The organism is Candidatus Phytoplasma pruni, from assembly GCF_001277135.1.
Taxonomy (GTDB): Bacteria; Bacillota_I; Bacilli_A; order Acholeplasmatales; family Acholeplasmataceae; genus Phytoplasma; species Phytoplasma pruni.
Genome location: NZ_LHCF01000002.1, coordinates 1 through 57,671, shown reverse-complemented (window position 1 = coordinate 57,671; position 57,671 = coordinate 1). Strand labels below are relative to the sequence as shown.

Annotated in this window: 48 protein-coding genes, 4 tRNA genes and 3 pseudogenes (1 of these 55 running past the window's edge); 36 read left to right on the top strand and 19 right to left on the bottom strand. The window is 28.7% G+C overall.

The genetic code is table 11. The features are described 5' to 3' along the window. The 6 genes from mnmA to secA all read right to left on the bottom strand — a co-directional run. Window positions 1-332, bottom strand: partial view of a tRNA 2-thiouridine(34) synthase MnmA gene (gene mnmA, locus CPX_RS00695; protein ID WP_053521342.1) — the start only. It extends 811 nt beyond the left edge of the window; the window shows 332 of its 1,143 coding nt (coding positions 1-332); its start codon is at window positions 330-332; its stop codon lies off the left edge, out of view. A 33-nt stretch (window positions 333-365) separates the two neighbouring features. Next, the gene (locus tag CPX_RS00690; protein WP_053521341.1) at window positions 366-2,177 is read right to left on the bottom strand and encodes a nitrilase-related carbon-nitrogen hydrolase; all 1,812 of its coding nucleotides are present in this window, start codon (window positions 2,175-2,177) and stop codon (window positions 366-368) included. A 66-nt stretch (window positions 2,178-2,243) separates the two neighbouring features. Next, a complete protein-coding gene (locus CPX_RS00685; RefSeq protein WP_235443174.1) occupies window positions 2,244-2,918 on the bottom strand; it encodes a YitT family protein in 675 nt (224 codons plus the stop codon). Window positions 2,919-3,036: 118 nt separating this feature from the next. Then, the gene (gene prfB, locus CPX_RS00680) at window positions 3,037-4,137 is read right to left on the bottom strand and encodes a peptide chain release factor 2 (protein ID WP_053521339.1); all 1,101 of its coding nucleotides are present in this window, start codon (window positions 4,135-4,137) and stop codon (window positions 3,037-3,039) included. 850 nt (window positions 4,138-4,987) lie between these two features. Continuing rightward, window positions 4,988-5,197: a DNA methyltransferase gene (locus CPX_RS03190; RefSeq protein WP_235443179.1), complete on the bottom strand. Its 210-nt coding sequence runs from the start codon at window positions 5,195-5,197 to the stop codon at window positions 4,988-4,990. 348 nt (window positions 5,198-5,545) lie between these two features. Further along, window positions 5,546-8,053 (bottom strand): preprotein translocase subunit SecA, encoded by a 2,508-nt coding sequence (secA, locus tag CPX_RS00670; RefSeq protein ID WP_053521338.1) that lies wholly within the window; start codon window positions 8,051-8,053, stop codon window positions 5,546-5,548. A gap of 879 nt (window positions 8,054-8,932) precedes the next feature. Between secA and CPX_RS03185 the strand changes: the two genes are divergently transcribed. Both CPX_RS03185 and ftsH read left to right on the top strand, forming a co-directional pair. Further along, on the top strand, window positions 8,933-10,186 hold the full coding sequence (locus CPX_RS03185) for a periplasmic substrate-binding domain-containing protein (protein WP_235443173.1): 1,254 nt from the start codon (window positions 8,933-8,935) through the stop codon (window positions 10,184-10,186). Between the two features lie 28 nt (window positions 10,187-10,214). Continuing rightward, window positions 10,215-11,822, top strand: a complete 1,608-nt coding sequence (ftsH, locus tag CPX_RS00660) for an ATP-dependent zinc metalloprotease FtsH (RefSeq protein WP_235443172.1) — start codon at window positions 10,215-10,217, stop codon at window positions 11,820-11,822. A gap of 192 nt (window positions 11,823-12,014) precedes the next feature. Here ftsH and thrS read toward each other — a convergent pair whose 3' ends face one another. The 9 genes from thrS to asnS all read right to left on the bottom strand — a co-directional run bounded on the left by thrS (window position 12,015) and on the right by asnS (window position 22,420). Further along, window positions 12,015-13,940: a threonine--tRNA ligase gene (gene thrS, locus CPX_RS00655; RefSeq protein ID WP_053521337.1), complete on the bottom strand. Its 1,926-nt coding sequence runs from the start codon at window positions 13,938-13,940 to the stop codon at window positions 12,015-12,017. Between the two features lie 67 nt (window positions 13,941-14,007). Beyond that, window positions 14,008-15,378, bottom strand: coding sequence for a tRNA uridine-5-carboxymethylaminomethyl(34) synthesis GTPase MnmE (mnmE, locus tag CPX_RS00650; protein ID WP_053521336.1), 1,371 nt, complete (start codon window positions 15,376-15,378; stop codon window positions 14,008-14,010). Window positions 15,379-15,403: 25 nt separating this feature from the next. Next, a complete protein-coding gene (locus CPX_RS00645) occupies window positions 15,404-16,372 on the bottom strand; it encodes a DHH family phosphoesterase (protein WP_053521335.1) in 969 nt (322 codons plus the stop codon). Between the two features lie 76 nt (window positions 16,373-16,448). After that, window positions 16,449-17,318: an extracellular solute-binding protein gene (locus CPX_RS03455; RefSeq protein WP_268760245.1), complete on the bottom strand. Its 870-nt coding sequence runs from the start codon at window positions 17,316-17,318 to the stop codon at window positions 16,449-16,451. Next, entirely contained in the window at window positions 17,264-17,974 is a 711-nt protein-coding gene (locus CPX_RS03450) for an ABC transporter substrate-binding protein (RefSeq protein ID WP_268760244.1), read from the bottom strand. Before CPX_RS03450 ends, CPX_RS03455 begins: the two co-directional genes overlap by 55 nt. Window positions 17,975-18,011: 37 nt before the next feature. Next, on the bottom strand, window positions 18,012-18,926 hold the full coding sequence (locus CPX_RS00635; RefSeq protein ID WP_053521334.1) for a carbohydrate ABC transporter permease: 915 nt from the start codon (window positions 18,924-18,926) through the stop codon (window positions 18,012-18,014). Beyond that, complete coding sequence (locus CPX_RS00630; protein WP_053521333.1) at window positions 18,919-19,884, bottom strand: carbohydrate ABC transporter permease; 966 nt, start codon at window positions 19,882-19,884, stop codon at window positions 18,919-18,921. Before CPX_RS00630 ends, CPX_RS00635 begins: the two co-directional genes overlap by 8 nt. Next, window positions 19,885-20,979: an ABC transporter ATP-binding protein gene (locus CPX_RS00625; RefSeq protein ID WP_053521332.1), complete on the bottom strand. Its 1,095-nt coding sequence runs from the start codon at window positions 20,977-20,979 to the stop codon at window positions 19,885-19,887. 46 nt (window positions 20,980-21,025) lie between these two features. Then, window positions 21,026-22,420: an asparagine--tRNA ligase gene (gene asnS, locus CPX_RS00620; protein WP_053521331.1), complete on the bottom strand. Its 1,395-nt coding sequence runs from the start codon at window positions 22,418-22,420 to the stop codon at window positions 21,026-21,028. An 826-nt stretch (window positions 22,421-23,246) separates the two neighbouring features. Between asnS and CPX_RS00615 the strand changes: the two genes are divergently transcribed. After that, window positions 23,247-23,633, top strand: a complete 387-nt coding sequence (locus CPX_RS00615; protein ID WP_053521330.1) for a hypothetical protein — start codon at window positions 23,247-23,249, stop codon at window positions 23,631-23,633. Between the two features lie 308 nt (window positions 23,634-23,941). Next, window positions 23,942-24,100: a hypothetical protein gene (locus CPX_RS03020; RefSeq protein WP_161802328.1), complete on the top strand. Its 159-nt coding sequence runs from the start codon at window positions 23,942-23,944 to the stop codon at window positions 24,098-24,100. A 197-nt stretch (window positions 24,101-24,297) separates the two neighbouring features. On the opposite strand, the gene CPX_RS03180 is transcribed toward CPX_RS03020, so the two are convergent. The 3 genes from CPX_RS03180 to CPX_RS03070 all read right to left on the bottom strand — a co-directional run bounded on the left by CPX_RS03180 (window position 24,298) and on the right by CPX_RS03070 (window position 25,193). Beyond that, window positions 24,298-24,549, bottom strand: coding sequence for a P-loop NTPase family protein (locus CPX_RS03180; protein WP_053521329.1), 252 nt, complete (start codon window positions 24,547-24,549; stop codon window positions 24,298-24,300). 107 nt (window positions 24,550-24,656) lie between these two features. After that, on the bottom strand, window positions 24,657-24,935 hold the full coding sequence (locus CPX_RS03175; RefSeq protein ID WP_053521328.1) for a hypothetical protein: 279 nt from the start codon (window positions 24,933-24,935) through the stop codon (window positions 24,657-24,659). Window positions 24,936-24,995: 60 nt separating this feature from the next. Then, on the bottom strand, window positions 24,996-25,193 hold the full coding sequence (locus CPX_RS03070; protein WP_053521327.1) for a hypothetical protein: 198 nt from the start codon (window positions 25,191-25,193) through the stop codon (window positions 24,996-24,998). Between the two features lie 501 nt (window positions 25,194-25,694). Here CPX_RS03070 and CPX_RS00595 point away from each other — a divergent pair. The 25 genes and pseudogenes from CPX_RS00595 (at window position 25,695) to CPX_RS00475 (ending at window position 51,831) form a co-directional block, all read left to right on the top strand. Continuing rightward, a tRNA-Glu gene (locus CPX_RS00595) sits at window positions 25,695-25,770 on the top strand. A 52-nt stretch (window positions 25,771-25,822) separates the two neighbouring features. After that, window positions 25,823-25,899, top strand: a tRNA-Arg gene (locus tag CPX_RS00590). A 28-nt stretch (window positions 25,900-25,927) separates the two neighbouring features. Next, window positions 25,928-26,004, top strand: a tRNA-Pro gene (locus tag CPX_RS00585). 11 nt (window positions 26,005-26,015) lie between these two features. Beyond that, window positions 26,016-26,090: transfer RNA gene (locus CPX_RS00580), tRNA-Gly, on the top strand. 240 nt (window positions 26,091-26,330) lie between these two features. Next, window positions 26,331-26,804 (top strand): 50S ribosomal protein L13, encoded by a 474-nt coding sequence (gene rplM / locus CPX_RS00575; RefSeq protein ID WP_053521326.1) that lies wholly within the window; start codon window positions 26,331-26,333, stop codon window positions 26,802-26,804. A gap of 5 nt (window positions 26,805-26,809) precedes the next feature. Further along, a complete protein-coding gene (gene rpsI, locus CPX_RS00570; RefSeq protein WP_200902619.1) occupies window positions 26,810-27,202 on the top strand; it encodes a 30S ribosomal protein S9 in 393 nt (130 codons plus the stop codon). A gap of 123 nt (window positions 27,203-27,325) precedes the next feature. Continuing rightward, a complete protein-coding gene (gene gltX, locus CPX_RS00565) occupies window positions 27,326-28,654 on the top strand; it encodes a glutamate--tRNA ligase (RefSeq protein ID WP_053521324.1) in 1,329 nt (442 codons plus the stop codon). A 99-nt stretch (window positions 28,655-28,753) separates the two neighbouring features. After that, window positions 28,754-30,070, top strand: coding sequence for a cysteine--tRNA ligase (gene cysS, locus CPX_RS00560; RefSeq protein ID WP_053521323.1), 1,317 nt, complete (start codon window positions 28,754-28,756; stop codon window positions 30,068-30,070). 61 nt (window positions 30,071-30,131) lie between these two features. After that, window positions 30,132-32,552: an HAD-IC family P-type ATPase gene (locus CPX_RS00555; RefSeq protein ID WP_053521322.1), complete on the top strand. Its 2,421-nt coding sequence runs from the start codon at window positions 30,132-30,134 to the stop codon at window positions 32,550-32,552. Window positions 32,553-32,589: 37 nt separating this feature from the next. Further along, on the top strand, window positions 32,590-33,288 hold the full coding sequence (gene rlmB / locus CPX_RS00550; RefSeq protein ID WP_053521321.1) for a 23S rRNA (guanosine(2251)-2'-O)-methyltransferase RlmB: 699 nt from the start codon (window positions 32,590-32,592) through the stop codon (window positions 33,286-33,288). Window positions 33,289-33,395: 107 nt separating this feature from the next. Further along, window positions 33,396-33,539, top strand: coding sequence for a 50S ribosomal protein L33 (gene rpmG / locus CPX_RS00545; protein WP_053521320.1), 144 nt, complete (start codon window positions 33,396-33,398; stop codon window positions 33,537-33,539). 27 nt (window positions 33,540-33,566) lie between these two features. Continuing rightward, window positions 33,567-33,956, top strand: a complete 390-nt coding sequence (locus tag CPX_RS00540; RefSeq protein WP_053521319.1) for a hypothetical protein — start codon at window positions 33,567-33,569, stop codon at window positions 33,954-33,956. 51 nt (window positions 33,957-34,007) lie between these two features. Beyond that, window positions 34,008-34,631 carry a transcription termination/antitermination protein NusG gene (gene nusG / locus CPX_RS00535; RefSeq protein ID WP_053521318.1) on the top strand — a complete coding sequence of 208 codons (624 nt, stop codon included), beginning with the start codon at window positions 34,008-34,010 and terminating at the stop codon, window positions 34,629-34,631. 139 nt (window positions 34,632-34,770) lie between these two features. Continuing rightward, a pseudogene (gene rplK, locus CPX_RS00530) lies at window positions 34,771-35,197 on the top strand (50S ribosomal protein L11). Between the two features lie 96 nt (window positions 35,198-35,293). Continuing rightward, window positions 35,294-35,983: a 50S ribosomal protein L1 gene (rplA, locus tag CPX_RS00525; RefSeq protein WP_053521316.1), complete on the top strand. Its 690-nt coding sequence runs from the start codon at window positions 35,294-35,296 to the stop codon at window positions 35,981-35,983. Between the two features lie 173 nt (window positions 35,984-36,156). Further along, complete coding sequence (rplJ, locus tag CPX_RS00520) at window positions 36,157-36,537, top strand: 50S ribosomal protein L10 (protein ID WP_235443171.1); 381 nt, start codon at window positions 36,157-36,159, stop codon at window positions 36,535-36,537. A 47-nt stretch (window positions 36,538-36,584) separates the two neighbouring features. Then, window positions 36,585-36,962 (top strand): 50S ribosomal protein L7/L12, encoded by a 378-nt coding sequence (gene rplL / locus CPX_RS00515; protein ID WP_053521315.1) that lies wholly within the window; start codon window positions 36,585-36,587, stop codon window positions 36,960-36,962. Window positions 36,963-37,124: 162 nt separating this feature from the next. Continuing rightward, window positions 37,125-40,851: pseudogene (rpoB, locus tag CPX_RS00510) on the top strand (DNA-directed RNA polymerase subunit beta). After that, window positions 40,848-45,170, top strand: coding sequence for a DNA-directed RNA polymerase subunit beta' (gene rpoC / locus CPX_RS00505; protein WP_053521314.1), 4,323 nt, complete (start codon window positions 40,848-40,850; stop codon window positions 45,168-45,170). The pseudogene rpoB and the gene rpoC overlap by 4 nt, the downstream one beginning before the upstream one ends. Window positions 45,171-45,295: 125 nt before the next feature. After that, window positions 45,296-45,714, top strand: a pseudogene (gene rpsL, locus CPX_RS00500) (30S ribosomal protein S12). Between the two features lie 61 nt (window positions 45,715-45,775). Beyond that, complete coding sequence (rpsG, locus tag CPX_RS00495; RefSeq protein ID WP_053521312.1) at window positions 45,776-46,246, top strand: 30S ribosomal protein S7; 471 nt, start codon at window positions 45,776-45,778, stop codon at window positions 46,244-46,246. Between the two features lie 27 nt (window positions 46,247-46,273). Further along, complete coding sequence (gene fusA / locus CPX_RS00490; RefSeq protein WP_053521311.1) at window positions 46,274-48,340, top strand: elongation factor G; 2,067 nt, start codon at window positions 46,274-46,276, stop codon at window positions 48,338-48,340. A 55-nt stretch (window positions 48,341-48,395) separates the two neighbouring features. After that, entirely contained in the window at window positions 48,396-49,580 is a 1,185-nt protein-coding gene (gene tuf / locus CPX_RS00485; protein ID WP_053521310.1) for an elongation factor Tu, read from the top strand. A 242-nt stretch (window positions 49,581-49,822) separates the two neighbouring features. Beyond that, window positions 49,823-50,719: a hypothetical protein gene (locus CPX_RS00480; RefSeq protein ID WP_053521309.1), complete on the top strand. Its 897-nt coding sequence runs from the start codon at window positions 49,823-49,825 to the stop codon at window positions 50,717-50,719. A gap of 446 nt (window positions 50,720-51,165) precedes the next feature. Beyond that, window positions 51,166-51,831 carry a hypothetical protein gene (locus CPX_RS00475; protein ID WP_152907377.1) on the top strand — a complete coding sequence of 222 codons (666 nt, stop codon included), beginning with the start codon at window positions 51,166-51,168 and terminating at the stop codon, window positions 51,829-51,831. Between the two features lie 368 nt (window positions 51,832-52,199). On the opposite strand, the gene CPX_RS03015 is transcribed toward CPX_RS00475, so the two are convergent. Further along, window positions 52,200-52,361 carry a restriction endonuclease subunit S domain-containing protein gene (locus tag CPX_RS03015; protein WP_161802327.1) on the bottom strand — a complete coding sequence of 54 codons (162 nt, stop codon included), beginning with the start codon at window positions 52,359-52,361 and terminating at the stop codon, window positions 52,200-52,202. Between the two features lie 176 nt (window positions 52,362-52,537). Here CPX_RS03015 and CPX_RS00465 point away from each other — a divergent pair, with 176 nt between their 5' ends. The 7 genes from CPX_RS00465 to CPX_RS00435 all read left to right on the top strand — a co-directional run bounded on the left by CPX_RS00465 (window position 52,538) and on the right by CPX_RS00435 (window position 57,555). After that, entirely contained in the window at window positions 52,538-53,221 is a 684-nt protein-coding gene (locus tag CPX_RS00465; protein ID WP_017191571.1) for a hypothetical protein, read from the top strand. Window positions 53,222-53,480: 259 nt separating this feature from the next. Beyond that, window positions 53,481-54,425, top strand: a complete 945-nt coding sequence (trhO, locus tag CPX_RS00460) for an oxygen-dependent tRNA uridine(34) hydroxylase TrhO (RefSeq protein WP_053521306.1) — start codon at window positions 53,481-53,483, stop codon at window positions 54,423-54,425. A 261-nt stretch (window positions 54,426-54,686) separates the two neighbouring features. Then, complete coding sequence (gene rplU, locus CPX_RS00455) at window positions 54,687-54,995, top strand: 50S ribosomal protein L21 (protein WP_017191893.1); 309 nt, start codon at window positions 54,687-54,689, stop codon at window positions 54,993-54,995. A gap of 4 nt (window positions 54,996-54,999) precedes the next feature. Next, the gene (locus tag CPX_RS00450; RefSeq protein ID WP_053521305.1) at window positions 55,000-55,311 is read left to right on the top strand and encodes a ribosomal-processing cysteine protease Prp; all 312 of its coding nucleotides are present in this window, start codon (window positions 55,000-55,002) and stop codon (window positions 55,309-55,311) included. Between the two features lie 13 nt (window positions 55,312-55,324). Next, window positions 55,325-55,621 carry a 50S ribosomal protein L27 gene (rpmA, locus tag CPX_RS00445; protein ID WP_200902620.1) on the top strand — a complete coding sequence of 99 codons (297 nt, stop codon included), beginning with the start codon at window positions 55,325-55,327 and terminating at the stop codon, window positions 55,619-55,621. Between the two features lie 31 nt (window positions 55,622-55,652). Beyond that, window positions 55,653-56,912 (top strand): GTPase ObgE, encoded by a 1,260-nt coding sequence (gene obgE / locus CPX_RS00440; protein WP_053521304.1) that lies wholly within the window; start codon window positions 55,653-55,655, stop codon window positions 56,910-56,912. A 13-nt stretch (window positions 56,913-56,925) separates the two neighbouring features. Further along, window positions 56,926-57,555: a hypothetical protein gene (locus CPX_RS00435; RefSeq protein ID WP_053521303.1), complete on the top strand. Its 630-nt coding sequence runs from the start codon at window positions 56,926-56,928 to the stop codon at window positions 57,553-57,555. Window positions 57,556-57,671: the final 116 nt, after the last annotated feature.

Below are 57,671 nucleotides of genomic sequence, written 5' to 3'. Positions count from 1 at the left end.
TTATTGCATAAAACATCAGGATTAGGGGTTAAATTTTGTTTTAATAATTTTAAAAAATATGAAAACACTTGGTCCCAATATTCTTCGGAAAAATCAACTTGATGAAATTTAATATCTAATTGTTTGGCGATGGCAGCAGCATCATTAAAATCGGCTGTTTGAGGGCAAACATCATCATTAACATTAGGATTACCTTGAACATCATAATTCAAACTACTATCCCAATTACGCATAAAAATACCTTCTACCTCATAACCTTGTTGTTTTAATAATAAAGCCGTGACGCTACTATCAACTCCACCTGATAAACCAACAATCACTTTTTTTTTCATATTTTATACTTCTATTTCTATAAATTCTGTTTTTCACTCTTTTCGTTGGAAATTAATAGGTAACTTAAATTCCGTTCTCGGTGAAAGGCTATTTTCTAAAATTTTAGGACCTGGGGACATTTGTTGCCTTTTGTATTGCACCTGATAAAAAGTTTTTAAATAATTTTGCACTAAAACTAAACTTTCTTCCGCATTTAAAGCGAAAGTGTGTTCAATTAAAAAAGCGATTTTTGCTTTAGAAAAATTATTTTTTAAATGATGATATAAAATAAAATCTTCTATGATGATATTAGGGGTTAAAAATTTTTCTATCTGTTCTTGGTAAAAAACTTTTAATTCAGGAGGAATAGGAATGATAGGTTTATTCAAATGAAAAAAAATCAATTCAGTCATGAAAGTTTGGCTTAAACCAACATTAACATTATACAATTGATCGTAATAATCCATTCTTTCACTTACTTTTCCTAAAGCCGTATCGGACAAATTATCACTTTCTAACACTAAAATTTGTGAATCATCCAACATCAGAGGATTTGGGGTAAACTTACTTAAAGCGTGATGGATCAATTTTTTGCTAAACTGCTCTTTAACTTGAGGTTGATGAACCTCATTATCCAGAAGAATATTTTTAATCCCTAAGTTGTTTAAAAAGTTTTTAATCAATGCAACAAAATCAGGTTGAAAATCTTTTTCATCTTCCATAATCACAATCAAATCATCTAGTGTTTTTTTACTAGCTTGAAAACTTTGTATAACCGCCAAAAGGGATAATAATTCGTTCGAACGCGAAGCTAATTTTAAAATCACTTTCACATTTTTAATATGCGATAATTTACTTTGTAAAGATAAAAACTGAATATGGTTCGCTAGTTTTAATTGTTCCTCTAAATCATTCATTTCCACGAAAGGTTTTTGGTAGAAAGGTTTTTCAAATTCATAATTATCATATTCTTTAATATCGAAATAAGCTTTAAAAAAAGGATATTCTTTGCCGATTTTTTGGTCCCCTAAAGTGGTATCAATTCTTCTTTGGTGTTTGATAGAATCAATGCAAACATCAACGACTAAGCTAGTATCATCTTGGTTAAATAAATCTTTTTCACCAATTAAATTACCGAAAACAGCGGCTATTTTATGATTAGAAAAAAGAACATCAGTAGATGATTCTGTAATTCCACTACTAGTGTAAAAATAACCACCAATATGTTTACGAGAATGATTAATAACCGCGTTTTTGCGCATTTCTTTTTTACCGATATGTTCGGTAGAAGAAGATAAGTTAAAAATCAATTCCGCTCCATTTAAAGCTAATAAATCACTAGGAGATTCAATAGTCCATAAATCTTGACAAATCTCCACCCCAAAACTGATATCGAATTGTTTATTAATAAACAAAATATTACCGACAGGTACTTTTTGTCCTAAAAAATCAATCTCTTGTGTTTGGATAGTTTTGCCAGAATGAAACCATCTTTTTTCGCTAAATTCTTTATAATTAGGAATAGTGTGTTTAGGAACAATGCCTAAAATTTTATCTTTTTGAATTACCACAGCGACATTGAATAAAACTTCTTCCAAAAAGAAAGGGATTCCTACTAAATAAACGCCTTCAAAAACGGTCTTTTCCATGAGAAATTGTAAAGATTCTAAAACTTCCTGATAAAAAGTAATTTCAAAAAATAAATCTCCAGCTGTATAACTACTTAAAAATAATTCAGGAAATAAAACAAAGCTAGCTTTGCTGTGGTTAAGAACTTCAAGAATACTTTCAGCATTCTTAAAGGGATTCCCGATGTGCAAATCAGGATTGGATAATTCTATTTTAATAAAACCGTTGTTATACATGGGTTGAAAAACCTTCCTAATATTGAGTTCTAATGCGGTGTTTTATTTTCAGAATTGAAGACTTTTTTATTTGTTATCGGCAATATCAACGTTAATTTTATTTTTCTTTTCCATGATATAACCAATAATAGTGATAGTTATATAAGACAATAACAATCTAATCCCAGTTTCCAAAAAAACTTTTCCATCAAATTCTTTTTTATTTTCCATACTTTTTAATAAAGAATCAATTGAAACTAAAACACCATCAGTCATAAATAAAATAATAATGAAATTAATTTTAAACTTATCTTTTAAAAGTTTATGAAAAACATCCATTCCCCCAGTAGTATAACCGTGGTTTCGAATGTTTGCCAACGTAGTTCCAATCAGAAGACCGCTCATCAGAGAAGCAATAACTAATTGAACGTATATGTTTTTTATATGTAATAAATCAAAAATCTTGCCTTTATTCTCGCCAGTTAACAAATCAAAAAGAGGAACGCTGACAATTAAAATAATAACTAAAAAAGCGGTTTTAGTGAAGAATTCTTTGCCAAAAGCTTTCCAACCAACTATTAAGGAAAATACTTGAGCGAGGAAAATAAAAATAGAAATATTAGAAAAACTTTTTGAAAATAAATAGGGTTTAACCAATTTTTCCATCAACATAGCTAAGCCATCCATTCCTCCTATGTTTAAATTAGTAGAAATTAAAAAGAAATAAATAGCGATAGATAAGACAATATCATTTAAAATCAAACTTGTCCATTTTTTAATGTTATTTTTCTTGTTGGAAATATTGGCGTCCATAAATAATTATTATATAAAAAGATTGAATAATCGTTTTATACTCCTTTCTAATGAGGTTTTTTTATTATTAAGAATCGTTTTTTTGCCTCAAAAAAGCGTTAATAAAATCATCTAAAAAACCATCCATTACAGCGTCAATTTGAAAATATTCATAATTCGTGCGATGGTCTTTTACCATTTGATAAGGGTGAAAAACATAACTTCTAATCTGAGAACCCCAACTAATATCTTTTTGTTCTCCGTTAAAGTTTTTTTTACTTTCTTCTTGTTCTTTTAAAGCTATTTGCAATAATTTGGTTTTTAAAATTTGTAAAGCTTTTTCTCTATTTTTAATTTGACTTCTTTCGTTTTGACAAGTCACAACAGTGTTGGTCGGTAAATGAGTAATTCTTACCGCAGAATCCGTCGTATTAACATGTTGTCCGCCAGCACCACTACTGCGATAAACATCTACTTTGATATCTTCATCTTTAATCTCAATTTGAATATCTTCGTTAATTTCAGGTAAAACCTCACAAGAAGCAAAAGAAGTGTGTCTTCTTGCGCCGGAATCAAAAGGAGATACTCTCACCAAACGATGAACACCTCTTTCGGCTTTTAAATATCCGTAAGCGTACGGACCTTTAATTAAGATAGTCGCCGTTTTTAAACCTGCTTCTTCGCCTTGTTGAGAATGAAGAATTTCGTATTGAAATTTTTTTCTTTGAGCGTACTTTTGGTACATTCGTGTTAACATTTCACACCAATCTTGCGACTCGGTTCCGCCAGCGCCTGAATGTAAAATTAAAATAGCGTTATTTTCGTCATAAGGTTGATTCAATAAAACTTCAATTTCAAAATCTTTAATTTCTTTTTGAATTTGTTTTAACTCTGCAATAAGGAAAAGAAAATCATTATCGTTTTCATTTTCTACTAGTTCAAATAAAGTCGCCAAATCATCGTATTTTTTCTTTAAAGAATTAAAATTAGAAATTTTATTTTTTAGTTGATGAAGTTTTTGACTAATATCAATAGCGTCTTTATTTTCAGTCCAAAAATTAGGTTTTTCCATTAAAGCCATTAAATCGTTTATTTGTTTTTTCTTGTCTTCTAAATCTATTTTTTGTTCTAAATTGTGCAAAACAGTTTGCAAAGTGGTTAGAGTTTGATTAATTTCATATCTTTCCATTTCGTTTTTCTCCGTATTAAAAATTTTGTCCTTTTTTATGCAATGAAGGTTTATCAAAAGTTTCTTTTTAAAATTAGAACATTTGCAAATATTCTAATTTTAAAAAAATACTAACATTAAGCAAAACTTCTTTTTCATAAGAAAGCAAATTATTTTTAATTTTTATCTGAAAATTTTGTCATCGCTTGGGGAATCGTAAGAAAAGAAAAACCTACATCATATCTTAATAATTAAATATTTATCATATAGTTTTTTTTGTTTAATAATTTTTTTTAAATTTCAATCATATAAGTCTTTGTGGGGGGTTAAATATAAAGGAATGTGCCGCCAAATTTGCCAACTCATTGAAGGATATATTGAAAAAACCACTCCATGAGAATTAGTTAATCGATGCCCTTTTACCTTTTTTAACCCATGAATCGTTTTCAGAAATTTTTAATATATCATTTTGAAATTGCATAACTTCGTAAAAATATTTTTTACCATTTTTCATTTCTTTTCTTTTGTAAGGGATGGCTATTAATGAATAATCAAATCCATTCAGAAAATTATTAATTTGTTTAAAATAGCCATTAAATCTACTTAACCTATGGCCAGAAAAAAACTAATTTAGTTTTTTTTTTTTTGCCAAATTTAATTTGAATACGAGTTTTGCCGTTAATCAAAATTCATGTTCTACATTGCGACTGTTGCAGAACCCCATTCGATCTTATCAAAATTCGAAGAATATTCTTGAATTCTTTTTACAATTAATTCTTCTAATTGTAAAGAGCTTCAACTTGCATAATCAAAAAGATTATGAAATTTTTTTAATTTTGCTTCCAAATTGTTCAACATTTGAAGAATTAATTTATACATTCTTCAAAACCTCTTCAGTTAAAAACACATAATTAGGATTTATTTCAATGCCGATATAATTTAAATTCATCCTTTTAGCTACTAATAATTCTGAACCAAAATCCATAAAAGGGATTAAAACATTTCCTGGTGTTTTTATTTTAATAACTGAATTAATCAGTTTTTCAGTTAAGAATTGAGGTTTTTGCGTAGGATGAACTATTGTATCATGTTTTAAATGTTTTTTTAACTCTTTGGATGGTAAAATTTTATTTTAACAAGTGCGGCATAAAAAAATCTTTCTTTTAAACCAGCTCCACCTTCTAAAGCAGGTATTTGAATTACATTCGGCTTTAAATGTTAAAAGTGAGTTTTGTTTTTTATTAACTAAATCTAAAAAATGATTATTTTTATAAGGAACATATAGGTTTTATCTTTTCGTTTTTATTCATTTTATTTTCCTTCTATCGGACAATACCCTTTGCCATAAATACTAAAAATATTTTCAGAAAATAAAAACTCCTTTAAAAGACTGTTTTAAATGATGTTCATTTTTGGGGTATAAAAAAGTTTAATTCCAAGGTTTTCTAGAACCTCTAACTTTTCTATTTTTCCTTTTCGCAGTATTGTTTTTAGAAACAGGACGGTTGAAAATTAATTTTTCTTGAAATGATTCCACTAATTGGTCGGTTAAAGTGGAACTTTTTAAAATAGTTTTTGTTACATCAAGAGCGATATTTTCGATCATTTGGTTGAAAAACTTTTGCCCTTCTTCTTGGTAAACTACTAAGGAGTTTTGTTGACCGTAACTTAAAAAATTAATTCCTCTTCTCAAAATATTCATATCATTAATATGACGTTTGAAATAAGAATCTATTTTTTGTAGCATAATGTATCTTAAAACATAAAAATACTGCTTATCATCAATAACTTGTAATTTAGCTTTTTGCTCTTCCAAGAAAGTCGTTACTTTTTTTTGCACTACTTCTTCTATTTCTTTAGAAGTCAAAAGAGAACGTGGTTCTTCTTGAGTTTGGAAATCTTGGACCGTAAAAGTATTGGGAAGGAAAAATAAAGTTTCTAAATAAGTTATAAATTCTTTAATACCTTCATCATCTTTATTGGTCATTTTATTTTTTAAAAAGTAATCAATATTACTGTTTAAAGTTTTATTCATTAGGTTTACAGCTAAAACATCTACTTCTTCAGATTTTAAAATTTCTTTTCTTTGTTGGTAAATGATTTCTCTTTGTAATCTTAAAACAGAATCAAATTGTAAAACAAATTTACGGTAATCATAATTAGAAGATTCGATTTTTTTCTGAATATTAGTCACAAAATTACTAAACATTTTTAAAGTGATAGGTTCATCAGAATCGCTGTTGTTTTGTAACATAGCGATAATTCTTTGCATTCTGTTACTGCCAAAACGTTTCACTAAATCATCATCAGCGGAAACGAAAAAACGGGAAAAACCCGGGTCTCCTTGACGTCCGGCACGTCCTCTTAATTGGTTATCGATTCTACGTGCCTCGTTCCTTTCGGTCCCCAAAACAGCTAATCCACCTAATTCAACTACTCCTTCGCCTAAACGGATATCAGTCCCACGACCAGCCATATTAGTAGCGATAGTGATAGAACCTTTATGTCCGGCTTTAGCGATAATTTCTGCCTCTTTAGAGTGGTTTTTAGCGTTAAGAACTTCATGTTTAATTTTTCTTTTTTTCAAATATTTAGATATTTCTTCAGAAACTTCCACTGTTGATGTTCCGATTATTAAAATAGGTTGTTGTCTAGCATGCCTTTTTTCAATTTCGCCTAATAAAGCTTGCCATTTTTTTTCAGCAGAAGCGAAAACATAATCAGGAGCGTCTTCTCTAATCATTGGTTTATTAGTAGGAATTTCCACTACTTTCATTTTATAAATATTAACAAATTCTTTTTCTTCTGTTTTAGCTGTTCCTGTCATACCTGACATTTTACGGTAAATTCTAAAGAAATTTTGGTAAGTAATAGTAGCGGAAACTTCTGTTTCTTCTTTAATAACACATCCTTCTTTAGCTTCGATCGCTTGATGTAAACCATCGCTGAATTGACGACCATTTAAAATCCTACCAGTGAATTGGTCAATAATTAAGACTTGTCCTTTATCCACTAAATAATCTTTATTTTTTTCCATAATAAAACCGGCTTTTAAACTATTTTTAATGTGGTGTAATAACAAAGAGTGAGAATTATTGTATAAATTAGTTAATTGGAAAAAAGCTTCAGCTTTTCGTACGCCTTCTTCAGTTAATTCGATAGTTTTAGATTCTAAATCGATCATATAATGTTCTGGTTTTAAGCTTTTTACGAAACGATCAGCATCACGGTAAAACTTTTTACCTTGTTGAGTGTTGCTCGAAATAATTAAAGGAGTTCTGGCTTCATCAATTAAAATAGAGTCTATTTCATCAATAATAACGTAGTTATAATCACGATGCATCATTAAATTATTAATATCAGTTTCCATATTATCTCTTAAATAATCGAAACCTAATTCACTATTAGTAGAATAAAGAATATCGGCTTGATAAGCTAATTGTTTTTCGGGAATGGTTTTATCTTTAGTATTTAAACCTACAGTCATGCCTAAAAAACGGAAAATATCGCCTATTTTCCCTTCGGCTTCACGACTAGCTAAATATTCATTAACTGTCACGATATGAACTGAATTGCCACTTAAAGCGTTTAAATAAGCTGGTAAAACAGAAGTTAAAGTTTTACCTTCTCCTGTTTTCATTTCGGCTATTTGTCCTTGATGTAAAACGATAGAACCTAAAAGTTGTACGTAATAAGGTGTTAAACCAGTTACTCTTCTGGAAGCTTCTCTCGCTAAAGCGTAAGCTTCCACTAATAAACTATCTAAAGAAGCACCTTCTTGAAAACGTTGTTTTAATTTTTCGGTTTCTTTAGGAAAATCTTCATCTTTTAGTCGTTGCATCTCTTCTTCTAATTTTTCAATTTTAGTACTTGTTACTTTCGCTTTTTTTAAATATTTATTGGAAGAATCAAATAATTTTTTAATAAAACTTAACATGTTTATATAACCTTTCTTGAAAAAATAATTTATCGATTATTTTTATTTTTATTAATTGAATAAAAATTAATATCTATTTTAATAATATTAAAAATTAAGTTTTTTTGCTCTTTTTTAATATTAATGAGCATTACCTCTTTTATGAAAAGAAAAAAGTAATGATTAATTTGCTCTTTATTGGTTTAATTAGTTTAATTCAAACCTTTTTTAATAGTTTTATTTAGTGTTTAATAATACAAACCAACCCTTAAATTAATAATATCTCTTTTCTGGGAGAAAAACATTTTTTTAAAAGAAATATTTTTGATAAAAAACAACCTTCTAAAGAAATTTAAAAAAATTATTTATGGGTCTAAATTAGCTGTTTTTTATATTTTTATTTTTTCACAAAAGTCCAATAATTAAGACCAATAAGAAAAAGAAAAACTTTTTTTAAGGAACTTTATTGCTTCATAAAAAAATATGCTAATATTATAATAATAACATAATTCCCTCCATTAATTAATAATTAATAATTAGTTAAGTACATTTAACACAAGGAAAGATTATTATATCTTCTCATAGAAAATCATCTGATAACAAGTCCTACAACTCTTTTAAAAAATAGTTCTCTAGGTTTTTTTTCTCTTTTGAAAAAGATAAATTATTCTTGAAAAATGCTTTAAAATGGTTTTTACCTTTTTTGGTCCTCTTTTTTCATATTTTCATTATATCAAAAATGGTAATTTTTTTCATCTTTTTCTTGTTGGGCAGAACGAAATTAACTCGCTAAGACTTGTTTTTTTTTTTTTTGTGTATAATAATTTTTAATAATTTAATTTTCTAAATTATTAAAAATTAATTCCAAAATGAAGAAAATGAAGAAAGGTTAAAAAAGAAATGAATTATAAAGAATTTATTCGGAAACATAAGAAAATAATAACGTTAGTAGCAATAGGATTATTAGGGATTTTGCTGATAGTTGGCGTTTTTTTCGGAGTTAAAAGTTTTATTAAAGACAATAAGGACGAAAGTTCTTCCACAAGTGTTATTTCAAATACAACACCAGAAAAAGAACAAACCGCTTTAAAGATTTTAAATGAAAAAGTTGCAGACAGCGGTCTTTTAATTTTTTTAAGTTTTTTGTCAAATGATAAATATACAAACGCTTTAACTAAAAACATAAATTTCCGCAAAAGTATTTATCACTCTTTAAATAGAAAAAATTTAGAACAAACAAATGATAATTTCAAATTATCATCATCTCCAGTGTTATTTACCAAAGCTTTTTTCAACGATAATCATGTTTATTTTCCTGCAAAAAATTTCCCTTTTAACGAAGAAGATGCTAAAGCATATAAAGACGATAAATTAGAAAATGACGGTTTTGATGAAGACAAAGCTCTAAACTTATTACAACAAGCTTGGGATGATTTAACTACTGAACAAAAACAAGAGAATTATAAATTAAATTTATTGTTTCAAGAAGAAGATTTAGAAGAATATTTAGAAGAAACAAAATTAAAAGATTTAACTGATTCAATTTTAAAACAAATAAAACATTTATTCACTACTTTTATTAATAAAAATAATTTACCAGAAAATCAAATCAAAATGCAAATAGTTGATAAAATCAATAATACACAAGATCCTTCGCAAAATATGAATATGTGCTTGAGTATAATACCAGAAAAAGCTGAACGCAATGAAGAAAATTGCAATGAAGCAAATGATTATTGGGAAGCAAAATATTATTGGTATATCATTAATGATGTTTTAAATAGTGGTGGTATAGGAGAAGAAAAAATAACTTTAAACTTTTCCCCTTTGAAAATATATTTAGATGAAGAAAAGCAACAAGGTAATGAAATTGATACCCAATTTTTTTCAGGCTTGAAATCAGAAACAGGAAATCAATATGATATAGCTTATCCAGGAGTCGATCCGCAAACAGGTCTTTTCACTTCTTCTCATAAAGAATTTTTATGTTTTTACGATAATGTTATTTTAAAATTATTGCCCAGAGGAAGTAACAAAACTCAAGAAAAACAACTCATACAACAAACATATGAAGAAATATTTATAAAATTATTAGCTTTAATTAAAGATTATCGATTTCATATTCCATTAGTCAATTATATAGCCAAAAATTAAAGAAAGGGATTATCAGGATGAATTTGATATGAAGATCATGAAGAAATTAAAACAAAAAATTAGTTTTAAAAACATTATTATTATGTTAATTATTTTTTATTTTTTAACTATTGTATCAGATGTATTAGATAAATATATCCTGAACCCAAAAAGATCGAACGGTATTTATCGATTTAAAAAATATTATTTATGTAACATCATTATTAATCGCGATATTAAAGGCACGATAGATCAGTTTTTAAGACCTATTTCCACTTTGTTATTGTTAGGTTATTGGGGAGAAATGTTTTTAGCAAATGATGGTTCATCTTCTAAAAAAATTTCTTCTTCTCAAAGAAGTTCATTCACTTTCAAAGATATAGCTGGAAATGAAGAAGAAAAAGAAGAAATGCAAGAATTAATTGATTTTTTAAAAAATCCTACAAAATACCAAGATATAGGGGCTTCTATTCCGAAAGGAGTTTTATTAGAAGGACCACCAGGAACTGGTAAAACTTTATTAGCGAAAGCGGTTGCTGGAGAAGCAAATGTTCCTTTTTATTCAGTATCTGGTTCTGAGTTTGTAGAAAAGTATGTTGGAGTTGGTGCCGCAAGAATAAGATCATTATTCAAAGATGCTAAATATAATTCTCCCTGTGTAATTTTTATTGATGAAATAGATGTTTTAGGTGGTAAAAGAGGCCGCGGGAATAGTGGCGGTTCTCAAGAAAGAGAAAATACTCTAAATCAACTCTTAACCGAAATGGATGGTTTTACTACTTCTAAAGGAATTATTATTATTGGCGCTACTAACAGAAAAGATATGTTGGACCCTGCTTTACTTCGTCCCGGCAGATTTGATCGTCAATTTACTGTTGGTTTACCTGATGTAAAAGCGAGAAAAGCGATCTTAGAAGTGCACGCTAAAAATAAAAAACTAGATCCATCGGTTGATTTAGAACAAATCGCTAAACAAACAACTTCTATGAGTGGGGCCCAATTAGCTGCTGTTTTAAATGAAGCTTCTATCTTAACAGTTAGAAATGATAAAAAATTAATTACTCAAACAGAACTAGAAGAAGCGATTGATCGTGTTTTAATGGGTCCAGCGAAAAAATCAAGAAAATACGATGAAGAAGAAAGAAAAATGGTAGCTTATCATGAAGCGGGGCACGCTGTTATTGGTTTAAAGTTAAAACATGCTCCTAAAGTACATAAAGTAACTATTATCCCAAGAGGCAATGCTGGTGGTTATAATTTAATGTTGCCAGAAAAAGAAACTTTCTTTTCTTCTAAAAAAAGAATGTTAGCTAATATTATCTCTTATTTAGGCGGCAGAGCGGCCGAAGAATTAATGTTTGATGATATTTCTAACGGAGCTTATGGAGATTTTAAATCTGCCACTCAAATAGCGACCCAAATGGTAACTAAATTAGGGATGTCTGATTTAGGACCTATGCAGAATGATAATAATTCTTTTATACGTAATGAAATAGTAGAAAAAGAAATTAAAAAAATCATCGATGAATGCATGGAAGAAACAAGAAAAATAATTAAAGAAAATAAAGATTTATTAGATAAAATAGCTAACACATTGTTAGAACAAGAAACTATCGTCAAAGAACAATTAGAACAAATAGTTCAACAACTTCATTAATTATTAATTTTAAAACCCAAAAAGGGTTTCAATACATCAACAATATTTGCAAAACAAAGAGACCATATTAGGTCTCTTTTTTATTTCTATACTTTGGTTTAAGACAAAGAAAAAATCATCCTTAAAGATGGTTTAATTATGATTTGCACCTTGCGGCGAATTTTTTTCATTTCTTTTTTCAAAATAAATAAATTATTTTTTTTGTTGAATTTTATCATTTAACATCGAAACAAATTCTTCCACAGAAACGTTATTTTGTTTATTATCACCGTATTCTCGATAAGTCAAACGATTGCTAGTTAACTCTTGATCGCCAATAACAATTTGGAAAGGAATTTTGGCTTTTTGAGATTCTCTAATTTTATATCCTAAAGTAGCTTCTTTATTGTTAATTTCTACTCTTAAATTATGTTTCAATAAAATTTCTTGTATTTTTTTAGTATGTTCTAAATGTAATTGAGCGTTAACAGGTATTAAAACAACTTGTAAAGGGGTTAACCATAAAGGAAAAACACCTTTATTTTGTTCAATTAAATAAGCTAAAAAACGTTCTACTGTGGAAATAACTGCTCTATGGATCACGATAGGAGCATGTTCTTTACTATCTTCACCAATATAAGTTAAGTTAAATCTTTGTGGTAACAGAAAATCTAATTGAATAGTGGATAAGGTTTCCTCATTGCCTAAAGCGGTTAAAACTTGGACATCTAATTTAGGACCATAAAAAGCAGCATCACCTTTTTGCTCTTTATATTTGATGCTTAAACCATTTAAAATTTCTTTTAAGATAGATTCAGATTTATGCCACATATTATCATCATCAAAATATTTATCTTTATTTTCTGGATCTCTAATACTTAAATTGAAAAAATAATCCGTAATATTAAAATCTTTATAAACTTCAAAAATTAAATTCATAATTTTCACAAATTCGGTTTTAATTTGTTCTTGAGTGATAAAAATATGAGCGTCATTTAAGGTCATTTCTCTTACTCTTTGCAAACCCGAAACGGCTCCAGAATGTTCGTATCTATGCATCATTCCTAATTCAGCGATTTTAAGAGGTAAATCTTTATAACTACGTAATTGTTGTTTAAAAATCATCATATGATGAGGACAATTCATCGGTCTTAAAACCAGTTTTTCTTCTTTTTTTAATTCCATAATAGGGAACATATTATCTTTATAAAGCTCTAAATGGCCTGATTCTTCGTATAATTTAGTATTAGCTATAATAGGAGTATAAACATGTTGATAACCATAAGATAATTCTTTATCCACAATATATCTTTCTAAAATACGACGTATAGTAGCGCCTTTAGGTAACCAAAAAGGCAAACCCGCTCCCACTTCAGGAGACAACATAAAGTAATTTTGTTCTTTATTTATGTTTTTGTGGTCTCTTTGTTTTCTTTCTAATAATAAATTTAAATAATTTTTCAAATCTAGCCTGTTAAAGAAAGAAATACCATAAATTCTTGTTAAAGCTTTATTTTTAACACTGCCTTGAAAATAGGAACCAGATGTTTTTAACAATTTAAAATGTTTGATAAATTTAGTATTAGTCATGTGGATGCCGCGACAAAGATCAGTAAATTCACCTTGAGTATAAACGCTTAAAATAGGGTCTTTAATATTTTTTAATATAGTTTGTTTATAAATATTATCAGCAAATAACTTTTCTGCTTCTTCGTAGCTAACTTCTTTTCTCATAATAGCTAATTTTTCTTGTGAAATAGTTTGCATCATTTTTTCGATTGTCGCAAAATCATTCTCCGAAACGACTGAATTTTGAAAATCGATATCATAATAAAAACCTTCTTTAATGGTTGGGCCGACAACAAAAAGAGCTTCAGGATAAAGCCTTTTAATCGCTTGGGCCATTAAATGAGCGGTACTATGGTTTAAAATTTCCAAACTTTTTTCATGCTTTTCTATCATGATTTCTAAAGTGCCATCTTCTTCTAAAGGACGGTTCAACTCGATCGCTTTTTCGTTAAATAAAGCGGCTATCGGTTTAGTAGCAAAATTTAAATTTTGTTGTTGAATGATTTCAACAGGAGTAATTCCTTTAGAAAAAGATTCTATTACATCATTATTAAAACGTATTTTAATCATAAAGCTAAATCTAGTCCTTTCTTTTATTCAATGCTATAAATTATACATAAAAACCTGTTTAAAAGAACTATTTTCCTAAACAAAAATTAGAAAATAATTCATCCATTAAGGTTTCATTAATATTGTTTCCTACAATAGATCCTAAAGCCTCATAAGCTTCTTTTAAAGAAATAATATGAATATCTATCGGAATTTGTTGATCAATATCTATAATAACATTTTTTAAAGCTTGCAAAGCATTTTTCATTTGTTGGATATGTCTAGAATTAGATAAATAATTAAAGTTTTTCTCTTCAATCAGGTCTAATTGAAAAGTTTTTAAAATTTTATCTTTGAGTTGTTTAATCCCCTTTTTGGTGATGTTAGAAATCAAAACAATTTCTTCTTCTAAAAAAGAAGAATTCATTTCAGAAGGTAAATCAGATTTACTGCCGATTAAAATGCGTGGATGGTTTTTAGTCATTTCTAGTAATTCTTTATCTTCTTGGCTTAAAGGACGGCTTTGATCTAATAATAATAAAACCAATTCCGCCTCTTTGAAGAATTTTTTAGACAGTAAAATGCCCATTTTTTCTAAAGGATCATCAGTTTTTCTAATTCCTGCAGTATCAATTAAATTTAAAGAAACGCCTTTAATATTAACATGCACATCTAAAAAATCTCTAGTAGTTCCAGCTATATCAGAAACAATCGCTCTTTTTTCGTCTAAAATAGCGTTTAATAAGCTCGATTTACCCACATTAGGTTTGCCAATAATTAAGGTCTTAATGCCTTCTTTTAAAAAACGCGTTGTTACAGAATGATCTAAAATATCTTGCATACTTTTAATTAAACGATGAACTTCTGGTAAAATAATCTCATTAGTCATCATTTGAATATCTTCGTATTCAGGATAATCAATGTTAACTTCTATTTTACCGATTAAACTTAAAACATCTTTACTTAGAATTTCTATGAGTTCAGACGTTTTTTTTTGTAAACCTAGATGAGATAATTTAATAGCATTCTCGTTTTGAGCATGAATCAAATCCATAATAGATTCTGCTTGGATTAAATCTATTTTACCATTTAAAAAGGCTTTTTTACTAAATTCGCCTGGTTCAGCTATTCTAATGTTTAAGGATAAAATTCTTTCCAATAATAGTTGAGTAATTAAAATACCACCATGTCCGTGCACTTCTATTACATCCTCGCCAGTGAAAGAATTAGGCTTTTTAAAAACTGACACTAAAACCTCATCTAAAATATCGTTTTTATGGTCTAGAATGTAACCATGATGAATAGTATGAGAAGGAACTTCTTTTAAAGTAAAATGTTTTTTAGGGCTTTTGAAAATTTGGTCTATACTTTCGATCGCTTTAGCGCCGCTGATTCTGATAATGCTGATTCCTCCCGTTCCTAAAGGAGTGGAAATAGCAGCAATAGTTTCTTCGTACATGGCTTCACCACACTTTTTTTATTTATTAACTTTCTGTACTTATGTTCAGGGTTTCTTCTTGTTTAAACTCTTTGATGGATTGTTTTAATGAATTAATTATTTCATCAATATTCTCTTGAGATTTCACAAAAGCACCACAAGCTCTTAAATGTCCTCCGCCATCAAATTTACTTACAATATGGTTAATTTTAGGACCGGCAGAACGGATGCTTAATTTCCATTCTTGACTAGACATCTCTACGATAAAAGCCCAAACAGGATAATCTGCAACATTACTATAAATATTAACTATAGAAAAAATTTCATCAATACTAAAGTTAAATTTTTTAATGATTTCTTGTGAAATTTGAATATAAATTAAACCATCTTCGGCGATAAAATTTTCACAAATATAACCTTTTAATTTTAACATTTGTAAACTTTGCGTGTTGATTTTTTTATCTATCTCAAAAGCGTTAAATTCAAATTGCAACAATTCTGAAGCCATTTGTAAAGTTTTATCCGTTACCCTATCGAAACGGAAATTGCCGGTATCAGTTACCATTCCTACATACATCGGCATCGCTCCTTTAAGACTTATTTTATAGTTATGATATTCTTTAAAAGTATAAATCATTTCTGAACAAGAAGCGAATCGAGGTTCTACCCATTGATAATGATAATTGCCATACTTTTCTGCTGATAAATGATGATCTATTCGGATAATCATTTTACCTAATTTATATCTTTGATCACTAATAATATTAGCGTTACCAGAATCAACCACGATTGATAAAGCGTCTTGGTAAGTTTCATCTGTGATAGAATCCATATCTCCTAAAAAAGCCATGTTAGGATTAATCTCTCCTACGGCATAAACCTTTTTATGAGGATAGTTTTCTTGAATAATATCTTTAAGACCTAATTGAGAACCGTAACAATCTCCATCCGGTCTTTTGTGTCCGTGAATGATAATGGTATCAAAATTAATAATTTGTTGTTTAATAAAATCCATTATGCTTATGGGCGCCTCCCTTTCATTGTTTTTTGTAATTACTTATCATTAATGATTAATGTTTTTTTATGTAAGATTAATTAGTCTCTATTCTTGTAGCAGCTTGTGCGCATAAAGATTTGATTTCTTTTTTCAATGCGTCCTCTGTTATACTTTGATCAATAGCTAATGTATAAGTAAATAATTCGGCTAAAAAAGTTCGTAAAAAGTTTGAATTAGGAAAAATAGGTGTTTCAAAAAAAATTTTGTCTTCTTGTTTATCATCGTCTGTTTTTTGATTATTATAGGCATATTCTAAAGAAATAAAATGAAGGGTATTCGGTTCTACAGTTATTGGATCAAGGTTAGAAGGATCTTTTATTTTGTTTTCCACTTTTTTAAAAATATCTTGTCTTGTGATGTTTAAACCGCCTTCGGCGTTTAACAAGTTAATAAGGTTGTCTTGAGAAGTTAAGGTTTTTAAAAATAACCAAGAAGCTAACATTTCATCTTTTTCAGAAGAATAAAACATATTTATATTAGCACCTTGCATCACATTTTTATATTTATATTCTTCTTTCGTTAACGTGAACAAAGGTACCCTTGATAAACCTACATTTTTCAAATCGCTTTCTTGAACTTTATGAACCAGTCTTGTAGAATCAATAAAAATGCTGCTCTTTTTTTGACAAAACATATCTAAAGCTTTTTGTTCGCCGTTCATTTTCGAAGTAGTCATATAACCTGTATTGTAAAATTTTTCTTTAAAATATTTGATGACTTGTTGTACTTTTTCTCCTCTTAAAAATTCTTCAGCTTCTTTTTGAGTTTTTGGAAATTTTATTCCCGATTGTTGAAAAGCAGTATTCAATAAATTGGCTTCGCTACCGATTACTATCGGAATAAAACCGTTTATGTTTTTTTTAATTCTTTCATTTTTTCGGCAATGATTTCTAATTGTTCCCAAGTTAAGCCTTTTGATTGATCTGTTAGGTAAATAACACCATCTTCATTTATGACTTCGTCTTTAAGGGTATGGTTTAAAACGTTGCGAAATTCTTTAAACATATCTTTATTATAGAAAAGTGTTTCAGTTGTTTTGCTAAAAGGGAAGCTGTAATAATGTTCTCTTCCATCATATCCATGTTCTAATGTATTTTTTTTCAAATAAGTTTTGTAAAATTGACCTTCAATGTTTTTATCATCTCCTTGTATAAAAATATCTAAAGGCACTACCTTATGAGATTTAGAATAAAATTCCACATGATCAGGATATGAAAAAACTAAATTAGGTTGTTTATTAACTGGCAATGCGTTAGCTACGCTTTTAGCGATATTACCCCAGTTTGATTTATTAACTTCTTTAATTTTAATGCTACGATATTTTTTTTCAAATTGTTTAATAACTTTATCTAAAACCTTTTTTTCTTCTGGGTATAAATTATGCCAAAAAACAATTTCTACCTTTTTATCAGGATCTTCGAAATATTTTTGTTGTTGATCTGCATTTTTAAACTTGTTTTCAACTAAAACTTTCAAATCATCATATTCTTTTTGATAAAAAGTTTTATCCTTAGGCGAAGTGAACAAATTGTCAATATAAATCAATATAAAGATTGACAAAAAAAATAAACCAATAAATAAACTATTTTTTTTAAAATTATCCTTTGATGCCACTTTTATTTTCCCCAGATATAATGTATTTTTTTGAAAAAATAAAAATTAATAATAATGGTAAATTAATCAAAACAGAAACCGCCATTTGTAGGTGCAACTGATCGATACCACTTTCTCCGTCAAATGTTTTTCTTATCATATTAGTTAACAATTGACCTCCTACTAATTCTGGCCAAGAATAAGCATTCCAAGCCGCTACTGTTCTAAAAATAACAGTCACAATAATCGAAGATTTAGTGATGGGAATTAATATTTTCCAAAGGTATTCCCAATCAGTAGTACCATCTATTTTAGAAGTATAATATAATTCTTTAGGAACGCGTTGAAAAGCCTGCATAATTAAAAAGACATGAACCACGTTAACTAAATAAGGTAACACCATAGCGAAAGTGACCCCTAAAGGGAAGGAAGCGCCGTTGCCAGTATCAACCATCCCCAATTTAGCTATAGTACGGAAATTAGTTAATACTAAGGTTTCGCTGGTAATCATCATCGCTATAAATAAAAGAGCGACAATAGTTTTTTTGAGAGGGAAATTCAAAATACTCAAAGCGAAAGCTGCCAAAACAGCGAATAAAGTTCCTAAAGTGGTAGAAATGATAACCATTAATAAAGTGTTTAAAAAGTATTTAATAAATTTAAAATTTGGTGTTCGAAAAACTTCTTTATAATTTCTCCATTCCCAACTTTGAGGTAACATTAAAGCGTTATTGGTTTCAATATCGGCTTTATTTTTTAAAGATGTAATAACCATCACATAAAAAGGAAAGGTCAAAAACAGAATAACTGAAAACAAAAAACTAAATTTCATAATGAAAAAAAAATTAATTTTGTGCTTCAATTTGAATTTTTGTATTTTTTCCCATGTGTTTTTAAAAAAAGATTTTATTTTACTCATTTTTTCTTTCGCTATCTACTTTCGCTAATTTATTTTTTCTTTTTTGTAATACAAAGCTAATTGTCGTAAATAAAACGGAAAAAAACAATAATATAACAGCTGCTGCTGCGCCTTTAGAATAAGAATTATAATTAGGACTATTGATTTGAGAATAAATATAACCCACAATAGTTTGAATTTTATAATCAGCGTTTTTACCGAAAACTCCGACAACAGTTTCATATTCTTTCATGATTGTCAATAATTCAATAATAAATTGATAAAAAAGCACTGGAGCCAATAAATGCAATACTATTTTAGTAAAAATGCGCCATTTGGATGCCCCATCAATTTTAGCAGCATCATAATAAGATTTATTAATATCTTGTAAAGCCAATACGAAAACAAAAATTTTAAAAGGTAGTCTGTGCCATATGTTATAAAAAATAATAACAAACATTTTATTCATATAAGGAGCAGAAATATTAATCCAATTTTTAGGTTTCATGCCAAAAAGATTTAAAAAATTATTAAATAAACCTTCCGGCTTATTGATAGAAGGGATGTTATTGTGGTAAAAAAAGGAACTAAAAATCATACCCATAATAACCGTATTAGCAAGTAATGGCAAAAAGAAAAAAGTTTTAAAAAAATCTTTTAAATAATGATTATAAACACTATTCAAAGCTAAAGCGATAACTAAAGAAAAGGTTAAAGAAATAGGGACTGTTAAAAGAACCAAAACTAAAGTATTCCTAAGAGAGTAACGAAATTCCACATCTCGAAGCACTTTAGCATAATTCTTGAAACTTAATAATTCTGTTTTACTAAAAGAATCACTAAATTTTTGGTAATCACCGTTAAAAGAAATAATGATATTTTTAATTAGAGGAAAAAAAGAAAATAAAGTTAAAGCGATTAAAGTAGGAGCTAAATAAAACCAATGTTTATTTTGTTTGTGACCTGCAATTTCTAACATTTATAAAATCCTACTACCATCATTTTGATCAAAAACAAAGCATCTATGTTCCATAATGTTAAAACGAACGGTGGTTTTATTAATATGAGCGAAATCCAATTCTTTTTGTTTATAAGTAGGGATGATAATTTGAAAAATTTTATGTAAAGATTCTGGTTTTTTAGCTAATAAAACAGTTTCTCTGCCGAGACTTTCAATCGCTATCCCTTGAACTTCAAAAAGACCTTTTTCATCTAAAATATAACCTTCTGGTCTGATAGCTATATGAACGTCTTTTTTTTGCCCTTTTAATTCTGATTTATTAAAAAGTACGGTATCGCCAACTTTAACTTCACCATTATTTATAGTACCGTTAAAAATATTAATATGAGGAACACCTAAGAAAGAGGCTACAAATAAATTGGCAGGATTGTTGTAAATTTCTCTAGGAACATCTGTTTGTTGGATATAACCTTTATTCATCACATATATTTTATCACTCATATACATCGCTTCTTCTTGATCGTGTGTGACAAAAACAGCAGTAATTTTGGTCTTTTTTTGTATTCTTCTAATTTCGTCTCTCAATTGAAAACGTAATCTAGTATCTAAATTAGATAAAGGTTCATCTAATAACAGTACTTTAGGGTTTTTAATCAAAGCACGAGCGATAGCGACTCTTTGTTGTTGACCGCCAGAAAGTTCTCCTGGTTTTTTATCTAAATATTCTTCTACAGAAGTTAAAACCGCTATTCTGTCTACTTCTTCTTGTATTTCTTCTTTAGGCATTTTTAAATTTTGCAAAGGAAACATAATATTTTGTTTCACTGTCATATGTGGGTATAATGAGTAATTTTGAAAGACCAAACCTACTCCTCTTTTTTCAGGAGGAAGATGGGTCACATTTTGATCTCCAAAAAAAATTTCCCCTTCGTTCACTTTTAAAAGTCCAGCAATCATATAAAGAATAGTGGATTTACCACAACCGGAAGGCCCTAAAAGACTCACTAATTCGCCTTTTTTAATTTCTAAATTTAAGTCCTTAATTGCATAAGTTTGTTTTTTAGTTTGTTGATTTGTAAAAATTTTGGAAACATTTTTCATTATAATTCCCATGATCGTTTTTTATTAGTATCCTTTTTTGATTTTGTTTTTATTAAAGTTAAAAAGAAATATTATTCGGTACTCTTGGAAAAGCAATTACATCTCTAACATTGTCTAAACCAGTTAAATAAAGCATTAGCCTTTCAAAACCTAAGCCGAAACCGGAATGAACGCATGTGCCGAAACGACGTAGATCTAAATACCATTCTAAGTCTTGTTGGGAAATATTAAAAGCTTTTATTTTAGCTTCCAAAACTTCTAAGTTTTCTTCTCTTTGTGAACCACCAATTAATTCACCTATTTTAGGGACTAAAAGATCCATAGCAGCCACTGTTTTATTATCAGGATTATTTTTCATGTAAAAAGCTTTAATCTCTTTAGGCCAATTAATCACAAAAACAGGCGCTTTAAAAACCTTATCCGTTAAATATTTTTCATGTTCTGTAGCTAAATCGCCACCATAAAAAGGTTTTTGTTCAAAATTTACTTCACTTTTTAATAAAAGATTAATTGTTTTTTCGTACGTTATTTGTGGAAATTTTTCCAAAGTAGCTATAGTAGTTAATCTTTGAATTAAACCGTTTTCGACGTTTTGATCTAAAAATTCAAAATCTTTTTGACTCTTTTCTAAAGAATAAGAAATCACACTTTGGAGCATTTTTTGAGCCATTGCTATATTCTGTCCTAAATCATAAAAAGCCATTTCTGGCTCTACCATCCAAAATTCAGACATATGTCGTTGAGTATGAGAATTTTCCGCTCTAAAAGTAGGGGAAAAAGTATAAACTTTACTAAAAGCGGTCGCGAAAGCTTCAGCTTCTAATTGACCCGTTACAGTTAAATAAGCCGGTTGTCCGAAAAAATCTTGTTTATAATCGATTTGTTTATTGGCGTTTAAAGGGGCTTTGTTTAAATCCAAGGTTGTAACTTGAAATAATTGACCCGCTCCTTCGCCATCGCTACCAGTTAAGATGGGTGTATGCACGTTAATAAATCCTTCTTGTTGAAAAAAATGATGAATAGCCATAGAAACTGTGTTACGAAGGCGAAAAACTACCCCAAAGAGATTAGTTCTTAATCTGAGATGAGCCACTGTGCGTAAAAACTCTTTAGAATGTTTTTTAGGTTGAATAGGATACTCATAAGAACTATTGCCTAAAATATGTATTTGAGAAACTAACAATTCAAAAGGTTTTTTAGCTTGAGGAGTAGCGACCAAAACACCTTCCGCTTTTACAGCAGTTCCTATCGTCAAATAGTCTTTAATCTTGTTTAAATCAATCCCTTCAGATTCTTTTAAAACTATTTGCAAGTCATCTACAAAAGTGCCATCATTTACATCAATAAAAACAAATTTTTTTTGAAAACGACCGTTTTTTATCCAACCATTAATGGTGATCTTTTTGTTTAAATAAAGAGCGTAATCGGTATAAATATCTTTAACAGAACACATTTTTTTAGCTCCCGCCAATAAAATAATTATTAATATTTTAAAAATTGTTTTAATTCTTTGTCAGAATATTAATAAAATCATCAAATCATATTTTTTATTCAAATCAAATTATAATGTTTACATGGAAAAGAATCATTTTATCAATAATTATTAAAATAATGCATAAATAGATAAAAAAGAAAATAAAACTAAAAAAGATAAAAGTTTTCGTTCATACAAAATATAAGATAAATACGTTATTTTATCGATCTTAAGATTTTAAAAACTAATATTAATAATAAGATTTCATTAACTACCTATTTAAAAATTTTAATAATCATTAAAAATTAAGAAAAATGTAAAAACTTTTTTACAAACAAATAAATATAATTCACTTTAATTATAAGTTATTTTATATATAATTGTCAAGTTATTTTTAACGAATTAACTTAACAAATGTCTGTGGAGTTTATCATAGAGAAGATAAATAAATCCTGTTCTTGTCATAATGAAAGAAATTAGGTCATTAATATATTCACAGAGAAATGCATAAATCAACGATATTGTCTTCATTTTATGTTTTTTTATGTTATGAATTTTTGCGTTTGTTTAAAAAGATTAATTTTTGCCCTCAAACTATTGCAAAACAAACGTATAATAGAGACATAAATAAAAAAAGCAAATCATTTTTAAGCATACATTAAGAATCTATTAATTATACTTTTGCTACAACAACAATCAAAGAAAGAAAAGATAAAACTCAAAAAATTGGCGACAACTAAAAAAATGCATTATAACCGCTATAATATCTTCCATATTGATATTATGTTTTATTTTAGGGCTAATTATGTTTTATCAGACGCCCCGAAAATTACCTCCGAAAAACAATATTGGAACTCATGAAAAATATGAAAATAAAGATGATTACGACAACGATTTAAAAGAATGGAAAAAACAATATTATATCAAACAAGGAGAATATAAAGGCAGAGAAATCAGAAAAAAATTATATAGAGAAAGTCAAACCCTTTACAATAGCGAAGGAAATAAACATCAATACAAATATAAAAAAGGTTTTATCAATGATGAATGGTTTTTGGATAATATTAATTTAGGTACTTCAATGGTTTTAAAAGATTTTCAATGGAAATTAGATTATTTAGACACTACACCACCGCCCGCTATATCTGAAAAGATGACTTTTTCCAATGAAACTTACCGACCACCTATCTAAATATTTAAAGGCTTGTTTGGTCGTTTTTATGACATTGAATTTCACCCTAATAATGGTAAAATGATTAAAAAAACTTACTATAATATCCAAGATAACAAAAGAAATATGGTGTAAGAATACGACCTTGAAAACGAAAAATTAAAAAGAACTATTTATTATAATTCTGATGATTCAGCGAAAGAAATCATTGATCATTAAAGAACATTGTTTTCGCCTTAAAGACCTTATTTGAATGAGGTCTTTTTTATTAACTTAAGAAGATTGTAAAAACAATAAAAATATATATAATATTAAATAAACTAAAAATAATGAAAAAAGATCAAAATAAAAAATTTACAGTGTATAATAAAATTCAATTAAAAGTTGATAAATTAGATAATAATGACAAATTACAATTATTCAAAGAATCTGTTTCCAAAAACAAAATTAAATGTATTATTAATTATAAATTAGTTCCAGAACAATAATAATACTATCAGATAAGCAAGAAAAGAACCTATATAACAAAGATTTAAAAAGTTATATCCTTTCTCACCCTCTTCTCATCCTCCCTCATAACCAAGTTTTTAACAAATCTCTTATTTTCTTTAAAAAAACGATTGACAAACCACTTTATTTAAGTTATAATTTAATTATAAAATTTTAAAAAAATAAAAGATTAAATTCAGAGGTAGCGATGCAGATTAGTATTATACGGAGAAGGCATTCTTAGAAGTGTAAGAAAGGTAATCATCGCCGTTGCTCCAATAATAAAGATAGGATGTTCAGGGTCATTTTCAAATGATGTCATTTCGGTTTTGAATTGGTTTACCACATTGGCAATTTCTGAACCAGCTTCTAAAGTGAAGGGGAGATTATTTTCTTTGGCAAAGTCTCTAACTAAGGTTGTTTTACTTGTACCAGGGATTCCATACATTAAGATGCCTAAGGGCGTTTCAATTACACCGATGTTTTCATAATTAGATTTGTTATTTAGATAATCAATGAAACCATCAACGGCTTGTTTTTCTTCTTTGAACCTGATTAATTGGTTGAAAGAAGGGAATTGTTGGTTATTAGAAGAATGAAAATTTGATTATTCTTGATTATTAATTGTTGTAAATTAGTGGTTGTTATTTTTTGGAGATTTTTATTTTGGGTTTCTAATTGTTTATGATTTGTTGTGAGATTTTTTTCAATTTCCATTAAAGTTTGATGATGAATCCAAACATAACTTTCTAAACATAAAATAATTGATATTATTATGAATATCATTAATTTAGTTAAATTAAAAATTTGCTTTGGTTTGTTTTTAATAATCATATTTTATTTCCTTTTTTAAAAAAAAGAACAAGGAGTTTCCTTGTTCTTTTAGTTTTTTTATTATGCTAAATTAGAGATGTTTTTTTCAACAGTTTGAAGGCCATTATCATAAGTTTTACCTTGGGAATCGACTAATTCGTAATCACAAATTAATGTTAATTGAGGTTTTTTAGTATTAATAATTTCTTTTTGTTCGATTCCGAATAACCACGAAGAAAAAATGAACAATAAAGAATAAGGTTGCGGTTGCCAAAACAATCAAGAACAACAAACAGAAAATTGTCAAACAGATGAAGTTTGTGAATATTATTAAAAAAACATCTTCGCGCAAAAGGATAAGTTAATATTTTAATTAAGAAATAATTGCTATTTTTTATAATCAAAAAAGACTATTTTGACTTAGTCTTTGTTTATTGTCAAAATTTTTTCTTTTTTGTTTAATCAAAAGTTTTTTATATTATAATGAAATAGTCAATAATAAAAAAAATAACATTTTCCAATATTTATTTACAGAATAAATATTTAATGTTTGCTTTCTATTGTTTTTTTCAAAAAAATTAATAAAAAAGATTGACTTTATTCAAAAATATTGTTAAAATCTTAAACGGTTAAAAAATAAAAGTTATTTTAAATTAATTAATTCATTTTGAGAAGACATTAATTTAAAAATATCCTATTAATATTTCTTGTTAATAAAATTTATTTTTACTATTGTATTTCGCACTATTTTATTTTTTAAGATTTAAATTATGCAAATATGGCCCGTTGGAGAAACGGTTAACTCACATGCCTTTCACGCATGCATTCACGGGTTCGAATCCCGTACGGGTCACCAATTTTAAATAAAACAACTTAAAAAGCAACTCATAGCTCAATAATTGATATAGGCACTCATAGCTCAATTGGATAGAGCATCTGACTACGGATCAGAAGGTTAGGGGTTCGAGTCCTCTTGAGTGTGCCATTTTAATTTTAAATATACAATTTTAAAGCGGGAAGTAGCTTAGCTTGGTAGAGCGCCTGGTTTGGGACCAGGAGGTCGCGGGTTCAAATCCTGTCTTCCCGACCATTAAAACAAAGGCGAATGTCGTATAATGGCTATTACCCTAGCCTTCCAAGCTAGAGATGTGGGTTCGATTCCCATCATTCGCTCCACATCGATTTATTCCAATAAAAACAAAAAATAAAATTAATTATTTTTGATGTTTTTAAGAAATAATTGTTTCTTTTTAATATTATTTTTTGTTTTTATTTGATTTTTTTTACAAAGCAAGTTGACATTTTGGCAGCAATGTATTATAATTAGTAAGTACATTTAATCATTTTGCGCAATTTTAAAATTTGGATGAAAAAATTTTAAAATATAAAATATTTCTAGGAGCAACATTATTATTCATGAATAACATAAACGTAGAACAAAAACAAGAATTAAAGTTAAATAATAAAACTATTAGCGTTAACAATCAAATGGCGACAAGAAAATGGTATATAGTAGACGCTGAAGGAAAAACTTTAGGACGTTTAGCAACTAAAGTAGCTTCTGTTTTAAAAGGCAAAGGTAAAACTCATTATACTCCTCATATTGATAATGGCGATTATGTAGCAGTTATCAATGCTTCTAAAATCCATTTAACAGGTAAAAAATGGGAACAAAAAACCTATTACAGACATTCAGGTTATCCAGGCGGTTTAACTAAAGTAATGGTTTCTGATATGTTGAAAAAATCTCCTACTTTAATTGTTGAGAAAGCTGTTTTCGGCATGTTACCGCATACTAAACTTGGACGCCAAATGCGTAAAAAATTATTTGTTTATGCCAACGAATCGCATAGACACGAATCACAAAAACCTAAAGTGTTAGAGGTATAATGAAAATGAAGAAAAATCAATATTTTGGAACAGGCAGACGTAAAAGTTCTGTAGCGAGAATTATTTTAATTTCTGGCACAGGACAAATTAAAATTAATAAAAGAGATTTTACTAATTATGTCCCTTCTCAAGAAACTCGTTTAGAAACTTTAAAACCCTTAAAATTAACTAATACTTTAGAAAAGTATGATGTGGTTGCGAATGTTTACGGCGGCGGAATAACTTCCCAAGCTGGAGCGATCCGTTTAGGCATTGCTAGAACTTTATTAGAAGCTGAACCTAATTTAAGAGTTATTTTAAAAAAAGCTAGTTTATTAACTAGAGATTCACGTTGTGTTGAGCGTAAAAAATACGGTTTAAAAAAAGCTCGTCGTGCACCTCAATTTTCCAAACGTTAATTTATTTCTTAATAATATTTTTCACTAGTATGAAGAGCCTTTTAAAAAAGGCTCTTTTTTAATTTTAAAATACTTTATTAAAATAATTTATTATATAATGAGCTTATTAGAAGGAGAAAGCAGATGCAAAAAATAAGAGTACGTTACGCCCCAAGTCCGACCGGTTTTTTACATATCGGCAATGCTAGAACCGCTTTATTTAACTATTTATTCGCTGCGCGTTATCAAGGTGAATTCATTATTAGAATTGAAGATACTGATTTAGAGAGAAACGTCGCTGACAGTGAAAAAAAACAATTAGAACAGTTAAATTGGTTAGGTATCAAATGGACCGAAGGGCCTGATATTGGCGGATCCTTAGGACCTTATAGACAATCCGAAAGATTAACGTTTTATCAAAAATATACCCAAATATTGTTAGAAAAAAAACTGGCTTACAAAGAATACCAAAACGATAATTCTAAATATGTAGTACGTTTTAAAGTTCCTGCTGAAACCAAATATGAGTTTAAAGATTTAATTCGAGGTTCTTTATCTTTTGACAGTAAAGAAATCGAAGACTGGATCATTATGAAAGAAAATGGTTATCCAACTTATAATTATGCTGTAGCAATAGATGACCATTTAATGGCGATTTCTCATGTTTTTCGCGGTGAAGAACATATTACCAATACTCCGAAACAAATGATGATTTATCAAGCTTTTGGGTGGGAAATACCTACTTTTGCGCATATTTCTTTAATTTTAAACGAACAGAAAAAGAAACTCAGTAAAAGAGATAAGAATGTAATTCAATTTATTGAAAAATACATGATTTTAGGTTATGTTCCAGAAGCTTTATTTAATTTCTTGTTTCTCTTAGGTTTCGCCCCTAAAAGTAATAAAACTATTTTTTCTTTAGAAGAAATGGTGTCTTTATTTGATAAAACACGCTTTATTAAAGCGCCCGCTATTTTTGATGTACCCAAATTATCCTTTATTAATAGCCAATATTTGAAAAAAATGCCTCTTGTGGATTTAGTTTCTCAAACAGCCGTTTTTTTTAACCAAGCCAAGATTGTTATTTCTCAGGAGAAATTAACCAAAATAGTGTCTTTATTTCAAAGTAGAATTAGTTATCTAGCAGAAACAGTACGCTTATACCAAAGCTTTTTTGTAGAACCGAAAGAAGTTAAAGAAGAATTTTTAACCTTTATTAAAGAAAATAAAGGTTTTAACTTGGTGCAAATTTTATATAATATATTATATAAGTTAGAAAATTTTGATTCTGTTAACATCAAAGAAAGTATTACTATATTAGAACAACGATCCTCTTTAAAAGGTAAAAATTTATTTATTTTAATTCGTATAGCATCCACTTTACAAATGAATGGCCCGCATTTACCTATTTATTTAGAATTATTAGGGAAAGAAACTGTTTTAAAAAATATCCAAACTATTTTAAGTCTCTAATTTGAAAAGAATTAACTTATTAAGTTAAAAAAACTATCTGATAAAAAAAACAATCATTAATTAACAAATATCTTATTTTAAAAAAGTAAAAGGAATATCATGTTGAAAATTTATAATTCATTAACTCAAAAAAAAGAAAATTTTATCCCTTTAACTGAAAATGAAGTTAATATTTATGTTTGTGGTCCGACTGTTTATGATCACCTTCATATCGGCAATATCAAGCCTTTAATTTTTTTTGATATGATGAAAAGATATTTCACTTTATTAGATTTTAAGGTTAAATTAGTCGTTAATATTACGGATATAGATGATAAAATCATTCAAACTGCTTTAGCTAACGATACCACAGAAGCTCAAATTGCTCAACATTATATTCAAGTTTTTTTTACTTTATTAAAAAAACTAGATATTGATACCATTGATAAATTTCCTTTGGTAAGCAATTATATCAAGTCTATTATCACTTTTATCCAAGATTTAATGCAAAAAGGTTATGCTTATCTAACCGAAACAGGCGTTTATTTTCGTGTTAATTTAATTGATAATTACGGTATTTTAAGTAAACAAGATTTAACTAAATTGAAAAAAAACGCTCGTAAAGAGTTAGATCCTCAAAAAGAAAATGTTGAAGATTTTATTTTATGGAAAAAAACCGAAACAGGCGTTCAATACGAAAGTCCTTGGTTTTTAGGTCGACCTGGTTGGCATACTGAATGTGTTGTCATGATTAAAGATATTTTTAAAACCACTATTGATATTCACGGTGGTGGCAATGATTTGAAATTTCCTCATCATGAAAACGAACAAGCTCAGTTTGTAGCTAGTCAAAAAAAACCTTTAACTAATTTTTTCGTTCATATAGGACGGGTGGATTACCAAAAACAAAAAATGAGTAAATCCTTAAATAACGTTGTTTTAGCGAAAGATGTGTTAAAAGATTTTGAAGCTAACGTGATTAAATTCTTTTTTTTATCACATCATTACTTACAACCTATTAATTTTAGTTATGAATTGCTTTTACCTATACAAACTAAATATCATAAAATAGTTCATGCTTTAAATAAAAACAATTTTCAATTAAAAATGAATCATACAAAGGCTTCTAATAAAAAATTAGCTTATTTACAACAATTTCATCAGTTGATGCAAAATGATTTTGATACTCCTAATGTGGTCACTCTCATAGATCAAATTATCAAAGAATTGAATAAAACTCATGTTTTGATCGAAATGTCGGAATTACAAAACACTTTATTATATTTGTTTCAACATTTAGGGATTTCTTTACCTTTAAAAAATATTACTCCCAAAGATGTAACTCTTTATCAAAAATGGCTTCAAGCGAGACAAAATCAAGATTTTAAAAAAGCAGATCTTTTAAGAAAACTTTTAGAAGAAAAAAGTTTTATTTGAAAAAACATCTTTTTCCTAAAAAAAATGATAAAGTCGATATCAAAAATGGTAGGTTATGATTATGAATAAAAAAACTGATAACAAATTTTTTAACCTTACAGGACTTCCGCAAGTAGAAGTAGAAAAACAACTACAAGAAAGAAAAAAAAATCTTAAAAAAGATAAGAACAGTAAAAGTGTGAAAGATATTATTGTTTCTAATGTTTTCACTTTGTTGAATTTATTAGTTTTAATCCTGTTTATTATTATTATGGCAATTAAAAGATACGATCAATTATTGTTTTTATTGGTTAATTTTTTAAATTTATCTTTAGGTATTGTCCAAGAAATTAAGGCTAAAAGAACTTTAGATAAGATTTCTTTGTTAATGTCTAATGATACTCATGTAGTGCGCGATAGCGTTTTAAAATCGGTTTCTATGAATGAAGTAGTAGTTAAAGACCTTTTATTTTTAGAATTAGGGGCTCAGATTGTAGCAGACGCTAAAATCGCTGAAGGTACTTTAGAAGTAAATGAATCTTTTTTAACAGGAGAATCTAAAACGGTTTTCAAAAGTAAAGGCGATTTTTTATATTCTGGTAGTTATGTTGTTTCCGGACGTGCTTGTGCGGAAATTACGGCTGTGGGTGATGAGATGTATATTTCTAAATTAACCCATGAAGCAAAAAAATATAAAAACATCAAAACCCCTTTAATGCAAAATTTCGCTAATTTAGTCATGGTGATAATGATTTTATTAATCCCTACTACTTTTATCTTTTATTTTTCTTACGAATCTAACATTCGCACTGAAAATAAATCAGAATTCCTTTTAGGTTTAAGTGGTTTTATGATAGGAATGATGCCTTCAGGTTTATTCTTATTGACTAGCATGTCCTTAGCGGTTGGTTTCGTTAATTTAGCGAAAAAGAATGCTTATATGAAAGATTTATTCGGGATTGAGATGTTAACCCAAATAGATATTTTATGTTTAGATAAAACTGGCACTATTACTGATGGAACTATGGAAGTCAAAGAAGTTTATTCTTATCCGGAAGCTAAAAAAGTTTCTGAAGATTTAATGACTAGTATTATTAGCGCTTTTCCGGATGATAACCCAACGCAAAAAGCTCTACATCATAAATTTTTAAAGAATGATTATTTTCTCAAAGGGAATCATAAAATCAAAAAGATTGAGTTTTTCTCTAGTTTAAGAAAATATAGCGCCGTAGAATTTGAGAAAGAAGGCACTTTTCTTTTAGGAGCTCCAGAAATTATTTTCAAAAAAAAATTTGCTAAAATAGAAAAAGATGTCGAAAAACACGCTAAAATGGGTTATAGAGTGTTATTGTTAGCTCAAACTAGTGAAAGTATAGAACAAATGGATCATAATACTGAATATCAAGCTGTTTTCTTAATTATGTTAGAAGATAAAATTAAAGCAGATGCTTTTGATACCGTGACTTATTTTAAAAATTTAGGGATTCAAATAAAAATTATTTCTGGTGATAATCCTTCTACTATTTCTTATATCGCCCAAAGAATAGGCGTTATTGAAAGCAAAAAACAAGCTATCAGTTTAGCTGGTCTAAGTGAAAAAGAAATAATTAAAATAGCTCATAAATACGACGTTTTTGGGCGAGTAACGCCAGAACAAAAACAAATTCTAATTAAAACTTTGAAACAAGATAATAAAAAAGTCGCGATGATTGGCGATGGTGTTAATGATATTTTAGCTTTTAAAGAGTCAGATATGTCGATCGCTATGGCTTCCGGTAGTCAAGCAGCTCAAAATGTAGCTAATTTAGTTTTAATCGATTCTAATTTTAGTTCTTTACCGCAAGTTGTTTCTGAAGGTAGAAGAGTAATTAATAATTTAGAAAAAAACTCAGTTTTATTTTTAGTAAAATCTATTTTATCTTTTTTATTAGCAGTCATTACTATTTTCCACAATTATTACTCTTCAATGGATGGTATAATTTTCCCTTTTGATCCTTTAAAATGGAATTTAATTGATATCTTTTTCATCGGAACCCCGTCTTTCTTTTTATCTTTAGAACCTAACGATAAACCTTTAAATAAAAATTTTTTAAACAATATTTTAAAAAACGCTTTTTTCTTTGCTTCTTTAATTGCTTTTAATTATATTTACTTATTGCATGTGAAATGGAGCGATCAGACGAAAAGGCATGATCATGTTTCAGTTTTGTTGATGTTAATCACTTCCTTTATGTTCTGTTTCTTGTTATTTAAGAACTGTCTTCCTTTTAATAAATGGAAAACACTATTATTTCACTCTATGATTGTAGGTTTTTTAACCTTTGGACATTGGACTTTCTTTAGAAAAAGAGAATTCCAAAAAGTATTGTTCAATATTACTGATAAAATATATAACCATTTAACGGTTTTTATACTTTTAGCTATTATCAATATCATTTTTGTTTTAGGCATGATATTTATTAAACAATTAACCGCTTTTAAGCAGGAATTGTTTAATAAATAATGCTTATCAACGTAATTTCAAGGAAAGAATTAAAATCATGATTATTTATGGAAAAAATATCATCAAAGAGACCATTAACGCTAAACGACCCATTTATAAGATATACATTGATGTAAAAATGACTGATACAGCGTTTTTAAACCATTTAAAAAACCATAATCTGACATATGAGATGTTAAATAAACACCAATTAAACGAAAAAGCGCAAAACACTCAACACCAAGGAGTTGTTGCTGAAGTCCAAGATTATACTTATAAAAATTTAGCGGATTATTTATCGACTGATAAAATACAAAAATTTTTAATTTTAGACGAAATACATGATCCTCACAATTTAGGAGCCATTTTAAGAAGCGTGGAAGCTGCTAATTTTGACGGCGTTATTATAGGTAAAAAACACCAAGTTCTTTTAAACGGAATAGTGGCTAAAACCTCTAGTGGAGCTTTCGAATACGTTAATATTTTTTTAGTTAATAATTTACACCACACTATTTTACAATTTCAAAAACACGGTATTAAGGTAATTGGAACCGATATAAAAGCAGAATTAGTGTTTAACGAAATCCCTCAAAACGAATCTTTTGCTATTATTTTGGGTAATGAAGGTATCGGAGTTAGACCTTTGTTGAAGAGAAATTGTGACTACTTAGTACGGATTCCGATGAGTGGGAAAATCAATTCTTTAAACGTTAGTGTAGCTGCGGCTGTGATTATGTTCGGTTTACAAATGAAATAAAATAATATATTTCGTTAATTTTCAAAAAATATGTTAAAATAAAGAGGATATATTTTGATTTACTTAAATTTATTTTTTTATCTTTAAAAAAAGAAGGATTCTGAAAAATGACTAAAAAAAATATTTTAATATGTGTTGTATGTTTAAATCGTAATTATCCTACTGATGATCATAATAGAAGTAATCGTTTAACTTTGAAGAAATATTGTCCTCACTGTAAACAACACGTTTTACATGAAGAATCTAGATAAATCAAATATTAAATTAGAGGAGTTTTTATGTCATATAAAAATAAAGAAGCAAAACACGCAAATCCTTTGTTTAAAATAATCAAACAAGAATATGGTTTGATCAATGTTTTTTTGATCGTTTTGACTATGGTGTTTATGGGCGTTTTTGGCGATTTTATAAAACAAGATCAAGAAAAATCATTATATAAAGTCTTATTTGGCGCTGCTTTAGCGGTTTTCTTATTAAGTGTTGTTGTCTTGATGAAAAACACCATGAAAGGTATGAAAACGGTTAGCCTACCGACAGGTAAGCAAATTTTTTTCCAAATTATACAGGTTTTAATTTTTATCTTGATTTTAGTAACAATGAATACAAACTTTGAAACGCTTTATAAAGATTATATTTCCAAATGTAGTGGGTATTTTCAAAATAAATAAGATATAATGATTTAATAGAAAATAAATTATATTAATTTAGGGTGTTTGAATATGATAGATACAAAAGAAAAAGAAATAGATAAAGTTGTTAATAAAACGCAAGAAAAGCAAAATAGCAAAAAAAACAACGATAATGAACCCAAATGGTATATCATTCAAACTTATTCAGGTTATGAAAATTCTGTTAAAGAAGATTTATTAAGAATTGCTGATAGCGGCGTTGGTATTTCCAGTTTAATTTTAGACGCTATTTGCCCAAAAGAAACTTATTATAAAACTAAAGCCGACGGCACTAAACAAACAAGAGAGAAAAAAATCTATTCTGGTTATGTGTTTGTTAAAATGGTTGTGACTGATCATTCTTGGTTTGTGGTAAGAAACATTCCGAAAGTGACTGGTTTTTTAGGTTCTATTAGAGGAGGCGGTTCTAAACCCGTTCCTTTGAGTGATAACGAAATAAGACCTATTTTATTAAAAATGGGGATCATCGCTAAGCCTAATTACGATTATTTAATCGGTAAACAGGTAGAAATCACTAACGGTTCTTTTGCTGGTCAAATTGGTAAAGTATCTTTTGTAGATCATAATCAAGATAAAATTATTGTTGAAATTGATCTATTCGGAAGAGCTACACCTATCGAAATTTCTTTTGATTCTTTTAAAGCAGTCCTTTAATGATTGTTTTTTTGAATTAGTGTCTTTTTTAATGCTGTAAATATGTTATAATATCTCAGTTATTATTTTATTTTCTTAAATTTTTAAATATATAATTTTTTTTATAATACAAATTAATAAAAAAAGAGGTTTGAATAAAATGGCTAAAAAAGTTGTAAAAACTGTAAAACTTCAAATTCCTGCAGGGAAAGCTAATCCGGCTCCACCAGTAGGTCCAGCTTTAGGTCAGGCTCAAGTAAATATTCCGTCTTTTTGTTCCAAGTTTAACGAAGAAACTAAAGATCAAATGGGTTTTGTTATTCCAGTGATTATTTCTGTTTACGATGATAGAAGTTTTACTTTTGTTACTAAAACTCCGCCAGCTAGTGATCTTTTGAAAAAAAGCTGCTAATATCCAAAAAGGCTCTGCTAACGCTAGCAAAAGTAAATTAGCAACCATTAAATATGAACAAATAGAAGAAATCGCTAAATTAAAAATGTCTGATTTAAATGCTTATACAGTTGATAGTGCTTGTAAAATAATAGAAGGTACTGCACTTAATATGGGTATTGTAGTTGAAAAATAATTTATTTCCTTTATTAGTGGAAATAAATATTTTTAATGATTTTATTTTGAATAACGTCCTAGAAAGGTTTTAAATTTTAAATAGGTTTTTTTAAATATGAAAAGAAGTAAGAAATATTTAGCTATGCGTCAAATGATAGATTCTAAAAAATCTTATTCAGTTTCGCAAGCAGTTGATTTAGTTCAACAAACTCAATTAGTTAAATTTAATGCCACTGTTGAATGTATTTTTTCTTTAAATCTTGATCCTAAAAAAGCAGAACAAAATATTCGTGGCGCTTTAGTGTTACCTCATGGTAGCGGTAAAAAGCTAAAAGTAGCTGTTCTAGCTAAAGGGATGAAAGTTAAAGAAGCTGAAGAAGCTGGTGCTGATGTAGTAGGAGACCAAGAATTAGTGAATAAAATCACTAAAAATTGGTTAGATTTTGATGTTTTAATCGCTACTCCTGAAATGATGCCAAGTGTGTCCAAATTAGGACGTGTTTTAGGTCCTAAAGGTTTAATGCCTAACCCTAAATTAGGAACAGTTACAGACAACTTAGCTCCTTTAATTAAAGATATTAAAAAAGGGAGAATAGAATATAGAGTTGATCAAAATGGTAATTTACACACTATTTTAGGAAAAACTTCTTTCAGTAAAGAACAATTATTTGAAAACGCTCAGTTTTTATACAAACATATAGCTTCTGCGCGACCTAAAACAGTAAAAGGTAATTTTATCAAATCCATGACTCTTTCTTCTACAATGGCTCCTGGTGTTAGAGTTGATCATACTTTAATGAGTTAAAAAAAACTTTTTTGAAAAAATATTTGTAGTGTGCGATATATACAAATAAATAGAAAGTGATAAAAAAATATGTTAAGATCTGTTATTGAAAAGAAAATAAAAAACGTTAACACTTTAACGGAAAAATAAACAAATCTAAATTAGTGGTTTTATTTGAATATAAAGGTCTTAAAGTGAGTGATTTTACTCAATTAAGAGTACAATTAAGAGAATTTGGCAGCAATATCAAATTATATTCTAATAACATCATTAAAAGAGCTTTTGTTTCTGTTGATCATCAAGATTTAGCTGATTTTAAAAACTCAAAAGCTTTATTATTTAGCGAAGATGACTTAATTTCACCGTTAAAGGTTTTATATGATTTTTCTAAAACAAATAAATTTGTTAAAATTTCTTCTGGACTTGTTGAAAATAAAATATATTCAGTTGAAATGATGCATGAGTTAGCTACTTTGCCTTCAAGAGAAGTATTGTTAACTATGTTAGCTTCAGGCATGTTAATGCCTTTAAAAGAATTATCCGTCGGATTAGATATTTTATCTAAAAAAGAATAATAAATATAAAATTGTTAAAATGATAACAAAAGAGAGGAATCAAACAAATGACTAAATTAACTAAAGAGGTTTTTATTGAATCTTTAAAAAGGATGTCTTTATTAGAAATTAAAATATTAGTAGATGGATTAAAAGAAGAGTTCGGAATTGATCCTTCTGCTTCATTAGCTTTAGCCGGTAACGGCGCTGACTCAGCTGCTGTAGTTGAAGAACAAACAGAATTCCGAGTTATTTTGAAAAACTTTGGTTCTAGCAAAATAAATGTTATTAAAATGATCCGTGAAATTACAGGTTTAGGATTAGTAGATGCTAAAAATTTAACTGAAACACCTGATGCTACTGTTAAAAAAAATGTTAGCAAAGACGAAGCGGAAAAAATTAAAACTAAATTAGAAGCTTTAGGCGCTAAAGTAGAATTAAAATAATATTCGTTAAAAAATATTATTAGTAAAAAACCTGAGGAAAAAATCTTAGGTTTTTTATTGTCTTTTGACTTATATTTTTTATCATATAAAAAGGTTATTTTAAAGACTTGATTTTATCTATTTTCTTTCGACAAATGAATAAATGATGCATTGGAGTAAAAAATGAGCAGATATCGCAACGTTAAATATGGTAATAAAGTAGAACGACGCAACTATTCGAAAATGAAATATGACTTTCCCTTGCCCAATTTAATAGAAATTCAAAAGAATTCGTTTAAAAAATTCTTAGAATCAGGCATTAGATCGGCTTTAGAAGATATTTTTCCCATTGAAAGTTATAATGGTGATTTAAAATTACATTTTGAAGATTTTTTTTTAGAAAAGCCGAAATTTGATATTAAAGAATCTAAAAACAGAGATTTTACTTATTCATCTGAATTGTTTGTCCACGTTAAATTAGAAAATGTTTTAACTAAAGAAGTGAAAAGATCACATATATTAATGGCTGATTTGCCTTTAATCACTCCTTCAGGAACTTTTGTTATCAATGGGACTGAAAGAGTTGTTGTGGCACAAATCATTCGTTCTTCTGGGGCTTATTTTTCTAAAAAATTCGACAATAAAACGAATAAAATGCTTTTTTTAGGTCAAATCATCCCTACTAGGGGAGCTTGGATAGAATTCGAACAAAGCAATAAAGATTTTTTATATGCTAAATTAGATCGTTCTAAAAAAATACCTTTAACTAAATTCATTCATACTTTAGGATTTAATTCGAGAGAAGAAATTGAAAATGTTTTTGGAAAAAATGAATTATTGGATTTAAGTTTTCAAAAAGACGAAGAATCTAATTCTAGTGACGCTATTGTGGAACTTTATTCAAAATTACATCAAGGGGAAAAAGTGCCTGCCAATGCAGCGAGAGAGTTCATTAGAACGCGTTTATTCGATCGTAAAAAATACGATCTATCTTCTGTAGGTAGATATAAAATTAATAAAAAATTAGACGTTTTAAATAGAGTAAAAAACACTTTTTTAGCAAAAGATTTAAAAGATATAGATACTCATGAGATTTTATTCCCTAAAGGTACTCTTTTAACTCGTGATATCATTGAACAATTAAGAGATCAACGTCAACATTTACGTACGGAATTGGTTAATTCTGAATATCATTTAGAAAACGAAATGACTAACGAATTTACCATGACTTATAGAAAAAGCGAAACAGATGACAACTTATACGTTAAAGATAATATTTCTAATTTTCAGACAGGTGAAATCTTAATTGAAGCTGATTCTATATTAAATGACGAAGTTATCGCTATTATAAAAGCGAATAAAGAAATGATTGACGAAAAAATAGTTAAATTCTTTTTAGAAGGTCAAAACGTTGAAAAAAAGAAAACGACGTTAAAAAGTTTTTAACGAAGTTTTAGAAGTTTATTTTTTAGATGACAAAGAAAACAAAACTTTTGTGAAAATAATTGGTAATAATCAAGAAGAAAGATCAGAAAACATCGTTTTATCTGATATTATAGCTAGCATTAGTTATTACTTAAACTTGTATGTGAATATCGGACATGTTGATGATATCGATTATTTAGGAAACAGAAGATTAAGATTAATAGATGAATTGTTAAAAAATCAATTCCGTATTGGCTTGACTAGATCAGAAAAAAACATTAAAGACCGTATGTCAATTAGTAAATTCGAATCTATCGCTCCTGGAGGATTAGTTAACTTTTCTTCGCTTTCTATTGTTTTAAAAACTTTTTTTAGTAGTTCGCGTTTATCTCACTTCATGGATCAAATTAATCCTTTAGCCGAGTTAACCCAAAAAAGAAGAATTTCTGCTTTAGGAACTGACGGTATAGATCGTGACCGCGCTGGGGTTGAAGTAAGGGATGTTCATAACTCTTATTACGGACGTTTATGTCCTATTGAAACGCCTGAGGGACCTTCTATCGGTTTAATTTCTTCTTTATCGACTTACGCCCAAGTAGATAAATACGGTTTTATTAAAACTCCTTTTTTTAGAGTGAAACATGAAAACGGTGTTTCTCACGTAACTCAAGAATACGATTATTTAACAGCTATTCAAGAGGAAGAACAAATCATTGCTTCCGCTTCTACACCTTTAGATGAAAATAACAATTTTAAAACTTTAAAAGTGATCGCAAGAAGAAACGGTGAAACAGGATTATTTGATGCTGATAAGATTACTTATATGGATGTTTCTCCGAAACAAATCGTTTCTGTAGCAACTTCTTCTATTCCTTTTTTAGAACACGATGATGCTTCTAGAGCTTTGATGGGTGCCAACATGCAACGCCAAGCGTTACCTTTATTAATTCCTAGATCTCCAACTGTTGCTACTGGTATTGAACACAGAATCGCCAAAGATTCAGGTTGCTTAATTGTGGCTGAAGAAGGCGGTATTGTGAAATACGTTGATGCTAAAAAAATAGTGATTAAAGAATATTCAGGACAAGAACGTTCTTATGAATTAACGACTTTTGTTAAATCCAACCAAGATACTTTAATTTTACATAAACCTATCGTGGTTAGAGGCGAATATATTAAAAAAGGCGATCTTATCGTAGACGGTCCTTCAACTTATCAAGGTGAATTAGCTTTAGGTAGAAATGTAACGGTAGCTTTCATGACGTGGCACGGTTATAATTATGAAGATGCGATTATTATGTCCGAAAATTTAGTGCAAAAAGATATGTATACTTCTATTCATATTAACAAATACGAAATTCAAACTAGAGAATTGAAAAAAGGTTCTGGTAAAGAAGAAATCACTCGTGAAGTGCCCAACGTTAGTGCTGAAGCGGTTAAAAATTTAGACGAAAGAGGAATTATTATTCCTGGTTCTGAAGTTAAAGAAGGCGATATTTTAGTAGGTAAAATCATTCCTCAAGGAGTTTTTGAACCGACGCCTTACGAAAAATTAATTCAAACGGTTATTGGGGAAAAAGCACGTGATTACAAAGATGCTTCTTTAAGATATCCTTGTGGAGATGGCGGTATTGTTCAAAGTGTACAATATTTCTCTATTAAAAACGGCGATCCTATTTCCAAACCAGGTGTGAACGAAATTATCCGTATTTTTATCGCTAAAAAAAGAAAAATCAATGTCGGTGATAAAATGGCGGGATTGCACGGAAATAAAGGGGTAATTTCCTTGATTTTACCGAAAGAAGATCTTCCTTATATGGCTGACGGTACTCCGATTGATATTATTTTAAATCCTTTAGGCGTGCCAAGTCGTATGAATATTGGGCAAATTTTAGAGATGCATTTAGGTATGGCAGCTAAAAAATTAAATATTAAAGTAGCAACGCCTATTTTTGATGGCTTTAATAACCAAGATTTACAAAATATCATGGAAGAAGCTAATTTATCGCCTGATGGTAAAATGACTTTATACGACGGAAGAACGGGAGAACCTTATGATAATCCTATTTCTGTAGGATCATTATATATGATTAAGTTATCTCATATGATCGATGATAAACTGCATGCTCGAAACGTAGGACCTTATACTTTGATAACTCAACAACCGATGGGTGGTAAAGCCCAAAACGGAGGACAAAGGTTTGGCGAGATGGAGGTTTGGAGTTTATATGCTTATGGTGCCGCTCACACTTTGCAAGAAATTTTAACTGTGAAAAGTGATGATATTATCGGACGTAATAAAACTTATAATTCTATTACCAACGGATTACCGCTACCCAAACCTTCTATTCCTGAAAGTTTTAGAGTTTTTTCAAAAGAATTACAATCTTTAGGTTTGCATGTGGAATTAATTAAATCTGACACTAAAGAGAATAAAGTTAATCATTCTTTAGTTAATAATAATAAGGAAAAACATTATCAATGATAAATTTAAATGTTAAAATTGAAGAACTTTCGCTGTCGGAAAAAACTATTGAAGCGTTAAAATTAATCGGTGTTACTTCGTTATCTGATTTTAACAATTACACTTTAAAAGACCTCCACACTTTATTGCCACAAGACTTTTTATTTGAAACAATATTAATTTTAAAAGAGCACTATTTGCCTGAATCTTTAGAAAATTTAAATTTAAATCCAGAGATTATTGAAATTTTACATAGTAATAAAATTATGGATTGTCGTTCTTTAATTCAAACTAATAAATCCATGTTATTGCAGTTATTTCAAGACGAACCGGATCGTTTAGAAGAAATTGAGTTAGTTTTTAGTTTATATAATGATGATTTTAACGATTATGAAGATGATGACTTAGAAGACATTGATTTTAATGAAGATGATTTAGAAAAGGAAGAAGATTACGAAATAAATATAAAAAAAGAATTAGATGAAAATTTTAATCCTTTTTTAAACGAAAAAACCACTTTAACAGATGTGGTTCCTTCTGGTTCTAAAAGTTTTTCTTCTCCAGTTACTTTTAGTGTAGAAGATCAAACTGACTTTAAATCACAAAAAGAATACGGTAGTAGAGAATACGAATATTTTAAAATTCGTTTAGCTTCTCCGCATGAAATTAGACAATGGTCTTATGGAGAAATTGTTAATTACGAAACTATTAATTATCGTACGGCTAAACCGGAATTCGGTGGCTTATTTTGTCCGAAAATCTTTGGTCCTGTCAAAGATTTACAATGCGCTTGTGCTAAAAAACAAACTTTAAAAAAAGGTCAAACTTGTTCACGTTGTGGTATTGAAATTACCGAACAAAAAGTAAGACGTGAAAGAATGGGACATATCGAATTAGCAGCTCCTATCGTTCATACTTGGTATGTTAATAGTTTGCCAAGCAGATTAGCGATTTTATTAGGCATTAAAGCTAAAGAATTATCCGAAATCGTTTATTATGTTTCTTATATCGTTCTTGAGCCAGGCGAAACTAATTTAGAAAAAAGACAAATCATTACAGAATTGCAATATAGCCAATATTTAGAACTTTTTGGCAATAATGGGTTTGTCGCTTTAACCGGGGCAGAAGCAATTAAAAAATTATTAGAAGAACTTGATTTAGAAAAAAGTGTTACAGAATTAAGAAAAATGTTAAAACAAGTCTCTAAACAAAAAAGAGATGTAATTATTAAAAGATTAGAAATTATCGAATCTTTCAGTAAATCTGATAATAAACCAGAATGGATGGTAATGGATGTTATTCCTGTTCTTCCTTCTGATTTAAGACCTATTGTTCCTTTAGATGGTGGACATTTTGCAACGACCGATACTAATGATTTATACAGAAGAATTTTAAACCGTAATAATCGTTTGAAAAAACAAATTATTCAAAAAGCGCCAAGATTAATTATTAAAAACGAAAAAAGACTACTCCAAGAAGCGGTTGATGCTTTGTTTGATAATGTAAAAGTAAGTAAAAAAAATACTTCTAATGTGGAAAGAAATCGTCCTTTGAAATCTTTATCCGAAATATTGAGAGGGAAACAAGGCCGTTTCCGTCAAAATCTTTTAGGGAAAAGAGTGGATTATTCAGGTCGTTCAGTTATTATCGTTGGTCCTGATTTAAAAATCCACCAATGTGGTATTCCGAGACAAATGGCAGTTATTTTATTTAAACCTTTTATTTTAAATAAATTGCAAGAAGCTAAAGGAGTTGATAAAAAAAGCGCTAATTTGTTGTATGAAAAGATGAATGAATATGTTTGGAGCGTTTTAGAGGAAGTTGTTAAAGAACATCCGGTTTTATTAAACAGAGCTCCGACTTTACACCGTTTAGGAATACAAGCTTTTGAACCGAAGTTAATTGATGGCAAAGCAATTAGATTACATCCTTTAGTAACACCAGCTTTTAATGCGGATTTCGATGGCGATCAAATGGCAGTTTATGTTCCTCTTTCTTTAGAAGCTCAAGCTGAAGCGCGTTTATTAATGTTAGTATCTAATAATATTTTAGACCCTAAAAACGGTAACCCAGTTTTATCTCCTTCTCAAGATATGGTTTTAGGTAATTATTATTTAACTATTGAAGAGGTTAAAGATCGTACAGTAAAAGGTGTTAATCCTGAAAAACTGAACGAAGAACATCAATTCAAACACCGCAATGAAGGAAAATTATTTTATGATTTAAAAGAAGCTGAATTAGCTTTCCATAATAAAGTAATTTCTTTACATACACGAATTTTAGTAAAAACGTCTAATATTGACTCTTATTTCTCCGAAGCACAAAAAAACAAGTATTTGGTTACAACTTTAGGAAAAATGATTTTTAACGATATTTTACCTAGTGATTTCCCCTATGTTCAAGAACCTTCTTTATATAATTTAGAAGTAAGAACGCCAGATGTTTATTTCATTCCTAGAGGCTTTAATCCTTCCGATTATTTAGCTAATATTAAACCACCTGAACCTTTCAAAAAAAGATTCCTTTCTATGATAATTGACCAAGTGTTTAAGAAAAGTAATATTACTGAAACTTCCAAAATGTTAGATGATATTAAAAACTTAGGTTTTAAATACTCTACAATGGGAGGGATTACTATTTCTCATTCAGATATTAACGTTTATTCTGAAAAAGAAGCTTTAATCGACCAAGTAGAAAATAAAATTTTAGAAATAGAAAAATTTTATGATAAAGGTTTCTTGACTGTTTCAGAAAAAAAAGGCTTAGTGATTCAAGAATGGAAAAATGTTCGTGATGTGATCCAAGAAGGGTTAATGCAAGAATTCCACCAAGATAATCATTTATACATGATTAGCGATAGTGGAGCTCGTGGTAATGCTTCTAACTTCTCTCAGTTATCTGGGATGAGAGGGTTAATGAATAGTCCAAAAGGAGAAGTATTAGAAATTCCTGTTAAAAGCTCTTTCAAAGAAGGGTTAACAGTGCATGAATTCTTTATTTCTACTCACGGAGCTCGTAAAGTTTCGACTGATACAGCTTTAAAAACAGCTGAATCTGGTTATTTAACTAGAAGGTTGGTGGATGTAGCTCAAGATATCATTATTATCAAAGAAGATTGTGGTAGCGACAAAGGCGTTAGCGTAGAAGCTATTACAAGAGACGAAAAAGAAATAATTTCTTTATCAGAAAGAATTTTTGGTCGTTTTACTTCAGAAGATATTATTCATCCAGAAGCACAAGAAGTTATTTTAGCTAAAAACGAAGTTATCACAAGAGAAATCATTAAAGTTATTTTAGAAGCTAATATCACTAAAGTTAAAATTAGAAGCGTTTTGACGTGTAATTGTGAATACGGTATTTGTACTAAATGTTATGGTTTAAACTTAGCGACTAATAAAAACGTAGAAATAGGTGAAGCAGTTGGTGTAGTAGCGGCTCAATCTATTGGTGAACCGGGTACTCAGTTAACGATGAGGACCTTCCATACTGGTGGAGTTCTTTCGGTAGCAGATATTACGCAAGGTTTACCGAGAATTCAAGAATTATTTGAAGCGAGAAAACCAAAAGGTAAAGCTATTATTAGTGAATACAACGGTATGGTTAGAGACGTAAAAAAAATTACTTCTTCTTCTTACGAAATTATTATTGTTCCTGATAACAATCCGAACGAAGAATATATTTACACTGTTGATGGTAATGCGGATGTTATAGTGCAGAAAAATATGCACGTTGAAGCAGGACAAAGGTTAACTTCTGGTTCGGTTGATTTAAGAGAAATGTTAAAAGCAAGTAGTGTGGAAAAAACACAAAAATACATTTTAGAAGAAGTACAAAAAGTTTACCAATCTCAAAGCGTTAATATTAGCGATAAACACATTGAGATTATCGTTCGCCAAATGTTTAAACAAGTCTTAATTATCTCTGAAGGTGATACTCATTTCTTACCGGGATTAGAAGTCTCCATTAAAGAATTCAAAAGAGCTAACACTGAGATGATTAAACAAAACAAAACTTTAGCTGTAGGACGACCGGTGTTATTAGGGATTACGAGAGCTTCGTTGAAAAGTGATTCTTTACTTTCAGCAGCCTCCTTCCAAGAAACAACCAAAATTTTAATCGATGCAGCTATTAGAGGTCAAAAAGATAATTTATACGGATTGAAAGAAAACGTTATCGTTGGTGGTTTGATTCCGGCAGGAACAGGTATTTTGGAAACATCTCATTTTGAGTACCCAATTTACCAAGTGGTTAATCCAGAGGTTGAACCAGAAAATCTGGAAGAAAACCTTGAAGTAAAACCTCTTGAAGAGGGAAAAACATTACCAGAAGAAAGTATTTAATAAAAAAAGGTATATTTTGCAAAAATAAAGTATAAAAATATTGACTTTTATCATAAAAAAAGATAAAATAAGTTGTCTTATCTTTATACTTTAGAAAAAAATAAAAAAAGGGGATTCATTTCGCGATGCCTACTATTTCACAATTAATTAAAAAAAGAAGAAGCGATAAAGTTTCTAAATCTAAATCACCTGCTTTAGGTTTTAGTTATAATAATTTAAAGAAAAAACTAAAAATTACAATTCGCCTCAAAAATCAGGCGTTTGTATTAAAGTTTCTACTATGACACCAAAAAAACCTAACTCCGCTTTAAGAAAGTTTGCCAGAGTGCGTTTAAGTAACGGCTCTGAGGTAACAGCTTATATTCCTGGAGTAGGTCATTCTTTGCAAGAACATAGTACTGTTTTAGTACGTGGAGGAAGAGTGAAAGATTTACCTGGTGTACGTTATCACGTTGTAAGAGGAGCTTTGGATGCTACTGGTGTAGCCAATAGAAAACAAAGTCGTTCTAAATACGGCTCTAAAAGAGTTGTAGCTAAAAAATAAGCATTATTTTTATTAAAAAAATGTTCAGATAAAAAATAACGAAAGAAATAAAGGTGCATATATGTCTCGTAAAAGAAGTGCTCAAAAAAGAGAAGTTTCACCAGATCCAATTTATAATTCTAAATTAGTAACTAAAATTATTAATACGATTATGAAAAGTGGTAAAAAAGGAACAGCTCAATCTATTTTATACGGTGCATTAGATCGTGTAAAAGAAATGACTCAGAGAGAACCTATTGATGTTTTTAATGAAGCTTTAAATAATATTATGCCTATTTTAGAAGTATGTACGCGTACAATAGGAAGCCAAAACTATCAAGTTCCTTCAGAGGTTCGTGCGGAAAGACGTCAATCTTTAGGTTTAAAATGGTTAATTCAATATGCTCAAAAACGTAGTGAAAAAACTATGGAAAGGAAACTAGCTAAAGAAATAGTTGAAGCTGCTTCTGGAACTGGTTTATCAGTGAAAAAAAGAGAAGATACACATCGTATGGCTGAAGCTAATAAAGCTTTCGCTCATTATCGTTGGTAATCTGAATAAGTAAGGGAAATTATACTAATGGGACGTCAATTTAAACTAGAAAAAATTCGCAATATTGGCATTATGGCTCACATTGATGCCGGTAAAACAACAACAACTGAAAGAATATTATTTCATACAGGTAAGATTCATAAAATAGGCGAAACACATGATGGTGCTTCGCAAATGGACTGGATGGAACAAGAACAAGAAAGAGGAATTACTATTACCTCTGCCGCTACAACAACTTTTTGGAAAGATCATCAAATTCAAATTATTGATACTCCGGGACACGTTGATTTTACAGTCGAAGTTTCTCGTTCTTTAAGAGTTTTAGATGGTGCAGTAGTGGTAATTGATGCTCAAGCAGGAGTGGAACCGCAAACAGAAACAGTTTGGCGTCAAGCGACTGAATATAAAGTGCCAAGAATTATTTTTGTTAATAAAATGGATAAAGTGGGAGCCGATTATGCTTACGCTATTGACACTTTGAAAAAACGCTTAGGCGTGAAAGCTTGTGCTATTCAATGGCCTATCGGTAAAGAAAATAATTTCACTGGTTTAATCGATTTAATCGAAATGAAAGCTTTTGAATATGACGGTTCACCGTCAGAAAACGCTAAAGAAATAGAAATACCTGAATATTTGAAAGAAACTGCTTTATCAAAAAGAAAAGAATTAATTGAAACTTTAGCAGATTTTGATGATGAATTAATGACAATGTTTTTGGATGAACAAAAAGTTCCGATAGACATGTTAAAAAGAATCATCAGAAAAACGACTTTAGATGTTAAATTTTTCCCTGTTTTATGTGGTTCTGCTTTTAAAAATAAAGGCATTTTAAAAACTTTAGACGCTGTTATTGATTATTTACCTTCTCCGTCTGATGTGCCTTCTATTACTGGTACAGATGCTGATGGTAACGAAATAGTTCGTAAAACTTCTGATGACGAACCTTTCACAGCTTTAGCTTTTAAAATTATGACTGATCCTTTTGTAGGACGTTTAACTTTTTTAAGAGTCTATTCGGGCACTGTTAAAACAGGAACTTATATTAAGAATACTGTGAAAAACGTGAAAGAACGTGTAGGACGTTTGTTGCAAATGCACGCTAATGATAGAGAAGAGATTAAAGAAGCTAATGCTGGCGATATTGTGGCTGTAGTAGGATTGAAAAATACTATTACAGGACACACTTTAACAGCTGAAAATGATTTTGTAATCTTAGAATCAATGAATTTCCCTGAGCCAGTTATTGAGATCGCAGTTGAACCAAAAACTAAAAATGATCAAGAGAAAATTGTTTTTGCTTTAGGAAAATTAGCAGAAGAAGATCCAACTTTTAAAGTTTATATTAACCACGAAACAGCTCAAACTATTATTGCTGGTATGGGTGAGCTTCATTTAGACATCATTATGGATCGTTTAAGAAGAGAATTCAAAATCCAAGCTAATGTGGCACAACCTCAAGTTTCTTATCGCGAAACTTTAACTAAAGAAACGCAAACAGAAGGTAAATTCATTCGTCAATCTGGTGGACGTGGGCAATACGGACATGTTTGTATGACTTTTGAGCCAAATCCTGGTAAAGGGTTTGAGTTTGTTAATAAAATTGTGGGTGGTTCTGTTCCGCGTGAATATATCCCTTCAGTTAAAAAAGGACTAGAAGAATCTTTATCTGGCGGTATTTTAGCCGGTTATCCTTTCATTGATGTTAAAGCAACTTTAACAGATGGTTCTTACCATGACGTCGATTCATCAGAGATGGCGTTTAAAATCGCTGCTTCTATAGCTTTAAAAGAAACCAAAAACAATGGCGGTCTTGTTATTTTAGAACCTATTATGAATGTAGAAATCATAACACCGAATGAATATATTGGTAATGTAATTGGTGATTTAACTTCCAGAAGAGGTAGATTAGAAACACAAGAAAACCGTGGCAACACAATAGCAATTAAAGCTTTGGTTCCTTTATCAGAAATGTTTGGTTACGCGACTAATTTGCGTTCCAACACTCAAGGCAGAGCCAATTTCGTAATGCAATTTGCTAAATATGAAAAAACACCAAAAAGTATTACGGAAAATATTATTAAAGAACGTAGTTAATTTCTCAAAATATTTATTAAAAAAATAAAAAATTCAAAAAGGAGGCCTTAATAAAATGGCTACTAAAAATTTTAACAGAAATAAACCACACGTTAACGTAGGAACTATTGGTCACGTTGATCATGGTAAAACTACTTTAACAGCTGCAATTACTTCTTATTTATCTACAAAAGGATTAGCAGATAAACAAAGTTACGATCAAATCGATAAAGCACCTGAAGAAAAAGAACGTGGTATCACTATTAGTACTTCTCACGTAGAATACGAAACAGAAAAAAGACACTATGCTCACGTAGATTGTCCTGGGCACGCCGATTACATTAAAAATATGATTACTGGTGCTGCTCAAATGGATGCTGGTATTTTAGTAATTTCTGCTGTTGACGGAATCATGCCCCAAACAGAAGAACATATCTTATTAGCTAAACAAGTAGGTGTTCCTAAATTATTAGTTTTCATCAACAAATGTGATGTTGCTGCTGATGAAGAACTTTTAGAATTAGTAGAAATCGAAATTAGAGACTTATTAAACAAACATGATTTTTTAGGCAACGAAGTTCCTATCGTTAGAGGATCTGCTTTAAAAGCGGTTGAAGGAGACCCTAAATATTTAGAAAAAATCCAAGAATTACTTGACTTATTAGACACTTACGTGGAAGACCCAGTTCGTGAAATGAACAAACCTTTTTTAATGCCAATAGAAGATGTTTTCACTATCACGGGTAGAGGAACTGTTACTACTGGACGTGTTGAAAGAGGAATGGTTAAAGTTGGTGAAGAAGTAGAAATAGTTGGAATTAGAGAAACTAAAAAAGCTGTTGTTACAGGTTTAGAAATGTTTAGAAAATCTTTAGAAACAGCGCAAGCTGGTGACAACGTAGGGGTTTTATTGCGTGGTGTTTCTCGTGAAGACGTAGAACGTGGACAAGTTTTAGTTAAGCCTGGCAGCGTTCAACCACATTCTAAATTCTTAGCGCAAATTTATGTTCTTACAGCTGAAGAAAACGGAAGAACTACTCCTTTCGGTAATAATTATCGTCCTCAATTCTATTTAAGAACTACTGACGTGACTGGTGTTATCAAATTGCAAGATGGTGTTGAAATCGTAATGCCTGGTGATTTAGTGGAAGTTACAGTTACTTTAATTAGTTCAATCGCTATGGAAGAAGGAACTAAATTTTCTGTTCGTGAAGGTGGACGCACTGTTGGAGCAGGTTCAGTAATTAAAATTCTTGAATAATTCCGTCCCCTTCTTAAAAAAAGACTTTGATAGTCTTTTTTTATTTATACGGGTTTTTTTGCTAGTTCGTCTTTTTGAGGTTTAAAGATGAGTTTTTAATTCTTGCCTAAAAAAGTTTATTTATGATAATTAAGCAGGAAATATGATAAAATAATAATAAATTGTATAATTAAAATTTTACATTATACTTTTTTATCAACTGAAAAAAATTAGAAAAAACAGAAACAAATAAGGAGATAAATATGTTTTTAAACGTCTTTTTTTTCATGAAATTATTGGCTTATTCTCGGATAGAAAGAGAAGGGCGTACAGATAGTGCTTGGCTAGAAGAAGAAAAGCAAGAGCATAAAAGTGTTTTATGGAAACTAACTTTCATTTTCGCTGGGATGATGATTATGGGACTTTTAGTCGCTATCTTATTTCACCATAACCCTAATTTTAACCCTAAAATTAAACAAAGTTTGTCAGCAGATTGGATTAATAATTTGAAATTCCTTATTTATAAAGGCGAAGATGTTCTTTATTTAATCGCTTTTGTCTTATTGATAATAGGTTTTTCTCTATCTTTTACTTCTTTATATGTTATTTTGATTTTCTCTTTTTATTTTGGGGCGTTTTTTTTCGGTCCTCGATTTCTAGATTTTTATAACACCGTCCAACAGGAAAAAAACTTTGATGCCTTCGTTGCGAGAACTCTTTTTAGTCAAAAAGCTTTAGGGGTTGATTTTGTACGTACTTTATCTATTTTTATCATTATGATCACTGTCACTTTAGCGAAAGATTTCTATATGAGACCTAAAGTGAAACATTTTATTTATAACTCTTTTTCTGTTTTAATTTTTGTAGGTTTTTTATCATTTGTCTTTGGCATTGATTTAATACCTCAAACTAGAAATATTTCCTTTGTGTTCCGTTTTTTTTTCTTAATTCTAGCTACTTTGGGCATTATTCAAGATTTAGATATGGTGCATAAATTATCTCATAGAACAATTGCTGCTAAAAACCAATCTTTAATTATTTTAGGTTTTTTAGTGTCCTTTGCAACAATATTTTCTTTTATTAGTGTTTTTATTGTAGAATATCCTGCTATAGAACAACTAGCAAGTATTTTCTGCAACGCTTTTAGAAATAGTTCTTAGTGGATTGAAAAAAATTTGGAATTATTAGACAGATTAATGCACTGTTCATGTGAAGCATACATTCAAGACCTATTGTATAGAGGTCTTTTTTCTTTTATCAAAGAAAAGTCTATTCAATGCTGCCGCCTTACGGTTAAATTTCTTTGTTTTATTCTTTTTAGGGTTATAAATAAATTAATAATAGGTGAAAAAACTTCTTTTTTATCTATATAGAAAGACTTTTTAACAAGAGAGGAAAAAAGAAGTTCTATTATTCAACAAAAGAACCGAAAAAAGAGACTTATTTTAACTTTATCGAAAAAGAAATTAAAAAAGTTAACTTTTTACTTGATATTTTAAATTAAATATGATAAAATGTTAGCAATCCTTAATATTAAAAATACTTTTATAAGAAAAATTAAAGAAAAAAAGGAAATTAATAAGGAAAATAATATATGTATATATTGTTGAACAGATTTGCAAAGAAAAAGTTCGCTTATTCTAAAATCGAGCAACAAGAAATAACTACTACTCCAGAATATTTAGCTAATGAAAAAAAAGATGATAGACTATTTTTAAAAATTATTCTTTTGTTATGCGCTATAATGTTTGTTGGTATGTTGACGATTATATTGTTGTTCCATTTTGCCGCAATTAAATTCAACGTTAAAAAATTTATTTCTGAATTTGAATTACTGGGTTATCAAGGCGAAGAATTAATTATTTTAATTGGTTTTTTAGTGTTCATGATCGGCTCTTCTTTTTCGCATATTTCTTTATACGCTGTTTTTGTTTTCACTTTTTATATGGGAGTTGTTTTCTCTGGCATCCAATTTGAAACTTTTTACGACACTTTAAAACAAGTTAAAAAGATTAATAAGTACGAAATAAAGACTATTTTTAGTCGCATTCGCTTAGCAATTACTTTAACTGTTAATTTAGTCGTTATTTACTTAACAGCTACTTTCGTTATTTTTAAAGACATCAATAACACTAACAACCTTAAAGCAGTGGTTTTATACGCTTTATCTTTCTTAGTTTTTTTCAAACTAATTGAATTCATATCTGGTTTAAAACTTTCTTTTTCGCAAAATAACCAAAAAAATTTATCCATCAAGAAGACTTTTGCCTAGTAAAGTTTATTCTTATAATTTAGTTTTAGTACATTATTTCTTTACTTTTTTTGAGTAAATTAATCATTTAGGATTGATTAATTAATATATCAGCAGCATTAATTATTTTAAAGTGCAATAAAAATATTTCTTATTTGGTTATATAAAAAAAAGACCTTCCAAGGTCTTTTTTATATTTAATAAAGGTCTTTTTTAATAGTTTTTAGCCTGGTAAAAGCTAAAAGATACTTATAAAATTACCTTTTAATGTCTAATTCTTCTAAATAAGCGTTGATTTGTTTTTTCTAATTGTGCAAGATTTTTTTTATTTTCTTCAATATTTTCCATAATATCTTCAATATTAATTTTTTCTTCTTTAATATTTAATTTTACAGAACTGTCACTAAACCAAAAGTTTTCTTTATAAAAAAAACATTACCGATACTGCCAGCACAAACTATAGTTATGGCGTCTTTGATAGAATTATGTGAATGATAATGCCCCAAAGGTTCTATGCCGCCGCTAGCCACATAATATGGATTTTTTTTCATTTGGCAATTCAGATAATTGTTTTTTATAAGTCTTTTTCCTCCTTTATAAACCATTTATCAAAAATAATTAGCGTTTTTATATATTTAATCATTTTTCCATATTTGTTATGATAAAATTAAATTGATATTGAAAAAAATAATTTCATTTAATATTGTTCAAATTCAAAGAGGTAACAATGGTTAAAAAACAGACAGGAAAATTTATTTTACGTAAAATAATTATTATTTCTATTTTTATTTCAATGTCCATAATGTTGGATTATTTTCAAAAATGGTTTTTACCTTTTTTAACTTTACCTTTTGGAGGACAAATTTTTAAATTATCTTTTCTTGTTTTATTTTTATCAGGTTTCGTTTTAGGTTTTAAAAACGGTTTAACGGTCAATTGTTTTTACATTTTATTCCATTTATTAAAAAGTTATGCTTATATCATCAGCACTAAAGAAGTTTATCAATTGGGATGGTTTTATTTTTCCTTAACTTTACTTTTTGATTACCTTATTTATGATTTATCCGTTAGTTTATCAGGTCTTTTTTATAAAAACGATTTTAATCAGTTAAAAAATAAAAAAACTATTTTAATCAGTTTGTTTACAGTAGTCTTTTTAAGAATTTTAAGCACTTCTCTTTCTACTTATTTTGTTTATTTTCAAAGAATCAATCCTTCGCAAAAAGATTTGTTTTTCTGGCGTTTTTTATACAGTTTAAAAGAAAAGGGACAAGCTTGGGAATTTTGTTTATTTTTTAGCTCTTTTTTATTTATAATTTATTATGTTATCGGCAGTATATTAATTATTTTTTTAGCTCCTAAATTAGAATATGTTTTAGAAAAATATTCTTTAGAAAAAATTAACTTCTAAGTAAAAGAAGAGCATAGAGAAAGAAATGAGTCATATTCAATGGCTCATTTTTGTTTTAGAGCTCTTTTAAGAAAGTACTTGAAATCTTTTAAGAGTTCTTCTTTTGAATAAGAGATAGACAAGAAAGAAAATTAATATATTTTTTTAGTAAAATTGAGTTAAAACGATTTATAATATATTTAGTTATGACATTTAAAAATTTTTATTTTTCACTTAAAATATTTTTAAAAAGTTATTCACAAGGTAGGAATTATAATTTATGGCCGAAAAAAAACCTTATTTAGTTATTTTATTTTATAATTATTCACATATTGAAAACCCTGAAACTTTTCAAAAAAGTCATTTAAAATTTTGCCAAAACTTAGGACTTTTAGGGAGAATTATTGTTTCTCATGAAGGTATTAATGGTACTTTATCAGGTTTAGAAAAAGACATTAACGCTTATATGGATTATTTAGCGCAAGATCCGCGTTTCTCAGAAACAGAATTTAAAATAGAGTCTTCTGATAAACATGTTTTCCCTCGTCTTTCGGTAAAACATAAAGAAGAAATTGTGGCTTTAAAATTAAAAGACGATATTTCTTTAGAAGAAAAAGCGAATAATTATTTAAAACCTAAAGAATTTTATCAATTATTACAAGAAAAAGATGTAGTAGTGTTGGATGTTCGTAATGATTATGAATATAATATAGGACATTTTAAAAACGCTATTAACCCTAATGTTCGTAATTTCCGTGATTTACCTGAATGGGCTGAACAAAATATCTCTTTATTAAAAGATAAAAAAGTTTTGACTTATTGTACTGGTGGAGTGCGTTGTGAAAAAATGTCCGCTTTTTTAAGGCAAAAAGGGGTAGAAGAAGTTTACCAATTGAAAGGCGGTATTATTAAATACGGTCAAGACGAAGAGGTTCAAGGTAAATTATTTGACGGTCAAGTGTATGTTTTTGACGAAAGAATAGCGACTAAAGTAAATCAACATGAAAATGTTATCGTGGGTAAAGATTATTTTGATCAAAAACCATGTGAAAGATATATTAACTGTGCTAATCCAAGTTGTAACGTACAAATTTTATGCAGCGAAGAGAACGAACATAAATATTTAGGCAGTTGTTCGAAAGAATGTCGAAAACATCCTAAAAACCGTTATGTTATCAAACATAATGTTGATATCAATCAAAAAGAATATAAATCAATTTTATAATAATTAGGTTAAAAAATGATTAAGTCATCAAAATTGTTCTTTTTTGTTAAAATATTTTGACTTTTGACAATAAATAAGATAAAATAATATGAGAGTTTTTATTTTATTATAATTTTCTAAAAATTATAATATTTTAAAGAATTTGTTTTTTTACTTTTCTGAGAAATGATGGATTTTATGATAATAACGTTGTCAAAAAGTGTTATGCTATAAATTGGGATAAATTAAATTATAAAAAAATAAAAAAAGGAGGATTGCGAAATGTTTGCGATTATAAAAACAGGAGGCAAGCAATTTAGAGTGTCTCCAGGTCAAGAAATTTATGTAGAAAAATTACCTGTTAATGAAGAAGAAAATTACGTTTTTGAAGAAGTTTTAGCTATCGAAAACGATAAGAAAATTTTAGGCACTCCATTCGTTGAAGGAGCTAAAATTGAAGCTAAAGTACTTAAACAAGGTAAAGCTAAAAAAATAATTGTAGCGAAATACAAAAGAAGAAAAAAATATCGTTTAAAACAAGGTCATAGACAACTTTATACTAAATTTTTAATCACTAAGATAATCATTTAAGTCAATGATTGAATATTTTTTTCAAAAAGAAAACAACATCATTCAACAAATAGAAATTAAAGGTCACGCTTTATACGCTGTTAAAAATAAAGATATAGTTTGTGCTTCTGTTTCCACAGCTATTATTCTCACTATGAATGCTATTGAACTTTTCGGTTTACAAAAAAAAGTCACTTTTCAATTGAAACAAGGATATTTTTTTTTAAATTTATTAGAAAAAGACGAGATTGTCAATAATCTCTTAACTAATTTAGAATATTCCTTAAAAGATTTAAATAAAACTTATAGTAAATATTTACAAGAAAAAATAATTTAAAAAAGGTGTTTTAATCATGTTAAAATTAAATATTCAATTATTTGCTTCTAAAAAAGGTGTTAGTTCGACTCGTAATGGTCGTGATTCTCATTCTAAAAGATTAGGAGCTAAATTATCAGACGGTCAACGTGCTAATGCGGGTTCTATTATTTACCGTCAAAGAGGAACAAAAATTTTTCCTGGTAACAATGTAGGCATTGGTAAAGATGATACTTTATTTTCTCATGTCAACGGAATTGTTAAGTACGAAACTAAAAGAAATAAGAAAAAACAAGTTTCTGTTTACTTTTTGGAAAACAAATTAAATTAATGTTTTTTCAATTGAGAAGGAACAATTATAAATGAATTTTATAGATGAAGCAATAAATTTCGTTCAAGCTGGTAACGGCGGTAACGGAATTGTTTCTTTTAGAAGGGAAAAATTCGTTCCTTATGGAGGTCCTTCTGGAGGAAACGGCGGACAAGGCGGATCCGTTATTTTTGTTGGTGAATCCGGTGAAAACACTTTATTAAAACTGAGATACAAAACGAAAATAAAAGCTTTACACGGTGTTAACGGTAAAAATAAAACTCAAAATGGCGCTAAAGCTGAAGATTTATTTGTTAAAGTGCCTTTAGGGACTTTAGTTTACAATAATAAAGATAATAGTTTTATTGGGGAAATTTTAGAACATGGTCAACAGTTAGTTATCGCTAAAGGCGGTCGTGGCGGTCGTGGTAATTTCGCTTTAGCCAACTCCAAAAATAAAGTACCTAATTTCGCGGAAAAAGGTGATTTAGGAGAAAGTTTAACCATTAAAACAGAGTTAAAAGTTTTAGCTGATGTTGGTTTAATCGGTTATCCTAATGTTGGTAAATCTTCTTTAATTTCGGTTATTTCTAATGCTAAACCTAAAGTAGATTCTTATCCTTTTACTACTTTACAACCCTTTTTAGGGATGGTTTATTATCAAGATTTTAGTTTTACAGTAGCTGATATTCCTGGTTTAATTGAAAATTCACATTTAGGTCGTGGAATGGGTATTAGTTTTTTAAAACATATCGAAAGATGTAAAGTTTTGGTTCATTTATTAAGTCCTGAAAGTGATGATATTTATCAAAATTATCAAAACTTACTGCAAGAATTAAAAATGTATAATCCAGCTATTTTAAAAAAACCACAAATCATTGTGGTTAATAAAATGGATTTGCCCGATTCTGAAGCTAAATTAGCTGACTTTCAAAAAAAAATTTCTGAGGAAAACATTCTTTCCATTTCTACTTGGAATAGTTTTAATTTAGATGCGTTGAAATTTAAAATTATAGATTCTTTGAAAAATCATCAACCGATTATGCCGGAAATAGATACAACTCATCAGTTTTTTACTTTGGATGAAGAAAAACAGTTTGAAGTTTATAAAGATGAATTTGGCGATTTTGTTGTGAAAGGTAAAATGGTAGAAAAGTTTTTTTATAGAACAGATTTTAATAACTACGAATCAGTGAAAAAATTTTCTCATATTTTGAAAAAAATAGGCGTAGAAGAAGAATTGAAAAGAAAGGGTATGAAAGATAACAATCAAGTGAAAATTTGTGATTATATTTTTGAAATAGCCACTTAATCCAGTCATAAGTATGAAAAAAAATAACTTGAGATATATTAATTTAAAGCAATTGGTGTTTGCTTCTTCTTTATCGGCTTTATCCATTGTTTTAAACGTGATGACGCCTAAAATTTTAGGTTTTGTCCGACCGTTACAAAAATTCCTTTGGTTAGATTTTTTAAAAGTAATCCCTTTTTTGTTTATATCTTTGTATAACAAAAATTATTTTGTTGCTTCTGTAGCGGCTTTTTTATCAGAATTTGTGAGTTTTTGCCTTAGGAAATCACTTTATCCTTATAATCCCCTTTTAAGTGTTTCTTTCGCTTTTTGTTGGGGTTTTTTACCTTTATTAATATTAAAAAATAAGGATATGTCCTTTTTAAAACATTATTTAATTATTACCTTTATTGCGGTGATGCATTTTTTTCTTTTTATCCTTTTAAATTTCTTTTTTATAGACGCTATTTTCAACAAAAAAGAAGGCAGTTTTACGATTTTATTACAAGATAATTTTATGGGAAGATTTTTAACGCCTTTTTTATACATTAAATTTATCAGCGTTTTTTTAGTCTCTTTTTTAATTACTTATTTATACCGTATTATTAAAAAACAACTATTAAACGTGTTTTTTTTAATTAAAAAAAATCATTTTTTTCGTTAAGAAGAACTTTTTCCTTTTAGGTTTTTAATCCTTGAAGTTTATAGTCCAAGTTTATAGTTCCTTTTTATTTTAAAATAAGAAATAAACCTTCTTTCTTAAAAAAGTTGTTAAAAAAA

What these genes read in the sequence shown, in the direction of transcription:
- CPX_RS00690 (WP_053521341.1), bottom strand. Translation starts at nt 2,177, where the DNA reads ATGTATAACAACGGTTTTATTAAAATAGAATTATCCAATCCTGATTTG.
- prfB (WP_053521339.1), bottom strand. Translation starts at nt 4,137, where the DNA reads ATGGAAAGATATGAAATTAATCAAACTCTAACCACTTTGCAAACTGTT.
- secA (WP_053521338.1), bottom strand. Translation starts at nt 8,053, where the DNA reads ATGTTAAGTTTTATTAAAAAATTATTTGATTCTTCCAATAAATATTTA.
- CPX_RS03185 (WP_235443173.1), top strand. Translation starts at nt 8,933, where the DNA reads ATGAATTATAAAGAATTTATTCGGAAACATAAGAAAATAATAACGTTA.
- ftsH (WP_235443172.1), top strand. Translation starts at nt 10,215, where the DNA reads ATGAAGATCATGAAGAAATTAAAACAAAAAATTAGTTTTAAAAACATT.
- thrS (WP_053521337.1), bottom strand. Translation starts at nt 13,940, where the DNA reads ATGATTAAAATACGTTTTAATAATGATGTAATAGAATCTTTTTCTAAA.
- mnmE (WP_053521336.1), bottom strand. Translation starts at nt 15,378, where the DNA reads ATGTACGAAGAAACTATTGCTGCTATTTCCACTCCTTTAGGAACGGGA.
- CPX_RS00645 (WP_053521335.1), bottom strand. Translation starts at nt 16,372, where the DNA reads ATGGATTTTATTAAACAACAAATTATTAATTTTGATACCATTATCATT.
- CPX_RS00635 (WP_053521334.1), bottom strand. Translation starts at nt 18,926, where the DNA reads ATGAGTAAAATAAAATCTTTTTTTAAAAACACATGGGAAAAAATACAA.
- CPX_RS00630 (WP_053521333.1), bottom strand. Translation starts at nt 19,884, where the DNA reads ATGTTAGAAATTGCAGGTCACAAACAAAATAAACATTGGTTTTATTTA.
- CPX_RS00625 (WP_053521332.1), bottom strand. Translation starts at nt 20,979, where the DNA reads ATGGGAATTATAATGAAAAATGTTTCCAAAATTTTTACAAATCAACAA.
- asnS (WP_053521331.1), bottom strand. Translation starts at nt 22,420, where the DNA reads ATGTGTTCTGTTAAAGATATTTATACCGATTACGCTCTTTATTTAAAC.
- CPX_RS00615 (WP_053521330.1), top strand. Translation starts at nt 23,247, where the DNA reads ATGTTTTATCAGACGCCCCGAAAATTACCTCCGAAAAACAATATTGGA.
- CPX_RS03020 (WP_161802328.1), top strand. Translation starts at nt 23,942, where the DNA reads ATGAAAAAAGATCAAAATAAAAAATTTACAGTGTATAATAAAATTCAA.
- CPX_RS03180 (WP_053521329.1), bottom strand. Translation starts at nt 24,549, where the DNA reads ATGTATGGAATCCCTGGTACAAGTAAAACAACCTTAGTTAGAGACTTT.
- CPX_RS03175 (WP_053521328.1), bottom strand. Translation starts at nt 24,935, where the DNA reads ATGATTATTAAAAACAAACCAAAGCAAATTTTTAATTTAACTAAATTA.
- rplM (WP_053521326.1), top strand. Translation starts at nt 26,331, where the DNA reads ATGAATAACATAAACGTAGAACAAAAACAAGAATTAAAGTTAAATAAT.
- rpsI (WP_200902619.1), top strand. Translation starts at nt 26,810, where the DNA reads ATGAAGAAAAATCAATATTTTGGAACAGGCAGACGTAAAAGTTCTGTA.
- gltX (WP_053521324.1), top strand. Translation starts at nt 27,326, where the DNA reads ATGCAAAAAATAAGAGTACGTTACGCCCCAAGTCCGACCGGTTTTTTA.
- cysS (WP_053521323.1), top strand. Translation starts at nt 28,754, where the DNA reads ATGTTGAAAATTTATAATTCATTAACTCAAAAAAAAGAAAATTTTATC.
- CPX_RS00555 (WP_053521322.1), top strand. Translation starts at nt 30,132, where the DNA reads ATGAATAAAAAAACTGATAACAAATTTTTTAACCTTACAGGACTTCCG.
- rlmB (WP_053521321.1), top strand. Translation starts at nt 32,590, where the DNA reads ATGATTATTTATGGAAAAAATATCATCAAAGAGACCATTAACGCTAAA.
- rpmG (WP_053521320.1), top strand. Translation starts at nt 33,396, where the DNA reads ATGACTAAAAAAAATATTTTAATATGTGTTGTATGTTTAAATCGTAAT.
- CPX_RS00540 (WP_053521319.1), top strand. Translation starts at nt 33,567, where the DNA reads ATGTCATATAAAAATAAAGAAGCAAAACACGCAAATCCTTTGTTTAAA.
- nusG (WP_053521318.1), top strand. Translation starts at nt 34,008, where the DNA reads ATGATAGATACAAAAGAAAAAGAAATAGATAAAGTTGTTAATAAAACG.
- rplA (WP_053521316.1), top strand. Translation starts at nt 35,294, where the DNA reads ATGAAAAGAAGTAAGAAATATTTAGCTATGCGTCAAATGATAGATTCT.
- rplL (WP_053521315.1), top strand. Translation starts at nt 36,585, where the DNA reads ATGACTAAATTAACTAAAGAGGTTTTTATTGAATCTTTAAAAAGGATG.
- rpoC (WP_053521314.1), top strand. Translation starts at nt 40,848, where the DNA reads ATGATAAATTTAAATGTTAAAATTGAAGAACTTTCGCTGTCGGAAAAA.
- rpsG (WP_053521312.1), top strand. Translation starts at nt 45,776, where the DNA reads ATGTCTCGTAAAAGAAGTGCTCAAAAAAGAGAAGTTTCACCAGATCCA.
- fusA (WP_053521311.1), top strand. Translation starts at nt 46,274, where the DNA reads ATGGGACGTCAATTTAAACTAGAAAAAATTCGCAATATTGGCATTATG.
- tuf (WP_053521310.1), top strand. Translation starts at nt 48,396, where the DNA reads ATGGCTACTAAAAATTTTAACAGAAATAAACCACACGTTAACGTAGGA.
- CPX_RS00480 (WP_053521309.1), top strand. Translation starts at nt 49,823, where the DNA reads ATGTTTTTAAACGTCTTTTTTTTCATGAAATTATTGGCTTATTCTCGG.
- CPX_RS03015 (WP_161802327.1), bottom strand. Translation starts at nt 52,361, where the DNA reads ATGAAAAAAAATCCATATTATGTGGCTAGCGGCGGCATAGAACCTTTG.
- CPX_RS00465 (WP_017191571.1), top strand. Translation starts at nt 52,538, where the DNA reads ATGGTTAAAAAACAGACAGGAAAATTTATTTTACGTAAAATAATTATT.
- trhO (WP_053521306.1), top strand. Translation starts at nt 53,481, where the DNA reads ATGGCCGAAAAAAAACCTTATTTAGTTATTTTATTTTATAATTATTCA.
- rplU (WP_017191893.1), top strand. Translation starts at nt 54,687, where the DNA reads ATGTTTGCGATTATAAAAACAGGAGGCAAGCAATTTAGAGTGTCTCCA.
- CPX_RS00450 (WP_053521305.1), top strand. Translation starts at nt 55,000, where the DNA reads ATGATTGAATATTTTTTTCAAAAAGAAAACAACATCATTCAACAAATA.
- obgE (WP_053521304.1), top strand. Translation starts at nt 55,653, where the DNA reads ATGAATTTTATAGATGAAGCAATAAATTTCGTTCAAGCTGGTAACGGC.
- CPX_RS00435 (WP_053521303.1), top strand. Translation starts at nt 56,926, where the DNA reads ATGAAAAAAAATAACTTGAGATATATTAATTTAAAGCAATTGGTGTTT.